The organism is Hyphococcus sp. (assembly GCF_965228385.1).
GTDB lineage: Bacteria > Pseudomonadota > Alphaproteobacteria > Caulobacterales > Parvularculaceae > Hyphococcus.
Map to the genome: position 1 here is coordinate 3,480,757 of NZ_OZ245810.1, position 56,376 is coordinate 3,537,132.

Below are 56,376 nucleotides of genomic sequence, written 5' to 3' on the forward strand. Positions count from 1 at the left end.
GCCCGGAGCATGTCGTTGATATCCAGGCGCTCGCCGGTGATTCCACGGATAATGTGCCGGGCGTGCCGGGCATCGGCGTAAAAACCGCCGCGCAGTTAATAGAAGAGTATGGCGATCTCGAAACGCTACTTGAGCGCGCCGAAGAAATAAAACAAAAAAAACGGCGTGAAAACCTGGTCGAATTTTCGGAGCAAGCGCGTATTTCCAAAAAGCTTGTGAAGCTGACTTGCGATATGCCGGTCGCCTCCAAGATCGATGATTTCGAAATGCGCCCCATCGACAAAGACAAGCTTCTCTCATTTCTGAAGGAGATGGAATTTAGCACGCTGACCCGCCGCGTCGAAGCGGATATCGGCGGCGGCAGTACGTCGCCAGCTCCGTCACAGACCAAAGATGCGGTTTACGAAACAATTTTCGATGAGAAGACACTCCAAAGTTGGGTCGCGAAAGCGGCGCAGCGCGGGCTTGTCGCCATTGATACGGAAACGGACAGTTTAAACGCCATGCGCGCCAATCTGGTCGGCGTTTCTCTGTCGATTGAAGCGGGTCGCGCATGTTATATACCCCTCGGACATGGCGGCGATGGATTGGCGCTTGATGACGAAGACGCGGCGAAACAGATCCCGCTTGAAAACGCCCTGAAGATTTTAAAACCGCTTCTGGAAGACCCCAGCGCGCTTAAAGTCGGGCAAAACCTGAAATATGACGCACTCGTCCTGTCGCGTTACGGCGTGAAAATAACACCCTTCGACGATACAATGCTGATGTCCTATGCACTCGACTGCGGCAAAGGCAATCACAATATGGATGAACTCGCTGAGCGCCACCTGGCTTATTCAACGATAAAATTTTCCGACATCGCAGGTGCTGGCAAGAAAGCGAAAACCTTCGACCAGATTGCAATCAAGGATGCTGCGAAATACGCGGCCGAAGACGCCGATATAACGCTTCGGCTCTACGAAGTTTTAAAGCCGCGCCTTGCTGCGGAAGGCAAGGCGACCGTCTATGAAACCCTGGAGCGCCCGCTCGCGCCGGTCATCGTCGATATGGAGCGTGAAGGCGTGAAAGTGGACAAAGCGCTCCTATCGCGGCTTTCGTCAGATTTCGCGCAGCGCATGGCCGCCGCAGAAGCGGAAGCGCACATGCTCGCAGGGGAAAAATTCAATCTCGGCTCGCCCAAGCAGATATCAGACATACTTTTCGGCAAGCTCGGTTTGCCGGGCGGCAGAAAAACCGCGAAAGGCGCATGGTCCACAAAGGCCGACGTGCTGGAGCAACTTGCCGCCGAGGGACACGATCTGCCGCAAGTCATACTGCAATGGCGCGGGCTCTCAAAACTGAAAAGCACATATACGGATGCGCTACCGGCGGAAATCAACGCTGAAACAGGCCGCGTTCATACGTCTTACCATATGGCGGCGACCACGACGGGGCGGCTTTCTTCGAATGATCCAAACTTGCAGAATATCCCCATACGATCAGAAGATGGCCGTAAAATCAGAACCGCATTTGTTCATGAGAAGGGCAATGTCCTTATTTCGGCCGATTACAGTCAAATCGAATTACGGCTTGTCGCTCATATCGCAGACCTGAAATCCATGAAACAGGCGTTCGCAGACGGAGTGGATATCCACGCTCTAACCGCGTCGGAAATGTTCGATGTGCCGGTCAAGGATATGGACCCCATGGTGCGCCGTCGGGCCAAGGCGATCAATTTCGGAATTATATACGGCATCTCCGCTTTCGGGTTGGCGAACCAGCTTGGAATTTCGCGCACCGAGGCAAAGGACTATATTGATGCTTACTTCAACAAATTTCCTGGCATCCGTCAGTATATGGACGACACCATCGCATCGGCGAAGGCTCAAGGTTTCGTTGAAACAATTTTCGGCCGGCGCACCTATGTTGGCGGTATTAACGACAAGAATCCAGCCATGCGCAGCTACTCAGAACGCCAGGCGATTAATGCGCCCATTCAGGGCGCCGCAGCTGATGTTATCCGCCGCGCCATGATCCGCATGCCAGATGCGCTGAAAAATGCGAAGCTCGGCGCCAAAATGCTCATGCAGGTTCACGACGAATTGATTTTTGAATCCCCGGAGACAGAGGCAGAAAAAACCTGCGAAATTGTATCCAAGGTTATGGTCGGGGCGCCAATCCCTGCGGTGACTCTGTCCGTACCGTTGATCGTCGATGCACGCCCAGGTAAAAATTGGGAAGAAGCGCACTAGCGCCACATCACATTTATAAAAAACCCGTCCCGCCGGTATATGCGGCGGGACGGGCCTCGTCCGACTGAACATAGGGGGAGAGAGAATGAGCAGCCGAAACGAATTCGGGCAGACGCAATTAGAGATTGCAACCGTCAATGTCTGTCACGCAACTGCGTGACAGACCCTCATGCGGACAGTTTGTCGCGGAACGTAAACATTATCGAGGCTTCGATCCTGTTCGTCACGCCAAGTTTGGAAAAACTCCGGCGCAAAAGCGTATCGATTGTGTGAGAGGAAAGCCTGAGCGTTTCGGCTATTTCCCTGTTCGATTTGCCGCGCGCTACGAGGCGCATCACTTCGGTTTCGCGCGCTGAAAGTGCAGAATGTCCATTGCCGCTCGAAAGTTCCTCAAACCGCAAATGCATGACGTGGCAAGCAATCTGTAGTTTCCGCAAAGTCGCTTTTGAAAATGAAAATTGCGCGCTGCGTTTCGATAGAGCAAAGACCGCCAATTCACCCGGGCGCGTCATGACCGGCACGGCGATGCCGTCGATAAACCCGTCATCACGCAGGGTTGTAAAAACACGCTTCTGTGCATTGCTGATTTTCCGGCTGTTCTCAGGCTCGAACCAGTGGAAAGGCTCCAGCTTTTCCAACATGGCGGCGATCTCCGGATCGAAATCGATGCTTTCATCGGGCGAAAAAAGCGCTTCGACGAGATCGGCGTCGCCGGTCAATCTTACGCCCTCTTTGACCGGAATGGACCGGAAAGAGCGGCGCACCAGTAAATACGTTATCGTTTCAAAACCCAGCGCGGAAAACAAATCTTTATACAGAGAAACAAGCTTATTCACGTCTTGGACATCGGCGGAGCGCTGAATAAATGAATCGACCGAAAACTTGTCGGTCATGCACTTACCCTTTCGCAGTCAGCAGGCGCAACGGCATTATCTTAGGCTGAAGCCGCCATCCCGGCAATCTAAAATCGTAATAGAGCACAGACCAAAATTTATCAGGTTTTCCAGCATTTTTCGCGTGTGTTCGCGAGAAGGTAAAAGGCAAGCCTTGGATCGCTTTTAAAGCGGCGAGACGGCGCAAAGACAGGCTGCGGCGTAATTTCCCAATTCAAAACCGGTTCGATGAGGTCGCGCGCGTAAGAGTTATGAACGAAGACGCATAGTCCGGCGTCGGCAAATGCGCGCATGGCCAGCGCAGTCTCCGTGATATTTGCACTCGTAATGACAATTACATTCGCGCCCCTTTGTTCCGCTGGAATAAAACTTAATGGTGACGCCGTAACGACGAGGGAATGACTCGCGATTGGAGCCGATATCGCATTCGCTCTCGCCAATTGTTCAAAGCGTGTTTTTTCATGACCGATCTCTTCAAACAGATTGACGGCGACGCCATAGGTTATAGCAAAAAGAGCAACGCTTGACGCAACTATACGGGGCTTTTCTCCGAATGGCCTTGTCAGAGTGAAGATCGCCGAAACGGCGACGGCGGCGGCGATTATCCATTGCGGGTAGAGCATGGCTGGCGCATAGTATCGATCATCAGACTGACCAATTATCTGAAAACCCAAACAGACAACTGCAGCAGCGGCGAGCGCCAGAAGAACAGTTTGTCTTTTTGGTCCTGCGCGCGTGGTTAGCTCTCGCAGTCCGTACGCGCCGAGAATAGCGAAAAACGGCAAGGCGGGCATGAAATACCGCATGCTGTAACTGCCTCCGCCGTGCCAGTGGTTCAGCGCGTAAAAGCAGATGGGCGCAGCGATGGCGAAAAGACAGAGCGAGGCGCTCGCCGTATTCTTTCCACGTATGACCATAAATATGGGTATGATAATCAGAGGCGCCCATGGAATGCTTTGGATGAGCGCTTTTTTGGGATAACCCCAGAAGAGAAGGTGGCCATATTCATTGCGTGCAACTCCATCTTGAGCGTAAGCGTCGTGGGCCTGAAGATTCACGGCAAGAACATAGACGCCCGTAACGCACCGCCAGAGCATTTCGCGAAACGGCGTGATCAACATTAAAAACCCGGCAAGTATAATGATTGCCGCCGCACCCCTCCACCGGTATTGACGCCATGCTCTTGCCGCCAGCCATGGCGCGTTGACCATCCACACCAAGACAATCGCACTTAACGCCAGGACTATAACTGGCGCATACCGCTCAAGGCTGTCATTACCCGCCGATGGTCCGTATGAAAACGGCGTAAATGTTCCAAATTTCAGCGCGTTAATATATGCGGCCATCCAAAGTCCCGGCAGCAACCCGGCAACGAGCGCAACAGGCGCCAGACGGTCTTTCGGCCGGGCGAATAATCGTAACCAGAAGAAAATGACAAGCGCTCCAAGGGCGACGTCTATACGAATGTTTACGCCGGCGCCGATGAGCAATCCGGCGGATGCGAGTAACATGAACTCATCTCGGCGCGCCTTCACTTGCGTAGCGGAGACGGCGCAATAAATGCCGCCAACCAGCAAAGCCAACGATAACGAATGCGGCCATATGCCGAAAGCGTAGGTTGGGGCGAATGTCGCAATCGAAAAAATCATCGCCGCCCATTGCCCGATTTGCCGGTCATATAATCGCCGGCCGATGCTATAGGTCAAGCATATGCAGGCCGCAAAGCCGAGTGCATTCATAAGCATCAGCCCTTGAATGCCGAATACGACGTAAAACGGATATGCAATCAACGCGTAACCGCCTGGATATTGCGGATATACTTTTCCCTCATTTACGATTGTAAGTGATTTCGTTAATGGCGGGGCGCCGTCAACGCCGCCATTACTGGCGATAAATAGCTCGCCGCGCGACGCCATGGCGTGCGCCATTTCATAGTAAATGCCGCCGTCCACCGTAAATGGTGCGGCAGGCGCGATGAATGCGCCCAAACTCAAACCAATAAAGATCAGGATGAAGACTACCGGCGGCCTCAACAGTTCCTCCCGGCTGTACATCAAGGGAAATAGTCAACTCGAACATAGCCGCCGCCGGTTAACAATCTATTGTTAACCAAGCCAGGCGATTGTTGATAGAGCCTGCAGTTAGAAAGCAGACGCTATAGGATCATAGAATCCTGAACTGATAGAAGAGCTGGCGTGACCAGCAGCGGACGCCCTTGCGAACGATGATGACGACGACGGTGATAGAGCAGGTGGCCGAGATACGCGCTGCGGCAACGCGTTGGCGCACTTTATTGACAGTTTGCGCAGCAATAATTTTTGTTGCCGGTCTGGGGATTTCCGCATGGTCGCTTGGTCTGAATTGGGAAGAATTAGCTTTCGGCCCGATTTTATTGCTGTTGGCTGTATTGTCGCCCATGAGCTTGTTGGCGGCTGGCGTCAGCATGCAGTTAACGGCGCGCGCCATTGACCAGCGTGTCGGCTTTCGTAAAGCCTGTACAATTTCGGCGATTGGACGGATTGCAGAAATTTTACCTCTGCCCGGCGGGGCGATGGTGCGCGGCGCGGCGTTAGTACGCGCAGGGGCCGGGTGGGGCGAAAGCGCTATGATTATATCCCTTACCGCCGTCCTTACTCTTTCGATGGCGGCGGCTTTGGCGGGAGTGCCGCTTATCATGTCCGGAGGCAATCTCGGTTATATCGTTTTCACGGCTGGTGCTGCTGGCGCTCTTATGTCAGCCGGGTGGATGATCAGGCGTTCCGGCATAGGAGTTACTGTCGCGATGCTAGTGTCGCGAATCGCGATAATAGCACTTGGCGTTGTGCATATCGATGTAGCTTTCAACGCCATTGGCGTCGATGTTAAAATAATTGACGCCGCTCTTTTTGTAGTCGCATCGTCTCTCGGCGGCTCTCTCTCTATTGTACCGGCGGGCATCGGTTTGAGTGAAGCCATCGCCGCTGCACTTGCGATGCTTGTCGATATTCCTTCGGGCGCAGCGTTTCTGGCGGTGGCGATTGTGCGCATGTGCTCCCTTGCAGTGAACGGGCTGGTGGCGACGCTCGCTGGTATTGGAGAGCGTCAGTTAACTGAAGAGCGTCGGCACGTAAAAGATTAATGAGTATTCGATAGCAATATGAAACTTAGCAAAAGAATTTTCATCCCCATTCGCGACAGACTGAATTCGCGTTTCAGGCGGTATGCTGAAGCCTTCCGGGTCTGCCTGGCGTTTCTGGCCTGTGGCGGCGCGCGCTTTCCGCGAGAATGTAATATCTGCGGTTATAGGGGTAAGTTCTATCCAGCTGGGTTTCCATCCGGGCTTACGCTCCGGCTGGACGCCGGCTGTCCGGAATGCGGATCATTGGATCGCCATCGTTTGATAAAAATCTGGGCGGATAAAAACACCGCTATAATTGAAGGCCGGTCCGTACTGCACTTTGCGCCGGAACGAACAATTCGTAAGTTCATGGAGCCTGTTTGCGCACAATATATTGCTGCGGATATTGATGCGCATCGTTCGATAGACCGACAGATCAATATTGAAAACATTGACGCGCCCGATGATGCGTTTGATATAATTGTATGCTCCCATGTGCTGGAGCACGTAGATGACAAAAAAGCATTGCCGGAACTTTGCCGTGTGCTGGGCAAAGACGGAATTCTGCTGGCGATGGCGCCTATCATAGACGCGTGGCCGCAAACTTATGAGAACGCAGATATTGTTTCTCCCCGTGACAGACTTCTCCATTTTGACCAGACCGATCATGTCAGGTTTTACGGCGCGGATATTATTCAGCGGTTTGAAGCCGCCGGTTTTGACGTGTCTCCAATGGTAGCAAGCGAGCCGGAAGTCAGCCGGTACGGGCTTCTGCGTGGCGACCGTCTTTTGGTATGTCAAAAGCGAAGCGCTTGATGGGCGGAGTTGAACGATGAACGCAGTATCGCGATCCTATGAGATGAAAAGACTCCGCCTAATCGCAGCCGAGGCCTGTGGCGACAGCGTGTTGGATATTGGTCACGCGCAGTTTCCCAATCCGTATCTAGAGGAAACCAAATGTACTGGCTTTGATTTGCAAGCTTCTCCGCAATGCGATTACGCGGAGCAAATCACAGGCGATATCCGCGACATTGCAGGCCTGCTGTATGGCCGCAAATTCGAGACTGTAATTGCAGCCGAGTTTATCGAACATGTTGAGGATCCTTACACAGTAATCCGGAATTTGCATGGCCTGATAGCGCCCGGCGGACGGTTGATTATTTCGACGCCAAACCCGGTGGCTTTTCCTACGCTAATATGTGAGTGGATAGGTACGCGCAGGTTTTTTTATACGCAAGATCACACTTACTATTTTCCGCCAAGGTGGATGATAAGGTTGCTGGAAAGATGTGATTTCCGGATTCAACAGGTTCGTCCTGTCGGGCTTTGGCCATTTGGCGTACTGCCGACATTTTCCGGTTGGAGTTATCAGGTAATTTATATTGCGATACCCAGTGATGCATGACATCGCAGCGATGTTCGCCGAGCAGCCTTCACCGAACAGTTATAGCAGCGACGATCACGCCGCCGCCAATTCTGAACTGCAATCATACTGCTGAACGTAATCCACAACGAACTGCGTGACGTCTACAACATCAGCAAGCATCACATCGCGGCGCGCCCCAGCTTCACGCTTTATCTCCTCCGGCCCTCTTTGCGCCAGGTTCTCAAGGTGCGCGAGTGCTGCTTTTTGACGGCCCTCGTTGAAATTGTTTACGAGACCATAGCGTTCTTCCTGTTCTTTATTAACCCCGCGTCCCGATTTTGAAAGAAAAACAGCGTGGGTTCCTAGACACGCAGCTTCTGAGGCCATGGTTGAACTTTCGCCTGCAACAACCGTAGCAAAGGAAAGCGCATGATGTATGTTTTCAACAGGAAGGTTTAAGCGATAGGATTCGAACTCCGCGGGGAGCGGCTTTTCGGATGATATGTACACGGCACCGATGCGGGAGAGTTTTTCGATCGCCTTTCGCCGTCCGGCGAGATCAAACCCGCTTTCGCCGGTATCATGTATGGATTCCCAAGCAACGAAACGCAAAATGGAATAAGGCTTATCGGCGTTAATTCCGTATTGCTGTAAGCATCCGATGTCCGGCGTGAAACGGTTCGGGTGCAAATAAGCGAGTTCGTGATAGCCGTTATAACGAATATGCTTTGCACCGTAATTGTATTCAAACCCTCTGGGTGAGATCCAGGCGTCAGTGAGTTTAGACACTATCTTGTTCAGGTTATGAGTCGTTTCGTTGTCATAAAACACGACTGTCGGAACGCCCGTTAGCTTTCCTGCAACAGCTATGGATGGCCCCATAAGCCCGAGCATAATGTCGGGCCGATAATGTTGAATAACTTTTTGCGTGGCGTGAATACGATGCGCAAGCTCACCAGCGAGTTGTAGCCTCCCTGGTTTTTGGGTGGAAATAACCTTGTGTTGCAGCCCATACGCGTCGAGCAATTCCGTTGCGACGTCTTTTTTCCGCGAGAGTATTCGCACTTCATGGCCGCGATGTCGCCATTCCGCTATGGCGTTGCGGAAAAAATGCACATGGGCGGGGTGCAATATATCGATCAGCATCCGCATTTTTCTCTCCCGCTGAGGTCATTGGATAATTGAGATGGTTAATGGGGTCATATTGCCGGATTGTTAACTCAGTCTTTGCGATGCGGCGGTAAAAATACCCTAATCTATCGTTTCGATCTCTCAGACGGCGCATGACCAAACTCATTATCCAGATTCCCTGTTTTAACGAATCGGAAACCATTGCCGAGACTATCGCCGCGCTGCCAAAAAGCATTGACGGCGTCGATGCGATTGAAATTCTGATTATCGACGATGGTTCAAACGATGATACTGCGGAGGCGGCGCGCGCCGCCGGCGCCGTTCATATCGTTCACAATGGCGTAAACCGCGGCCTGGCGCAGAGCTTTCAACGCGGGCTGGACGCCAGTCTGCGACGCGGCGCCGACATTATTGTGAACACCGATGGCGATAATCAGTATAATGGCGCGGACGTGGAGGCGCTCGTTCGGCCAATCTTGTCGGGTGCGGCCGACATCGTGATTGGCGACAGGCAAACACAATCGGTCGAACATTTTTCGCCCGCAAAGAAATTCCTGCAAAAAGCCGGGAGCCGCCTTGTCAGCCGGCTTTCCAACGCCCAAATCGCAGATGCGGTAAGCGGTTTTCGCGCCTTTTCAAGAGAGGCTGCGCTGGGCATGACCGTCCGGTCGAGCTTTTCCTATACGACGGAAACATTGATACAGGCGGGGCGTCGCCGGCTGCAGATCATTTCCGTACCGATTAGGACGAACAAGGTTGAGCGACCCTCGCGACTTTTCCGGTCGATTCCGCAATTTCTGGTGCGGACTAGCCGCACAATGTTGCGTGCATACGCCATGTATGAGCCGCTTAAAATTTTCGCTATTCTCGGTATCGCGTTGATGCTCGCCGGCGCGGCGCCCGTTGGCCGGTTCCTGTTTCATTATATGACCGGCGACGGGGGCGGCATGATCCAGTCCCTAATCATCGGCGGTGTTCTGATTATCATCGGGGCCATTTCCGCCATGTTTGCGCTGATCGCCGACCTGGTGGCTTACAACCGGCAACTTCTTGAGCTTACGCTTGAGCGTGTACGGAAGATCGAATACGCGATGGAGACGCAAGCCGTGCCTGAGAAAAGGCGGCTTCCCGTAGATAAAATTCGTGAAGAGCTGAAATCGCTGCCGCAGGTTTTTGGCGGCGGGTTGCGTTAAGTGAAGTGAGGCGTTTAATGAGTACGAATACAACAAGATTGTTAAGCGGATTGGCGGTTACAGGCGCTGCCGTTTTGAACTTTTCGCCGGCCATGGCTCAAAATGGTTTCAGCTTTACGCCACCGAACCTTGGCGCCGTGAAGGAATGCGTTCTTGAAGCCGACAATGATGTCGCCGCAGGGGCTCAATGCTACAACGCTTATGAAACAATATGTTTTGACAACTGGTTCAAGCAGTACAGTGCTTGTATACCGCATGAGACGGCCTTCTGGAGTGAAACATTAAACCGGGAGCTTCAAGGGTCCGCCGGAGCGGACGGTGCTGCGGAAATGCGCGCCGCTATAAACGAGAATATGAGCGAAGCATGCCCGGCGCCGGAACCACGATATCGCCAGATCTGCGAGGCGCATTTTCTTCGCGACAACGCGGTTCTGTTACACATGCGCCGCCTCTGGGCGGGCGGTGATTTGTCGAACTGAGACTCGCAATTCTCGGGCGGGAACCGCGCCGAATCCATGGTAGATTGTTGTCATGGCAGTCTATTCATATCTTCTTTTCGATACGGCGCTGGGCAGATGCGGGCTTTGCTGGGGCGAGGCGGGGCTGCGCGCCGTCAGCTTTGCTCATGCAAATGAGGCGGCGACCGTCGCTCATCTGAAAAAACGTGCTCGGGATGCAGTTGAAACCGAAATCCCGCCTTCACAGATCACTCGGCTGATCGAAGATACCAACGCGCTATTCGCGGGCGACAAACGCGACCTTTCCTATGCGGCGCTTGATACGGACGGTATCGAACCGTTCGGGCTTTCCGTAATCGAACTGACGAAACAAATCGGCCCGGGCGAGCTGAAAACCTATGGCGATCTTGCGCGTATGTTAGGCGACGTGGGTCACGCGCGGCGCGTGGGGCAGGCGCTCGGGCGTAATCCGTTTCCCATCGTCGTGCCGTGCCACCGCGTCGTCGGCGCAAATGGCGCTATGACCGGCTTTTCCGCGCCTGGAGGTGCGGTGCTGAAACGGCGGCTTTAAAAATCGAAGGCGCCCTCGAGCCGGAGCTGTTTGATTAAAAAATTAGCCCCATGGACCTTTGCGGACTGTTTCGCCGGATGATGAGGTCGCCGTCTGAAAGTCGCCGCCGCCGCGCATGCTCATCAATCGTTCGATCCGATTCTGCGTAGCTGGATGAGTTGAAAAAAGATTGTCGCGGCCGCGGCCTGAGAGCGGGTTGATAATCATCAACTGGCCCGTCTCCGGGTGCCGCTCCGCCGTTTCATTGGGAATTTGCGCTGCGCCCTGCGAGATTTTCCCAAGCGCCGAAGCGAGCCATTGCGGTTCTCCGCAAATCTCCGCGCCAATGCGGTCCGCCTCATATTCACGTGCGCGGCTGATCGCCATCTGCACGAGCGCCGCCGCCATGGGTGCGAAAATCATGATCGCTATCGCGCCGATTAAACCCCCGGCGTTATTACGGTTACCGCCAAAAAACATGGCGAAGTTCGCCAGCATCGTAATTGCGCCGGCGATAGTGGCCGTCACGGTCATGGTTAGCGTGTCACGGTTTTTTACATGCGCCAGTTCATGCGCCATGACGCCGGCGATTTCCTTTTCGTTCAGCATGCGTAAAAGGCCCGTCGTTGCCGCGACGGCGGCGTTCTGCGGGTTTCGGCCGGTTGCAAATGCGTTTGGTTGCGGATTGTCGATAATATAGACTTTCGGGATCGGCAGCCCCGCATTCTTCGCAAGGTCGCGGGTGAGCATCGCATAACGGCGCACCGCGCCGGAGGCGTGCGTTTCATCGACCTCCTCGGCGCGGTACATTTTCAGCACCATCTTATCCGAGTTCCAATAGGCGAAGATGTTCATGCCGGCGGCCACAAGGAACGCGATACCCATGCCGCCCGGTCCGCCAATGAGATAGCCAACGCCCATAAAAAGCGCCGTCAGTGCGGCTAGCAGCATGCCAGTGCGAATTATATTCATGGAAACAGCCCGGTCCTTTATCAGCAATTGTCCAGCCTCTATATGTGGCGTCTGAAGGAGAGCTTCAATATGACCGATAACCTAATGGATAGTCAGAAAAACGAATCTCAGACCGAGCCGACCCGTGAACTGCCGCCGGCTGCGAAACGCGCTCTCGCAGAAGCTGATGCGCGCCGGAAAGCGGCGAGTTCACCCGGCAGCCCCAAGGAAATCAATGGCCCCAGAGGCGACGAGCCGACCCGTTACGGCGATTGGGAGCGCAACGGCCGAGCTGTCGATTTCTAATCCGAAAGAAGCGCTTTGCCGCGCCAGCGCTTCCGATAAACGATTGCGCTCTTGTGCTGTGTTCATGGCGACGCATAGCATTTTCGTTAACCGGCGCCGATAAGCCGGATAAATAAAAATTGGATGAGAAAAGGAGGCCTCGTGCTGAAAGCGCGAGGAACGGGCCCGATGACTGCAATCGAAACGGAAGAACTGCGCAAACGTTTTCGCGGCGTCAATGCAGTTGATGGCGTTGACCTTTCCGTGCCCGAAGGGGCCATATACGGCTTTCTCGGGCCGAACGGCGCCGGCAAGACAACGACCATCCGCCTGCTGCTGGGTTTGTTGCGGCCCAATCGCGGCCGCATCGCGATTTTCGGCGAAAATCTAAAAACGAAACGGCGACGCGCGTTGAAATCCGTAGGCGTCGCATTTGAAACGCCTGCGCATTACGAACACCTTACCGGTCGTGAAAATCTCGATATTACGCGCAGGCTGTTAAAGCTTGAAAAGACGGAGATCGACCGCGTACTCGATACAGTTGAGTTAACCCACGTGGCAAACCGGCTCGTCAGGAAATATTCACTTGGCATGCGTCACCGGCTGGGCCTCGCGCGGGCGCTGCTCGGACAGCCGAAACTCCTGATTTTCGACGAACCAACAAACGGTCTCGATCCAGTTGGTATCCGCGAGATGCGGGAGTTTATCAAAACCCTGCCAGCGCGCACCGGGGCGACAGTTTTCGTCTCCTCGCACCATCTGGCCGAAATTGAGCAGATTGCCTCGCATGTAGCGGTTATTAATCTCGGTCAGATTGTATTTCAGGGAGAGATGACGGCTTTGCGCGGACTTCATGCGCCGCGCCTTGAAATCGCCGGCAACGATCTGGACGCTGTTTCGCTATTCCTGTCGCAAACGGAGCTGGCCCCGACGAAAAAAGACGGCAAACTTGTGATAACGCTTTCCGCAGCTGAAAGCGCAGAACGCGAAGCGGCGCAAATCAATCGAAATCTTGTAGACGCCGGGTTTGATATTCATCACCTCGTTATTGCGCCATGGCGACTGGAGGAATTGTTTCTTCAACTTGTCGGCGCGAAACCGTTGCTTGCATCGAACGCCGATAGAAGGGAACCGGAATGCTGAACTCAATCACTGTCGAATTCATCAAGCTGAAGCGCTCGAAAATTATGCTGGTGGCGCTCGCCGGTCCAGCGCTGGTTGCGTTATTGTTTTTCTCGTTGCAGGCGAGCGGCGCAAGCTTGCAGGCATGGCCATTTTATTTCTTCGCCGGGTTCACAGCATGGGCAACGTTCATGATGCCGTTGACGGCCACAATCATCACTACGCTTGTTGCGCAATTGGAACATGGACCGAAAATCTGGGCGCATTTGCTGGCGTTGCCAGTACCAAAGTGGCGCGTATTTGCAGCGAAAGCCGTCGTGACTCTGGCGCTAGTCGCCGCCATGAGCCTTTTGACAGCTTTGCTCCTGGCTTTCGGAGGCTGGTTCGCCGGTCAGATAAGCCCTGAAAACAAATTGATCGACCCGGCGCCGTTCGCCGGGCTTGCCGAAACCATGCTGACGGACGAGGACGAAATGTTCGGCGATATGGATGTTGCCCTGTTGGTCAAAAACTGGAAATGGGAGGTCGCTGAACGGCTCCTTTACATTTATGTATCAGCGTTTTTGTTGATTGCCGTACAGCTCTGGGCGGCTTTTAAATTCCGGAATTTTCTCATACCGACAGCACTCGGCATCGGCGGCGGCTTTATTGCTATTTTTGCGCAGAGCTCTCAGTTTGGAGTTTATTTCCCATGGCTAATGCCCTTCAACACGCTGGGTTTCATGCCTGAAAAAGTGAATATGGCGCTGTGTCTCGGGCTCGTGGGCGGCTTGGGCGCTATGCTGTTAATGCTGGTGGACATGAGCAAAATGCAGATAAAATAAAGCCTGAAACGACCCTAAAATTGCGATTTCATTTTTTGTGAGTGCGGCGAACGCACTACCATATATCTGCGAGGCAAGACTTACCTGTAGAATGTCGTTTCATCGCCTGTGAAGGCCCACGGCTCTTTTAAATCTATGCACGAAACGACATCGCCGCGCGCTTCGACTTTTAACAGGCCTGCTGCAGACTCATCGGGCCCGGACTGACGCTGCAGCAGTATAACGCCGTTGATCAGTGGACCAATGAAATTCACGCGCAGGCGCTGATAGCAGTGCATTTTGTAATCATTGACTTGCGCGAAAGGCGTATTGATGCGGCCTTCGCCTTTTTCAAAAGACAGAAAATCCTGAACAACGTTGTCTTCTGACGTGTTTCTGGCGGTTGCGACCATATCCGGGGTCAAAGACGGCAAGCGTCCATGCAAAGCAAAGATCAACCGCTCCGGATCGATTGCATCGGGCGATAGAGCGATTGCACTGACCTTGGTCGTCGAGGCGTTATGGGCGGCGTCGGTAAACCATGCGCCCTGCGCCGCGCCGGGCGTGTCCACTAGCGCCGTGCGGCAGGCATTTTCGCCTTTCGCGCGCTTTATCCCCCACGCGTCGCCAAGTTTCGCCGCCCAGACGTCGCGCAAGCCGGCGGGCAAATAGTCGAGGGCGCATTTCGCTTTTGTCGTGTCCAGCGAGATGGCGGCGATGAGTTCCTGACTGGCGCCGAAAACCTCCGCGCGGGCGAAGGTGTTGGAGCGATAGCGTTCCGGCCTCGCCAAGGGAGCCGGACTTGCTGCAAGATCGTGCAGGCCCACATCAAATCCATTGGCGGCGCCAATAATGTCGCCAGTTCTAACGCGCAATTGCGTTTTCAGCGCCATATGATCGGGAGAACCAATCTCGGAAAAAGCGCGCAATCCTCCTGCGCGATCCAGGAGCGAGGGATCAATCTCATCAATGCCGTCATAATAGAATGAGATATTCTCGCAGGAGCGCATATGAACGGTCCACGACAGGCCTTGCGCGCGGCCATATTCATCGCGCTCCACATGGCGCTCAATAGCGACAATATCAGCTTTCGCCGGCGCCAGTGCGTTGGTTTGGCGTCGTTTGAAGGTCTGGTCGCCCGAACGGGTGTTCACGCGGATATATGGGGCCGGCAAGGATTCTCCGGGCGCCGTCACGCCGCCCAGCGGCGAGACTGAAAGCACGTCATCCAGCGGCGCAAACGCTCCGCTGAGGGCCGGTTCGCCGATAGCGCATACGCGCGTCGCCATGGGGGCGCCGTCGGTTTTGGAGGCGAGGTCCGCAGCGCCTTCCGCGAAACGGGAGCCCGCCTTTGGCCAAATGATCGCTGAAACGAGCAGCGCCGCGGTGAAAAACACCGCCGCCAGCCTCGTTGCATAACCGGAATGACGCATGAACGATCCCCCGGGGAACTCCCACTTTGCTCCCCTAGTTTTCAAATTCCTATGGCAAATGGCTCAAGTCAAGCGGCGCTAGGCCCGCAGTCCGGGCTGAGGCTCGACAAAAGCGCCCATATCCGGCTTATTTTGTATTGCGGTAGGGTTAACTACCGGCAAGGCGGGAAATGGGACGAATGATATGGTGAAATGGCGAGGCAGACGGCAGAGCCGGAATGTTGAGGATCGGCGCGGCGCCGCAGCGGCGGGCGGGGCGGGAATACTCCTCATGCTTTTGCGGTTTATTGTCGGACGTTTCGGTATTCGCGGAATTCTCATTCTGGGGGTCGTGGGCGTCGGACTTTATATGGCGGGCGTAAACCCGCTGTCGCTCTTGCAGGGACAGCCTGCGAGTCAGCAGGCGTCTGAGCCAATCGATGATGAGACATCGCAATTTGTTCGCGTCGTTCTTGCAGAAACAGAAGATGTCTGGTCGCGTCTTTTCACAGAAGCAGGCGGCGATTATCCCGAACCAACGCTCGTCATGTTTTCCGGATCCGAGAACTCGGCGTGCGGTTTCGCCTCAGCCGCGTCCGGCCCGTTTTATTGCCCGGCTGATCAAAAGCTGTATCTGGACGCCAGCTTTTTTCAGGAACTGGCGCAGCGTTTCGGCGCGCCAGGCGACTTCGCGGCGGCGTATGTTATTGCGCACGAAGTCGGCCATCACGTTCAAACGGTAACCGGCATTACAAACGAAGTGCGGGCGGCGCAACAACGCGCGCGCGGGCAGGGTGAAGCCAACGAGCTACAAGTGCGGATGGAGTTGCAAGCGGACTGCTATGCAGGCGTGTGGGCGTATTACGCCGACCGGATGTCGGATCTGCTGGATGAAGGCGATATTGAGGAAGGTCTGGCCGCGGCGGAGGCGATCGGCGACGACACTCTGCAACGAAACGCCGGGCGGCGCGTAACGCCGGAAAGCTTTACGCATGGCACATCCGCGCAACGCCAGCGCTGGTTCACCAACGGTTTCCGTTCAGGCGATGTCGCCGCTTGCGATACGTTCGAGGCGCGGAATTTATAACCGTACAGTCTTGTTTGTCGTCAGAATTGCTAATTTCAGTCAGTGTATGATCGATCATACGCGTAATTGCGTATAAATGCGGCGGCGCAACGATAATACACGGGTGAGTGAGGGCGCTGCTTATGCTGAGTGTGATTTTAAAAGCAGGCTTTGTGATTTCATTGCTGAGCGTATGGGCATGCTCAGGGGAAAAATCATCCCGGCTTACCTCCGATGCTGCGAAACCTGGATTATCAAAGACAATAGAAACTACAGCAGCTGATGGGCTCACAATTTATGGAGAGACTTATTTCGGCGGCCTCGACGCATCGGCGCCATTGATCCTGCTCTTTCACCAGGGAGGCTCAAATGGGCGCGGCGAATATACACAGATTGCGTCATGGTTGAACAAAAACGGTTTTCGCGCCATCGCCTGGGATCTGCGATCGGGCGGTGAAACTTACGGGGAAAGCAACCGCACGGCCGCGGGGCTGCCGGCAGGCAGCGCTCCTGGCTATTGCGCCGTTGCGCCCGATCTACAGGCTGCGATTGATTATGTCACGGCGAACGGCCTTGGCGAAAGCGCAATTCTGTGGGGCAGCTCCTATTCAGCGGCGCTGGTGTTTGGCGCAGCGGCGGCCAACCCGGAAAGGACGGCGGGTGTTATCGCCTTTTCGCCGTCCTCTGGAGGACCGCTTGAAAATTGCCGCGCGCGGCAGTGGATTAATCATATTGATGCGCCCGTGTTTGTTTTGCGTCCAGCGTCAGAAATGGACCGTGACAGCTCTATTGAGCAGCGTAATATATTGACGGCGTCGCGCGCAAAATTTCTCGTTGTGGAAAACGGCGTCCATGGTTCGTCCATGCTGCTTGACGAGCGCACGCAACACGACATGAGCGCGGCGCGCGCAGCCGTTCTCTCGTGGCTTGAAGCAGCGACAGAAAAATAATAACCGGTTACCCCCGCCAGAAAGCGGGCGACAAAATTACAAGTATCGTGAAAAACTCTAGACGGCCCAGCAGCATGCCGGCGCTCATGGCGAGCTTTGCGGCGTCGGGCAACGACGAGAAATTGCCGGATGGCCCCACGATGGGCCCAAGACCGGGACCGACATTGGCGATCGCAGTGCCCGCAGATGAAATCGCGGTCAGCGTATCAAGGCCTAGCCCCGCCAAGATCACGGCGAGCGTGGCGAACGTCGCGAAGTAAACGAAGAAAAAGCTCAATACGGAAACAAAGACATCATTCGTAAGCGGGCGATGATTATAGCGCGCAACAAATACGCCATTGGGGTGCGCAAGTCGCTTTGCATAGACGAGCAGCGCCGAGAAAGCCACTTGCAACCTGAAAACCTTCATGCCGCAGGAAGTCGATCCGGCGCAGCCGCCTACGAACATAATGCAAAAGAAGAATGCGACTGCGAAAGCGCCCCAGGAATCATAATCAGTGGTGGCGTAACCTGTTCCGGTCAGAATGGAAACGACATTGAAGACCGCCATCCGAAATGCGGTGAATAAACCGAGATGAGCGTAAACATCGGCTATTTCGATCATTACAATGATTGTCAGTATAGCAACTATCGCTATGAAAAACTGTATCTGGCTATCTGAAAAAAGTCTTGTCCATGCGCCCCGTAAAATAGCAGCGAGAAAAATACCGAAGGGCAAAGACCCTATAATCATAAAGGCTGTCAGAACGAGATCCAGCGGCGCATGACCAATTGTCAAAAACGCGCCGATCGAAGCGTCCCGCGTTGAAAATCCGCCAGTGGCGATTGACGTCATCGCGTGATTGAGCGCGTCCCAGGCCGGCATGCCGAACGCCCACAGGCATAAAAAACACAAAGCTGTAAAGAAAACATAGATGCCTGAAAGTCCCAGAGAATAATTGGCCGCGTTCGCTATGAACTTCTCGGACGTGTCCCAGGCTTCGTTTTTGAAAAGCTGCATACCGCCGACTTTTAACGCTGGTAATACGGCGAACGCCATGATGATGATGCCTACGCCGCCAAACCACTGCAGCATTGAGCGCCACAAAAGCGCACCGGGCGGCGCATCGTCCAGATTGGTGACAATTGTCGACCCGGTGGTCGTCAGACCGGACATCGCTTCAAAAAAAGCATCGACATAATCTATATTAAGACCGCCGAGCGCCAGCGGAATAGCGCCGAATATAACCAGCGCCAGCCAGCTTGCGCCAGTGATGAGAAACCCCTCGCGCACCCCGATTGAATCGATGCGCCCCCAGCTCGCCGCCGCGGCGCCGCCGCCGATAAAAATAGCCGCTGCAGCGCCCACGGCGAAAGAAGACCAGTCCGCGCGGTGAACAGAGTCCGACGCCGCAAGATCGGTCAGCATCGGAATAAGCATAGCTATTCCCAGCGCGGCCACGAGCGCGCCCGTGACCAGAAAAACAGGACGAAGATTCAGCATAGATTTGCGCTCGTCCGCCGCAGAGGCGCTCTAGGTGTCGCAATGCGCGTGATTAGTGGATTTGGCGCAATTCATGCGGGCTGTCGAGGGAGAATGCGGGAATATCCACATCGAAGAGCTCGCCTTCGCTTGTTTCCATTCCATAAGCGCCGACCATCAGCCCGGACGGTGTGGTGAGCGGCGCGCCCGACGTATATTCGAAGCCCTCGCCAGGGCGGATAACCGGTTGCTCGCCGACAACGCCGTCTCCCGCGACAATATCTGTTTGACCGCGCGAATCAGTGATGCGCCAGTATCGGGTTCGAAGTTGCACGGGCGCATCCGATTCGTTGTTGATGCGCACAGTATACGCCCAGACATAGCGCGGTTCTTCGGGATCAGACTGATCTGCGAGGTAATGCGGGCTCACATTCACGCGAATGCCGCGCGTGATGCGTTCATACGTCTGTAATTTATCTTTGCCCCCGGACATGGCGCCGCCTTGCAACTCCATAAGTCTCTGCCTCTCTTTTTTAGAACTTAATCTGCATCGCCCGCAAGCACCAGCCATTCGGTGAAATTCAACGGACCGGGGAAAAGCAGGTGGCGTGTGCACGCTATGTCCCCTTGCCAATAACGCGAGGGGCGGGCAAACGACACTCATGGCGAGCGAAAATTACAACGATGGCGTGTTGCCCGCTGAAACTATCGCGGCGCTGATCGACACAGGCGGTATTGAAGGCGCTGACCTGCGCCGTTTGCAGCCGGCCAGTCTCGACTTGACCTTGGGTTCGCAGGCTTGGCGTGTGCGCGCTTCGTTTCTTCCCTCGCGGGCGCGCACCGTGACAGCGCGGCTAGAAGACGGCCTGGCGATGCAGGCCATGGATTTATCGAACGGCGCCGTTTTTGAGCGCGGATGCGTTTATCTCGTTGAATTGAACGAACGTCTCAACCTGCCGGAAACTGTGAAAGGGGCCGCCAACCCGAAAAGTTCAACCGGGCGAATCGACGTTTTTGTCCGGCTGGTGACCGATTACGGCGCCGCTTTTGATGAAATTCCGGCAGGGTATTCCGGACCGTTATACGCAGAAATCAGTCCACGAACGTTTTCTATCCTGGCGCGTAGCGGTTCAAGTCTCAATCAGTTGCGTTTGAAAGCGGGCGCTTGCCGCCTTGATGATGCAGCGCTTGAAATACTGAATGCAACGTCGGCGCTTGTTGAAGGGCCAGCGAATATCAGCGGCGGCCTCGGGCTTTCCGTAGCGCTACACGGATCGCACAGCAGCCTTATCGGTTGGCGCGCCAGGCGTCACTCAGCTCTTATTGATGTTGACAAAGTCGGCCTACTCGATCCTTGCGAATATTTTGAACCGATAGCGCCTCCAGCGACCGGATTTATTATCCTCGATCCGGATGAATTTTATATCTTGGCGTCAAAGGAATCGCTGGCCGTGCCGCCGGAATACGCTGCTGAAATGACGCCGATCAGTCCGGGCCTGGGCGAGTTCCGTGTGCATTACGCCGGATTTTTCGATCCAGGATTCGGGTGGTCGGCGGACGGCGTCAATGGTTCTCGCGGCGTGCTGGAAGTCAGAAGTCACGATGCGCCGTTTGTACTGGAAGATGGGCAGCTTGTCGCCCGCCTCGTTTTTGAAAAAATGTCCGCGCGGCCGAAAAAACTATATGGCGATGACCTGCATTCTAATTATCAGGGGCAGGGACTGAAACTGTCCAAGCACTTCAAATAAGCGTGCGGTTTTGGCGCGATAACGGGCGCAAAAAGAAGATGAAAGGCGGAAAACGAAAAAGGGCGCCGCTTGCGCAACGCCCTTTCTTTTCGCTTTCACGAAAAATCCGGAGCACACCCCAATCCAGTGAGAATTCGAATGTATCCCGGTGCGATTGTTAAATAAATCCGTTACCGAAGCTATCTTCACTCGCTAGACCTTTTGGGCGCGCTATTCGGGTCGTGGCTGCCGGCATTTGCGTTTCGCCATGTCCGTAATGTCGCGTCCTAGAGATCCGCCACATCGTTTCCTGCATTGGCTTGCGCCGCCGCCGAATTACGATACTGCGCGCCGAACTGCAGCTGGACCGCTGTACACGGCGATGCCGGTATCCTGTTTACAAACCGCCTTTCGGCTGTTTGCACAGAACCGGGCCGCTCAGGCCCGTCCATAACGCAGGAAACTTACCTTTGTTTTCTTTGGACAAATGCTTCTGAGCGTCGCATTCAGCCAGCGTATATTCTCGTTCCGCCCGTCCAACCCGCCGCTAGGCAAACACAACAAGTTGTCTTTAGGGCTGCGGAATATGATCAGGATACTTACTTTTTTGTGATCGTCGAATCATTATTTTCCACAATCTTTAGAGAAATGAGCTGGGGAAAATGATCAGCAGTCTTTTCAACTAATTGTCAGGTTTTCCGGAAGATAACAGAGAAGTTATTGGCGGGCATTTCCACAACCATTTCCAGCGTCAGCCCGTTTGCCTGCGCCAGGGGCATAAGTTCGAGATCCAGATCGCGCACGCCCCATCGCGGATCCCGCGATTTAAGGTTTTCATCAAATGACTGGTTCGACGCCGCATGATGAACGCTGCGTCTTTTGAAAGGCCCATACAGAAACAGTTTCCCGCCGCCCGTAAGCAACCGGCCGGCGCCTTTAAACAGCCCTTGCGCCGCTTCAAAGGGCGCGATGTGGATCATGTTTATGGATACAACCCCATGGAAAGGTGCATTGTCTTCGACGCCCCAGTTTTCTTTCGTGACATCTATAGTGTGCGGCCCGGCGAGATTGGGCAGCCCGGCGTCGGCGATCCAGGCGCTGATTGATGCGCACGCCGCTGCGTCTGGGTCCCCCGTCAGCCAGTGCGCTTCTGGCAGGGCGGATACGATATGAACTGCGTGCTCGCCTGTGCCTGCGCCCACCTCCAGATATCTTCCCTCGGCAGGCATGTGCTTGAGAAAAACATCGCGGATCGGATCACCGTTGCGCGCCGCCGATGGGGAAAAGAGCTTTTCTCCCTTTGTTTCCCGAGCCTCAAGTGCGGTTTGTTTAGGCGTTTCCTTCATATACCCGACTTAACTCGAACAGCTAGCGCCGCCAAGGACGCAAAATTGGGCGCAGAAGGGATGGTTTAGTTTTACCGCTGCTGACGCTTCCTTCAGACTCGCGCCCATTTCGAACTCGCGGTCATAGGGCAAGAGCGTACATGAAAGGACGACCGGCGCGGGCGCGCCCTTGCGCTTTACTAGCATGCGGGAGGAGGCGCACATGACTTCGCTTGGCTCTTTTCCAAGAATGCCCCAGCACGCGGCGGTAATTTCCGGAACATCACGCGCCGCATCCATTTCAGGAAAAATAATCAGCTGGGCCGGGTCGCCCGCGTCAAGCGCGATACTGTGTGTCTTGAACAGTTTTGCAAATCCTGCGCGCACGTCCGTTTCAGCTTCTGTTGAAAAAGTGCGCCCGGCGATCGCGACGTCAAAACCATTATCGATGAGCCAGCGCAATCCCGCCAGTCCCGCCTCGAAGGCGCCGCTCCCTCTTTCTTCATCGTGGCCCTTGCGCGTATAATGATCGATAGAAACGCGAAGCGTTAGCCGATTTCCATACGTGTCTTTCAGCGCCAGCAGCTTTTTTTGAATGTGAGGGCGCATCATGGGCCGCATGGCGTTTGTCAGTATGAGAACATCAAAGCCGCGCCGCAATGATGCACCGATGATTTCCGTTGCGTCCGGATTCAGAAATGGCTCGCCCCCTGTGAGCCCTATCGTTTCCGCGCCCAACTCAAGCGCTTCATCAAGAAAAGGCGCAACATCAACCGCCGTCACATATGCTAGCCTGTCATTGGCTGGCGACGATTCAATATAACAGTGCGCGCATTCTACATTGCAGAGCGTTCCTGTATTAATCCACAAAGTTTCAAGGCGCGTCAGAGCCACACATGCGCGTTCCGACCCGTCGGCGGTCGTGTCCGGGTCCTGGAATTTTTTGCTTGCGCGCACTGGCGAGCCCGCATTTTCGCCGATCATATTTATCCCAAAATTGTAAGCCTTATGACTTGCACGACAGCGCCCGCCGGAGGCAACCGGCGGGCGCATCAATAAGGATCAAATTGACGTTAAGACGTCGTTCTTATTGGTTTTCTATCGGATCCAGCGGAGCCCCGTAGACTGCGTCGTCGTCATATCTGGGCTCTTCCGGCAATGGATCGCCAGTGACCGGGTCTATTCTGGTGGGGCGGACCGGCGCCATCATCGCAGGTCGGGCGCCGGGCTGGTCGCGATGCGCGAGCGCCCAGACCGCATTTTGCAGAACCGCAGATTGCGGTCTCGAGACGCGCTCCCGATAAATCACATCAGCCGGGGTTATATTGGCCTGATAATACTCCCGGTTCCAGGAACCACGGGATTTAAGAACGGCGCCCTCAAGGCTAACACCCCCGTAAAGGCCGCGTGAGCGGGAAAAAGCGAGAACGTCTACGGTTTGCGCCTTGGCGCCGGCGCCGACCGGGCCGGCTGCAATCGATAAATCTGCGCCAAGCTTAACGGTTGTGGATAAAAGGTGCTCCATTCCGCGTTGCGTCATCACCAGAAGAATTGTTTCTGAACCTTCAAATCCCGCCTGAAAACCGATGGACAGTGAGCCGACTGTAAAAAATGTGGGTTCTGACCAGCTTCCGTCCGGGTTTTTGGCCACCATGACTGCATTGCCCCCGGAGGCGCCTATGATAAAGCCGCCGCGTAGTGACTTCGGAATTATCACCATCGCCTTTGCGTCGTCGGCCGCGTCCCATAGGGGTTCGAACGCGCTGTCTTTGGCAAAATAACTGACGGTGTCCGCCGCCTTAACGATCAGCTCCTCAGCTTTTTCCCGTTTGGATTCAGCTGACGCCGGTGCGATCACTGTAGCCATAGCCGCCCCAAGGGCGGCCCATATAATTAAAAGCCGCTTCATTTCCCGGCCTCCTTTCAAATTCTCACCCCGATGCGAGGCTTCTCTCGACGGGCCGCTCATAAGTAAGCGTGTTTGAGCTGGCCAAAAGATGGCGTAAGTCCTTTTATAACATGAATTCTTGTAGAGATTTGCCTGCGGCGTCGAGGCCTTTTCGGCCCCGAACCGTCCAAAAAACCCATCTTGACGACTTTCCGTATTGAGCGACATTCTGCGCTGAGCGAGATTTCCCGGAATGACGGGGGCTTTCCGGACCCTGCGAGGGGGTCCATCCTGCCGGTTGCGGGTGTAGCTCAATGGTAGAGCAGGAGCTTCCCAAGCTTAAGACGAGGGTTCGATTCCCTTCACCCGCTCCATTTAATTTCAATGACTTATGCTGTTCTCGGGCTGAGCGTTTCTGGAAAGAAAAAATCTGGTAATCACATAGTAACAACCAGCGCTCTTGATAAAGAGTGTTTATGTGATTTTTCAATACCAGCATTCACCGACCGCTGTGAATCGAATAATTCACGTCGGAAACAATTCGGGCAGACTTCAATTGGTAAAAATTCAAGAAATAATCCGAAAAGCTGTTAGTCGCCGCAGTAGTTCCCAGCCGAACAGTGCGTCTGATTTTGCAATTGCGCAATTAGGAAAAGAAAAACGGCAACAACTTCGCCGGGATTGGAATGTCAAAGGAATGCAGCCTGCTCAGCGCGCAGGCGCGGAAAGAGCGATTCGAGCAAGGGTTCGTGAATATCTGAAACCCTTGCGCAAAGAGGATCGCCGCTTAACGGCAGACGAACAAATCATAATTCTGAGGGGCATTCGAAAGTCTAAAATCTTGGATAGAATATATCCAAAAAGGCTCAAGCCCGGTAAGTGGTTGAAGCTCACAGAGCGCGACACATCAAAGGCAATTTCTGAAATTGAAATTGAGAATTTTTCTTTCCTTTTCGATCCGAAGGGAACGATTGCTGGGCTACAAAAAATCGCTGAGGCTGAAGCGACTGCACCGGGAGCCAAAATTCATTTTGTTGATCCTTACTGCTTCGATGTAGCGCCGTTTATGTTGCTGGCTGAATGCTGGAATGAGATGCTCCCGATTTTCGAAGGCGGTAAGATGAGCTTGCCGATGCAAAAAGTAATTGCAGCGGTAGGTGTTCAGCATGCAATGGGCATTGGGCTTCGCGGTGTAAACGAGTTTTCAGATGTCTGGGCATTTCCGTTGGCACGGCGCAGGGGGGCGGGGTCAACTGCGTCTAGTTCGCCTTTTCTGGATGTGCAAAGTCGAGAAGCTGCGTCGGACGAATTTTGTGACGCATTGAATGGATGGCTTCGAGAAGCGGAAAATAGCGTTTGCCTTACACAGAGGGGCATCGGCAAAATAAAAAACCTACTAGGTGAATTGCTTGAAAATGCCGAGCGTCATTCTGATGGCGAGCGTCGTGATGGTAGCTGGTCAGTTTCGGGGTTCATGGCGCGGCGATACGATGAGGAGGCGGATGAATGGGTCTACAGAGCCCATTTTGGGATAATTAGTATTGGGGACACATTTTCAAAAAGTCTGGATCGTGCATTGCCTGATTTGCGTGACAGCCTCAATGCGTATGTGACCAAAATGAAAAGAAAAGGAGCCAGACAGTCCGCTAAGACACTACGCACTTTAGCGGCTCTACAGGATGGTGTAACCTGTGTTGCCGAAGCTGATGCTGACTGCCGGGGTGGTTTCGGCTTACAAGAAATGCTTGAACTTGTTTCAATTTTAGGTGAAACGTCGAGGCAAGATCGTCGTCCGCGAGTTACCATCATATCTGGCGCATCTTGTATCAGGCTTCGAGACCCTTATTTGAGGGGACGACAGATGTCGCCTGATGACGCTACTCGCGTGCTGTGGTGTAATCGATCTAATTCGAACGATGAATTGCCGGAAGACGCGTTCGTGTTCGATTTGGAGCCGGGGCTCCCTGGCACTGTGATTAGCGTTGGATTTGTTTTGGACCCTGACTATCTAAAGGCGGCAACCAGCGATGGAGATGAGGGCAATGAAAGAAATTGAGCTCATTAAGCTGACAAAAGGAGAGGTTAGAAATCTAACTGGTCAGGAAAGAGGTGTCGCTGCTCGTAAATTCTTTAATTTGGATGAGATTGATGAAGCGGGGGAGCCAGTTCGTGTGGTTGTTCCCGATGACTTGGACGCAATTACAACGTCTTTTTTCCAAGGCATGTTTTCAAGCAGCGTGCGATCCGCAAATTCGGCGGAAGCATTTTTAGATCGATATCGATTTGAAGCTAGGTCCTCAATCATGGAGCAGGTCGTAAGGGGAATAAATCGCATACTCACGCCGCGAGGTTCAGCGCTGACTTAAATTGAGCGGGGTACAATGCCAGATTGGCCAATAGAAGTATGGGCGTTGGTAGTGGCCGGAGGGTCGCTTCTGTGGAATTTTATCAATTCAATTTTTACAGCATGCGTCAATCATCAAAATAAGCGGCGCACTGTGGTGTTGGATGAGTTTCGCGCAACTGTCCGTAACCCAATTTATTCCGCAGTGGATGGGCTCGACTCAATTATTACGGACGTAAGAAATGCGCCGATTGTCTCTCAGGATGCTGCGGAGTTGCGAAGCCGGATTGCCCCACTAAATCCGTTGATAATTTCTCAGTTTGGACAAATTTCGGATGCCTTGGCTGATGCGAATACAAGTCGTTTTGCCGATGGCCAAGATTGGCTTGAAGATTTTGAAGACGCTGAAGATGAAATTTTAAACTTATTTAATAGGGCTCTAAATCCAATGCTTTCTGAAGGTGTTATGCGTACCGCTGTAGCGTTGATCCCGGATCATATCCGATCACTTAGAACAAAAATACGATCGCGACTGGAGCGGCAAATCCAACGCCTAACTTAAACTGAAACTTTAAGTCTCAGTTTCGGCGCATCGGGCGAACCCTCGACGTCAAGGGGTGGTGATTTCGCCCGATCCGGTAGCGCACCACGCGCTACGCTTTCGACGCGATGAAGGTAGCGTCAAAGGCCCTAAACTACAGCGCTTCCAGCTTCTTTCATCGCGCGCGAGGCAAAGCGCCATTGACGCACAACACTTCCATTCATCTTTTTGACAATCGAAGCGCGATCCAGGGGATCGAGATCGTAGTAGTTCTCGCGAGGGGCGTCGGAAGGCCAGTGTGGCGCAGAATTCTCGCGTCGTTCCCGTTCTTCATTTCGTTGCTTTAGATCAGACTGATATCGTTCACCGTCTTCGCCACGTAGCTCGCATGCGAGGCCATTGGGAAAAACTCGAGCGAACTCGTTCGTGCCGGGTCGAACAAGATGCGGCCGTCCTTCAATCGAAATGGAAATAGCGCCAGACGGGCGAAGGCCGTAATATTTCAGTCGTTTCACACGCATGCTCCTTTTTCTCATATCGGTAAGGTAAAAATCCAAACATTCGATCTCGACAATCTCAATTTGCGCGTCTCTGAGCGAAACCCATTTCCCTTCGCAGCGAAAACTTCAATTCGCGAATGTGAGAATCCGGCAATTTAACCGGCGGCACTCTCAAAGCGACAACCTTAACTTTTTTCACGTTTAGTTTTTTCAGGCTTAGACGCATGTTTGATGCCTTTCAGAAATAGGCAGACTCCGCCTTCCGCGTGATACCTCCCTCCCGGTTACGCCGTGCGCCGGAAGATTATCGGCAGGAGTTTTCAGTTCACCGCTTACCGAGACTGCGGATGCTTTTTCGGGCCGCCAACCCCGCCTCCCGGCCCTTGTCGCGGTTCCTACGCGCTCGCATTCACGAACGAAGAATGTGGGATAATCGGTCTCGCTATCTTTCAACGCACTCCAACGCATTCGAGGGCTCGGAATCCGACATGAGTCGGCAAGTTCGCCCGGTGACAGTCCGGTCTTGGCACGGGAGACCGGTAAACCGTGGGCGGGACTTTGTGGTTTATATTGCATACGGACTTTCCCGCTGCTAAGCAGTTCCTGCGTCAAGTCCCGCCAAGAACCTAGACGCGGAAACGAAAAAGCGCCCCGTTGCCGCGGGGCGTTTTCAGTTCTTCTTAGTCGTCGAGGTAGATTCCCCTGTGCGCGATGCGATGTTCTTCGCTCGTACTGCGCCTTTGTCGGGCTTGCATTTCACGATCGAGCGCAAGTCGATCGTATCGCACTGATCGGCCGAATTTTGTGAAAGTAAATCCGGTGCCGGAGACTCGATCTGATTTCAATTTTGATGGGGAAAGATTGACGTATGCAGCCGCCTCATGTGTGTCGAGCCAGCGTTTGCCTTGTTCCATTGGGTCCTCCGTTGTTCTACCAAGGCGCTAATGGCATACTGAGGTTTTGGTAGGTAATGGGGCTAGGCGGGTGTTACCTGAGATTTTTTTGTTTCTTAACTCGATAAAAGTCAGACTTTACCGAGCGAGGTTTCATTCCAAACCGTTCGGCTGCTTTAAGTATCGCGTTTGCCTCTGAGTTTCCTTCGTCAATCAGCTTATCGATGAAACGCCTGCGAAGCTTAGCGGGATGAAAAGCCAGCTTCTTCCTATTGTCTATCTCATCATCCGTAAGCAAGCCGAGACGCTTTCGGTTTGATTGCCTACTGACAATCGCTACCTCAAGAATCTCCGCTAGAGTATCACGGTCTGCCTCAGATAGTTCGGCATTCTCCCGAAGAAAGTTTGCCCAGTCTTTGAGAGTGAAGCGAGCCATTGTCTGCCTTACTTAAGCGCTCATCGCGTCCTCGATGCGCTTTGCGATAGTTTCAGAAGCAGCGCGTAACGGATCAGCGTCAATATGCGCATAGCGTTCGGTTGTCCGTGTTGTCGAGTGGCCAAGCAAGCCAGCAATCAAGCGCATGTGAGCGCCACTGGTAACGCCTACGGATGCATGAGTGTGGCGCAAGTCATGAAGGTGAACGTCCTCAAGTTTGGCGGATTTTCTGATTTTTCGCCATGCGCGCTGCATTGTCGGCAAATGGCTATTGGCGTTCTGGCCATTAAATACATAGGGGCTCTTGCTGCGTTCAAGTTCGCTGAGGACCGCTTTTGCTGGCGCATTTAAGGGAACGGTTCGCTTGCCCACTTTGGAATCCGGGAGTGCGATTTCAGATTTATTGAAATCAATCCAATCCCACTCAAGCGGCAGAATTTCTCCGACTCGCATACCCGTGAAAATCGCGAGCCGAATTGCTGCGGCCTCAGCAATTTGAACAGGATAGTTTTGCTGACGTGCTCGTTCCTCATATTCAGAAAGCGCCGCGCTCAAGCGCTGGAGCTCTTCGCCAGTTAGAAAACGCTCGATTGCATGCTCTTCGTAACGATCAATTCCTGAGACGGGATTTCTTTCGGGGCGTGGTGCTCCAGTCTTTTCTAGCCAGTTGAAAAATCCACTCAACAATTGAAGCACATTATTAGCCTGTCTCGGCGTTTCCCCCATCTCCCGATGAAGCGCTGATATGTCAGCCCGGCTGATATCGGTGACAAGCCGGTTTTTGAAACGGGGCAAAAAGAATAGCCGCGCCATGCGGTCATTCATCTTCGCTGTCAGGGGTTTCCAGCCTTTGCGTGCTGCACTGCCTTTCCTGCGCATCTGGCCGATTCGCTTTTGTTCGGCGGAATATTCTTCGAAAGCCGCGCCAAATGTCGGCGTTTCTTTCCTGCGATCGCGCATTTCCATAGGGTCGACCCCACGGTTGATTTCATCTCGTAGCTCTTTCGCCCTTCTGCGCGCCGTAGCGGGCGTCCAGCCGTCTTTCCCGTGCTCGCCGATGGTGTAGCGCCTCATGCGCCCACTGCGTCCCCCAAGGCGATATTGGAGCAAATAGACAAGTTTCCCGACAGGCGTGATCTTCAGGCCGAAACCTCGAATTTCATCGTCCCATACATATTCGTCGCGCGTGCCGGGTTTTTGGTCGTTGATTTTTGCTTTTGTGATCTTGGTGACGGGCATGGTTTCTTACTCCAGTAACAACCGAGTAAGCACCCCTTTAAGCACTTCGACAACCCTGAAGGAACGTCAGAGGTCAAAAACTCCGTAGAAACGTCACCCTATGAACCTCGAAGAACTTTCGAGAACTTCGAGATACGACGCATGATGAGGTTCCCAAGCTTAAGACGAGGGTTCGATTCCCTTCACCCGCTCCAGTTCGCCGCGGACCCGGTAAATTGACTTGGCAAACGCTTTCGGCCCGAACCGTATCGATTTGCTATTCAGGGCCGCAATAGGCTGAAGTTATCGAATCTGAATAAATTTGGTCAATACAGGATTGTTTTCTTATTCTAGAAATCAACGGTATCCTCCAGCGGCCTGTATGCCGGAATAGGGAACTCATTCACTACGGATAAAGTCTGTAATCTGATTTACTGAAATGCGATATGCGTTTCTTCTATAGCAGTAATGTAAAATTTGTCAGCCATAATATTATTACTCCGCTTACCGATAATATAAGCAATTTGTTTAAGCGGCGCGCCCATAATGCCTCTGTCAGACTCGGAGAACTTTTATGCGGCGCGACTTTTGTAATCACCAGCGGCGAAAGGCAAAGCGCGAAGCTTTCGCGCTGCGTTTAGAAAAAGACGTGTCCGGGTCGGCGGCCGTTGAATTCGCAATTATCGCGCCTGTCTTTTTGTTGATGGCGCTTGGGATGCTCGGTTTCGGAATTTATCTCGGCGCCCTGCATAGCGTGCGTCAACTGACATCAGATATTGCGCGCGCTTCGATTTCAGGTGTGTCGGAAGAGGAGCGCCGAATGATTGCAACGAATTTCGTGGCAAATAACATCGATAACTATGCATTTGTAAACGCGGAAAACCTTACTGTGGCGCTGTCGGACAACAAAGAGGCCGCCAATCAGTCTCTTGTCGAGGTGACTTACGACGCAAGTGATCTGCCAGTTTGGGGTTTGGCGGGGTTTGTTCCCATGCCGGGAAAAACAATTGTCGTCGCCGCGGCGATTACGAATGGCGGTTATGCACAATGACAATAAATAGCCGCAGCTTGATAATGTTTGTCACCGATAAGACAGGTTCGATCGCGCTGTTGTTCGCGATGTTCTTGCCAATTGCGATATTGTGCCTTGGGCTTGGCGTTGACTTGATGTTGTTGTTCACCGAACGCCGTAAGGCGCAGGGCGCTGCGGATATAGCGGCAATAGTAGCGGCCCAATCATCACAGAATCCGGAATCTGCAGCCCGGGAGATATTGTCCATCAACGGGTATGACGTGATCAGTTCTATTGAAATGGGACGGCTGGATGAAGATGAAAAGGCTAAGGCGATAACGACCAAAACAGAGTTCGAAGTTATCGCCGGTCGATACGCGCCTGACCCCGACATCAACTATAAAAAACGGTTCTCGCCCGGCCACACGCCATATAACGCAGCGCGCGTAAATGTTAAAAAGAAGGCAAAGTTTTATTTTCTCGACAAAATTATCGATGCGCCGAGAATTTCGATAAATGCGACAGCCAGCCGCCGAGCACTGGCTGCTTTTTCTGTAGGCTCCAGATTGGCCGCTGTTGACGATGGTTTATTGAATGAGTTGCTTGGCGCGCTCACGGGAACACAAATCTCTTTATCGGTTCTCGACTATGAATCGCTGATAAAAGCTGAAATCGAGGTCTTCGGGTTTATCAATGCCCTGGCCTCGCAAATGGATATCGAGGCAGGCGCTTATGACGATGTGTTGAAAAGCGACCCAACTTTTTCAGATATCGCAGCGGCTTTGCTTGAAATAAATGGAGAAGGCCATGTCTATTCCGCATTATTGGCGTTGTCATCTCACTTCGACAGCGCGGCAGGCAGCGTTGACCTGGAGAAAGTTTTTGACCTCGGTCCGGCTGGGGCGATTTCGCTGGGCGATCCGGTGGGGCCTGGTTTTCCCGCCTATGCGCGGCTGTTCGATGTAGTGCTTGCGAATGCCGTTGTCGCTGACGGCAACCGTCTGATCGAGGTTGATCTTGCGGCCTCGGCGCCGGGGCTCGCGTCACTGACGGCGGCTATTGAAATCGCCGAACCGATGCAATCCTCGCCGTGGTTCTCGCTTGGAGAAGCCGGCCAGACCATTTCCAACGTGCAGGCGAGAATATTCGTGGAAGCATCTGTCGGTGGAACCGGGCTGCTTTCTGGAACGACTGTCAGGCTGCCCTTTTATATGGAGCTGGCCAGAGCGCATGGCGCCTTAAGTACCGTCGAATGCCCCGGCGGACGAATTGAGAATATTACAGTGCGTTTAAAAGCCTCCTCGTCCATTGTCGATGCATGGATCGCAGATGTCGATGTATCGCCGGGTTACATTGGCGATAGTATTAAAGAAGCACACCTGGTTTCTGCGCCGGGGCTGTCGGTGATAGGTCAGGCGCATGCCGGAACTGAAACGCCCACGCCGGAGATATTGCAGTATTCATGGATTGATATTGCAAACGGGACTGTAAAAACTACGCGAACGAACGGAGCGGCAGACCTGCTGATCGAAAACCTTATAGAGGCGCTTGAGCTTGAAGTCAGCGCATTGGGTTTGGGTTTAGGCTCAGGCGCGTTTCAAAAAACCGCGCTGAATGAAGCATTGTCCGTACTGGCTGGGCCGATCGATGGCGTCGTGGATCAGCTTCTTGGAGCCCTTGGAATCAGTCTGGGCGAAGGCGATTTTCGCGTGAATGGCGCGAAATGCGACCACGCCGTTCTGGTTCAATGAATGCATTTCACAATATACAAATCGTATGCAGGGCGCCGCGCCTGATTTATAATGAAAGATACAGACCAAATAATATTTGTTTCTTATTAAGTAAAATGGACTACAGTGTTACGGTAGTTCTTTGCGTTTATACGCTAAACGAAGGCTGCACATCCCTTTCAGAATGATTGGGTCGGCGCGAAGATTTCGCTGCGCCGGCGGGTAATATTTCAATCTCATGCGTTTTATTGCTGGGTTCGATGAAAATCGACGCCTTTTTCAGAACGCAACTCGAAACAGGGATAGACGATGACGGAAAAACAACCGGGCGCCGGATTGGGCATCAAGTCAGTAAAAAACGCATTCAAAATTCTCGACACTGTTGCACGGCGTCCAGGTCCTGTATCTTTAAAGGAGATCAGTCTTGAGGCGGGGGTCTCTCCCAGTAAGGCGCACCGGTACCTTCAAAGTCTTTGCGCCTGCGGACTTTTAAGCCAGGCGAAAAAATCGGGAAATTACGATCTTGGCATGACGGCGATGCGCCTTGGCCTTACCGCCGTAAACCGGGTCGATATCATTAATCGCGCGGGGGAAGCGATCCCTATGCTGGCGCAAGCTTTAGATGTAGATGTTTGTCTAACCGTATGGAGCGATCTCGGACCAACCGTCGTCAGATTCGAACGATGTAAACACCCCTCTGCAGCAATGCTTGGGCCGGGTGTCGCTTTTCCGGTTTTATCGTCCGCCACTGGTCAGGTTTTTCTGGCCTTCGCAGAGACTGGTCTGGTTGAAGCGTTGAGAAAACGGGAAATTTCTCGCGCCGGTCCCGGCAACGAAATCAACGCGCTTGGTCTAGACCAGAAGCTCGCCGAAATCCGGGCGGCCGGATACGCGAAAAGCTCAGGCGTATTGTTACCCGGTCGCTATTGCTGTTCAGCGCCCATTATCTCGATTGATGATCATATCGTTGCCGCTGTGTCTATTATCTCTGCGCATGCTGGATTAATCGACCCGGGCGAAAAATATATTGAAAAGCTTATGGCTTTTTGCCGGAAATACTCGCTGCCTAAAAAAGGTTATCTTGAAGAAACGCTGATGGAACAGAAAATCGCAGTATAATATCGATAGCTTGTTAAAAAGCGTCTTTTAGCGCGCGCGTTTTCGCAAAAACCGAAACCGCATCCGCGCCGCTCAAATCAATTGCGTTTTGCAATGAGGGGTCTTCTGCGCGTAAAAACGGATTGGTCTCAAGCTCACGCGCAAGCGTGGTCGGCACGGTGGGCGTGTTTTGCGACCGCAGTTTTTTCACTTCTTCCATACGCTTTTTCAGGGCGGTGTTTTGCGGATCGACCGACAAGGCGAAAGCCGCGTTCGCCTGCGTATATTCATGCGCGCAATAAAGCTCGGTCTCAGGCGGCAGATCGGCAATCTTGTTTAAAGAGAGCCACATTTGTTCAGGGGTTCCTTCGAACAGGCGCCCGCATCCCATGGCGAAAATGGTATCGCCGACAAATGCGGCTCCGTCATCGGCAAAATGAAAGATGATATGGCCGAGCGTATGGCCCGGCGTGTCGTAAACTTTCGCGGCGGAATCGCCGAGCCTGACAATATCGCCGTCGCCGACTTTACGGTCGATGCCGGGTATGCGCGCCGCTTCCTCCCGGGGGCCAATGATTTCGCAATTCCATTTTTCCTTCAAAGCGAGATTTCCGCCAGCATGGTCCGGGTGGTGATGGGTGTTCAGTATATGCGTCAGCCGCCAGCCCGCCGCTTCCAGTTGCCGGTTTATCTCTTCAGCGTCGGGCGTATCGATCGTCGCCACAGCGCCGCATGCCTTATCGCGCACAAGAAAACCGTAATTATCTGACAGGCATGGGAATTGCCGAATTTCGATCGTCATATCTCACCTTTCGTGACTGGCTGGTCTGTTGTAATTGACCTGCGAACACGGCCGCGAGCATAACAAATAGGAACGCCAACACCAAAATTACAGTTAATCCGTAAAAACGCATGCGCACAGACATTCTGGAATATTTTGAATTCTACCAATCGCCGCTTGGCGTTGCAGCGTATGAGGCGGTTTCAGGCCGGCTGACGGAAGCCTGGGGCGACGTCACAGGGTTGACGATAGCCGGTTTCGGTTATGCAAATCCTTATCTCGAACTCTTCAAGGGGTCGGCGGGCCGCATCTCGCTCGCGCCCGGCGGACAGGGCGTTATTTCATGGCCGCGCAACGGCGCAAACGCAGCATGCCTTGCTGGAGAACAATCATGGCCGCTTCCGGACGCCAGCCTCGATCGTCTTTTAATTGTGCACGGGCTCGAAGAAGCTCCGGCGCCGCATCGGTTGATGCGCGAAGCCTGGCGTGTCCTTAAAGATGACGGGCGGGTGATCATTGTCGCTGCGCACCGCCGCGGCTTGTGGTCGGTCATCGACTCAACGCCATTTGCCGCAGGCAGACCTTATCTTAAAGGCCGTCTTGAACGGTTGCTGACGGACGCCATGTTTCGGCCGCGAAAATGGGATACGGCGCTGTTGTTTCCGCCCTTCCATTCAAAGTTGCTGCTAAGAGCCGCTGGCGCCTGGGAACGGGCCGGGGCGCGGCTCTGGCCTGGTCTTGGCGGCGTGTTGATGCTTGAGGCGGAAAAAGACATGCTGGCGCCTGTTGGCCTCGTGCGATCAGCCGGCGTCAAGGTCCGGCGCCCGTCCATGGCGGCGCCTCAGCCAACGCGCCGCAATCATGCGCGCAACATCGCACCCCGGGATTGAAGGTTGCGCGGATGCCGCCGCGCCCTTTATATCGCGCGCATGAATTGCGAAGAGACATTCTCATGACGCTTCCTGCGCCACGTCCCGGCATCATGGATATCAAGCCTTACGTCGCCGGCTCATCGACTGCGCCCGGCGCAAAAAAAATCTATAAACTATCTTCGAATGAATCGGCGCTTGGCATGAGCGAGAAAGCGCGTGCGGCCTATGAAGAAGCCGCAGCGTCCCTTCATCTTTATCCGGATGGCGGCGCCTCTGCATTGCGCGAAAAAATCGGCGAAATACACGGGCTTGATCCCTCGCAAATTGTTTGCGGCGCGGGCTCGGATGAATTATTGCAGCTTTTGACAAAAGCCTACGCCGGCGAGGGCGATAACATCATTCAGTCCGACCATGGCTTTCTTGTTTACAAGCTGGCCGCCTTGTCTTGCGGCGCCGACGCCAGATTTGCACCGGAAAAAAATTTGAAAGCTGATGTTGACGCGATGCTAGACCTTGTGGACGAACGCACGCGCATTGTCTTTCTCGCCAATCCGAACAATCCAACCGGGACGTACCTGCCAGAGAGCGAACTGCGCCGCCTGCGGGAAGAACTACGCGACGATGTATTGCTTGTCATTGATGCAGCCTATGCGGAATACATGGAAGAAAAAGACTATTCCGCAGGCGAACAGTTGGTCGATATGTTTGAAAATGTCGTCATGACGCGTACTTTTTCAAAAATATACGGACTGGCGGCTTTGCGGCTTGGTTGGGCGTATTGTCCCGCAGCCATCACCGATGTTTTGAACCGCATTCGCGGTCCTTTCAATGTCACGGCGCCAGCCCAGGCGGCAGGGCTCGCTGCTGCTGAGGATCAGGCGTTTGTTGAGAAAAATCGCGCCCACAACAGAGAAGAGCGTGATTATTTGCAACAGCAGCTTGGCGGGATGGGGCTTGAATACGTGCCGACCTACGGCAATTTTATTCTCGTGAAATTTCTCTCCGAAACGGGGCGCGACGCGGAGTGCGTTCGCGCGTATTTAAAAGAGGGCGGCGTCATCGTGCGAGAAATGCACGCCTACAAGCTTGATGAGTATCTCCGGGTTACTATTGGGCCGCGCGATGCAAACCGTAAATTCATAGAACTCTTGAATCAGAAATTTTCCCGTGACTGATCGAAAAAGCCAACAGAAGTTTGAATGCGCTTGCATAATCGGCGTCGGGCTCATTGGTTCGTCAATGGCGCTCGCCATGCGTCATCGCAGTCTCGCTAGAAAAATTATCGGCGTTGATCGCGATGAGAATGTCTTGGCGCGGGCGGAAAAACTCGGCGTTATCGATCAAAGCGAAACCTCGCTCGAAAAAGGCGCCGCCGGCGCAGACCTGATTATACTTTCAACCCCGGTCGGCGCGATGGCTGACGTTTGTGAAATGCTCAGCGACGCCGCGCCGGACGGGGCGCTCATCATTGATGTGGGATCGGTCAAGGGTGTAGTTGCCAAAGCAGGCGCCGCTTTGCCGGAACGTCTTCATTTCGTACCTTCCCACCCGGTGGCGGGCACGGAACAATCGGGTCCAGAGGCGGGCTTTGCAACGCTGTTTGAAAACCGCTGGTGCATTTTAACGCCGTTAGCGCGTAAAGACGAAGCGTACAAATCCGCCATCAATAAAGCAGAAGAATTATGGACTGGTGTCGGCGCGCTGGTCGAGGTGATGGACGCCGAACATCACGACCTGGCGCTCGCCGTGACGAGCCATTTGCCGCACCTCATTGCATTCACGCTGGTCGGCGCCGCCGACGATGTTGAGAGCGTCGCCCATGGCGAGGTGATCAAATATTCCGCCGGCGGTTTTCGTGACTTCACGCGCATCGCCGCGTCGGACCCCATTATGTGGCGTGATGTTTTCCTGAGCAACAAGGAAGCGGTGCTCGAAGTGCTGGGGCGATTTTCAGAAGAACTCGCCGTGATGCAGCGGGCGATCCGCTGGGGCGACGGCAAGGCGCTGGAAGATGCATTCGCGCGCGGGCGCGCGCTACGCCGCGCGATTGTCGACGCCGGCCAGGAAACGGAGAAACCCAATTTCGGCCGGGACAAGAAGCCCGAAAATTAGGGCGAATACTATCCAAATCTCTTCCGTGATGTCGCAAACTTTTGCCCGTGGACCATGTATTTTTATCGACAGCCCTTCTAGCTGCGCGAGATGCGGCGGCGCCGGGAACTGACTCTCATTTCATTTTGTTCTTTTTGCATCATCCGCCCCGCTCGAAAGGACTTACTAGATGGCCAGCGACAAAAGCGCACCGCCCACCACCACGGATGCCGGGATTCCGGTCCCGAGCGACGAACATTCCCTTACCGTCGGCCCTGACGGACCTATAGTGTTACATGATCATTATCTGCTTGAGCAGATGGCGAATTTCAATCGAGAGCGCATCCCTGAGCGTCAGCCGCACGCAAAAGGATCAGGCGCCTTCGGTTATTTCGAAGTCACCGAGGATGTCAGCAAGTACACTAAAGCCAAAGCCTTTCAGCCTGGCGCAAAAACCGATGTGGTAACCCGCTTTTCAACGGTCGCCGGCGAGCGCGGAAGCCCGGATACATGGCGCGACCCGCGCGGCTTTTCTGTCAAGATGTATACGGAAGACGGCAACTTCGACATGGTCGGAAATAACACGCCTGTGTTTTTCATTCGCGATCCATTAAAGTTTCAGCATTTCATCCGCTCGCAAAAGCGGCGCGCCGATAACGGATTGCGCGATCACGATATGCAATGGGATTTCTGGACTCTGAGTCCGGAAAGCGCGCATCAGGTAACAATTCTCATGGGCGATCGCGGCATACCGCGCACCTGGCGGCATATGAACGGCTATTCCAGCCACACCTACATGCTGATCAATGCGGCGGGCGAAAAATTCTGGGTGAAGTTCCACTGGAAGACCGATCAGGGCATTGAATTTTTCACGCAAGCCGAGGCTGATAAAATGGCGGGAGAAGACGGCGACTATCACCGCCGCGATCTATTTAATGCGATCCATGACGGCGACCATCCAAGCTGGACCTTGCGCTGGCAGATCATGCCTTATGAAGAGGCGAAGAGCTATCGCTTTAATCCGTTCGACCTCACCAAGGTCTGGCCGCATGCCGATTATCCGCCGATGGATGTTGGCAAACTAGTGCTCGACCGTAATCCGACTGACTTCCACACCGAGATCGAGCAGGCGGCGTTCGAGCCCAACAATATGGTTCAGGGCATCGGTCTGTCGCCGGATAAGATGCTGCTCGCACGCGGCTTTTCCTACGCGGACGCGCATCGCGCGCGGCTCGGCGTCAATTACAAGCAGATCCCTGTAAACAAGCCGCAATGCCCCGTTCACAGCTATAGTAAAGATGGGGCTGCGCGCACCGAAAATGTCTGCGATCCTGTCTATGCGCCAAACTCGTATGGCGGACCGGTGGCGCGCGATCCTGGCGGCGAGGCGGGATTGTGGCACGCCGACGGCGACATGGTGCGAAAGGCTTATACGCTGCGTGAAGATGATGATGATTTTTCACAGCCCCGCGCGCTCGTTCGCGAGGTGATGGATGAGGCCGCGCGCAGTCGCCTTGTCAACAATATTGCGGGCCATCTTAGCGACGGCGTCAGCGAGCCGATCCTTAAGCGCGCTTTCGACTATTGGCGCGCGATCGACAAGGAGACCGGCGACAAGGTTGAAAAAGCCGTGCGCGATAAAATCGGCGGCGAGTCCAAATCGCCTGGTCTCGCCTCGGCGCGATCAATCAGCATGAAACCGGCGGGGCAGTAAGAAGTTGATGGGGTTAGAGGGTCCAGTTCACGGGCGCCGCGAAGGATGTGTGGTATAGATCATGAAGGCGGGTTATTCGCGCTTACACGACCTCCGCCTTAAGCCTCTTCCTCATCCAGTGTGACTTCGTGCCCCCACAAGGTTTCAATGTGGGTGAGGACCGCGTCCTTGGTTTTGTTGCTCAGTGTCCTGCCATTATGGATCGTATGGCGCAACTTTAGCTCGCGGTCGCCTTCCAGATTGGCGCCCACCACCTGAATGTTGGGCTCGTGCATGCCGAGATCATACATGGAGGCGAGTTGCGCTTTCACGCGCCGAAAGCCACGGTCGTCATGGATAGCGGAGATTTCCACGTGGCTCTCGTCTGAATTGTCGGCCAGCGCAAACAGGCGGAAATCACGCATCACCTTTGGCGAGAGATACTGCAGGATAAAGCTTTCATCGCGGAAATTCGCCCAGGCGTCTTTCAATATTTCGCGCCATGCGTTCGTTCCGGCAATTTCCGGGAACCATTCGCGATCTTCCGGCGCCGGATCCTCGCAGATACGCTTGATATCTTCCATCATCGCGAAACCCAGCGCATACGGATTAATGCCTGAATAGCGCGGATCGTCGAATTCAGGCTGGAAGACGACCGAGGAATGCGAGTGCAAAAACTCCATGATTGCGCCTTCGGAAATCTGTCCGCGATTGTAAAGCGCATTCATGATATAATGGTGGACAAAGGTGGCGCAGCCCTCGTTCATCACTTTCGTCTGTTTTTGCGGGTAGAAATATTGCGCGTTATTGCGCACGATGCGTACCAGTTCGCGCTGCCATGGCCGCAATACCGGCGATGCCTTCTCGATGAAATAAAGAAGGTTTTCTTCCGGCAGCTTGATGTTGCGAACTTCCGCCTGGCGCTCTTCCTTTTCCTCGTCCGCCTCATCCGTGTTCGGCAGGGTGCGCCAGATATCGTTGAAGTTGACTTCCTCGTGACGAATGCGCGCGGCGATTTTGGCGAGCCGGTCTTCTTCCGACAGGCGCGGCGGGCGGTTATAACGGAAAACGCCCTGATCCATGAGCGCGTGCGCGGCGTCTAAAACGGATTCGACTTCTTCAAAACCGTATTCGTCTTCGCATTTTGCGATATATTTTTTGGCGAAGTCGAGATAGGAGAGAATGCCGTCTGCGTCCGTCCACTGACGGAACAAATAATTGTTCTTGAAAAAGTGGTTATGCCCGAACGAGGCGTGCGCCATGACCAGCGCCTGCATGGTCATGGTGTTTTCTTCCATGAGGTAGGCGATGCACGGGTTCGAGTTGATGACGATCTCATAGGCGAGGCCGGACCAGCCCTTCTGATAGCTCATCTGATCGCGGGCGAAATGCTTGCCGAACGACCAGTGCTTGTACATCAGCGGCATGCCGTGGCTGGAATAGGCGTCGAGCATCTGTTCCGACGAGATGATCTCGATCTGGTTCGGATAGACATCGAGGCCGAGATCATTCAGCCCAATGTCCTCAATCGCGTCATAGGCGCGCTTTAACGTATCGAAGTCCCAGTCGGCTTCGGAATAGAGGAGGGGAGATTTTTCGAGGGTTTCAGACATGGTCAGCGCTGCTTTGAGAAAGTTGCCATAAAGTGAACAGAACTATTGGGAACCCTAGCGCTGGCAACAATACAAAAGAAAAAACCCAAGCACCAACGCCGATTTCTGAATCCAGTTTGAAAAGACGCAAAACGTCGTCCGTAAGAGAAACTCCTGCAATCGAAAGAATTGGGATAATCTGTATGCCTGTTAGGATGACTCCTAAAGTTATTAATATTGGAAAGACAAACTTGAAAATAGGCCGCAGGTTAGAGCCGCCAACGCGTCTATTAGCGTTGAATGCGGCTATGCCCATCCACCGGTAGATGATTACAGCAATCGCAAGCCAAGTCGCATAAACAAAGTTACCAATCACGCCGCCTCCTTCGCATTCTTAGCGAAAAGCTCGCGGAAGACGGGGAAGATGTCCTGCGGCCTTGCAATGCGCGTTTGCGCAAAGTTCGGCCAGGCCGGAGCGAACGTGCGGTAGGCGCGCCAGAGTTCCGCGCCGCTATCGGCGTCTGAAAAGACTTCCAGTTCGCGTTCGTCAAGAATTTCAATATACGCGTAATACTGTGAAATCGGCATCACCGCCTCGTTCAGCATTTCAACGCAGCGCTTGGCGTCGCCCGACTGCGTGAACCCGTCGCTGGCCTGCGCCACATAGATGTTCCATTCATGGGCCGGGAAGCGGTCTTTTTGCACTTCCAGCATTTTTTCAAGCGCGGTCGAGACCACCGTGCCGCCGGACTGGCGCGAATAGAAAAAGGTTTCCTCGTCCACTTCTTCCGCGTGGTGCGTGTGGCGGATGAAAACCACCTCCACGCGCTCATAGCGGCGCTTCAAGAACAGATAGAGCAGCATGTAAAATCGTTTCGCTAGGTCTTTTTCGCGCTCGCCCATGGAGCCTGAAACATCCATCAGGCAGAACATGACAGCGGCGGTCGTCTCCACCGGCGTCGGCTCATAGGCGTTGAAACGCAAATCGAGCGGATCGATAAACGGTGTAAAGCGGCGTCGCTGCTCCATCGCTTCGAGCTTAGCGATTATGTCTTTAATTTCGGCGATCTGGTCTTCATTCGGCTGCGAGATGCGCTCAAGTTCAAAAAGACGTTCTTTCAACTCATTCATTACGCGCGTTGACGGGCGCTTCAGCGCGAGGCGCCGCCCGTGCGCGTTGCGCATGGTGCGGATCAAATTCATGTTGGTGGGCGAGCCGGCAACCGTTATCCCTGCGCGTTTGTAGGCGTATGCCTTTATCTCCTTCAACGACCGTTTGACGAGGTTCGGCAGCTCCAGATCCTCAAAGAAGATATCGAGAAACTCTTCCTGCGTCAGCGTGAACTGAAATGAATCCTCGCCGTCGCCGGAGTCGCTCGCTTCCTTGCCCTTGCCGCGCCCGGCGCCCTTGGGCGGCTTCTTGATCTTGTCGCCGGCGGTAAATTCCTTGTTGCCGGGGTGGACAATCTCGCGCTCGCCCTTTTCCCGGTCGTGCGTAAACCGCGGCTCGGCGGTGGACTTCGACGGGATCGAGATTTTCTCGCCCTTGTCGAGCTCCTTCATGGACCGCTCGCGCAAGGACTTGTTCACCGCTTCCTTAATCTGCGTTTTCGCGCGTTTCAGGAAGCGCTGACGGTTGCCCAAGGATTTGCCCTTGGGGTTCTTGCGCCGGTCGATGAAGTGGAATGAGTTCATATGAGTTTGTAGTTTGTAGGTGGCAGGTTGTAGGGGGTTTGTTCGAACAACCTACACACTACAACCTACAACCCCTTACCCCGCCTTGTTAACGCGCATATACCATTCGACCAGCCTGCGGACCTGACGCGACGTGTAGCCCCGTTCGGTCATGCGGCTGACGAAGTTTTCGTGCTTCTGCTCGGTGTCGCTGTCCTTCTTTGAGTCGAAGGATATCACCGGAAGCAGGTCCTCGACCTGTGAGAACATGCGTTTTTCAATGACATTGCGCAGTTTCTCGTAGGAAGTCCATTTCGGGTTCATGCCTTCATTGTTCGCGCGCGCGCGAAGGGCAAATTTAACGACCTCGTTGCGGAAGTCCTTCGGGTTTGCGATGCCCGCCGGCTTTTCGATTTTTGAAAGCTCCTGATCGAGAGTCGCCCGGTCCAGGAGCTGGCCGGTGTCGGCGTCCTTGAAGTCCTGGTCCTCGATCCAGGCGTCGGCGTACGCGATGTAACGGTCAAATAGATTCTGACCGTATTCAGCATAGCTTTCCAGATAGGCTTTCTGAATTTCCTTGCCGATAAATTCCGCATAGCGGCTCGAGAGTTCCGACTTGATGAAATCGAGATACTGTTTCTCGGTTTCGTCCGGATACTGCTCACGCTTGATCGCCTGTTCCAGCACATACATGAGATGCACAGGATCGGCGGCCACCTCATCGGTGTCGAAGTTAAACGTTTCCGACAGGACTTTGTAGGCGAAGCGGGTGGAGATGCCGTCCATGCCCTCGTCGATGCCTGCGGCGTCTTTGTATTCCTGCAGCGTTTTTGCTTTCGGGTCCGTGTCCTTCAGTTTCTCGCCGTCATAGACGCGCAGCTTCGAGTAAAGATTAGAGTTTTCATGCTCGCGCAAGCGCGTCAGCACGGAGAATCGGGCAAGCAGGTCAAGCGTTTCCGGCGCGCAATTGGCGTTTGCAAGCTCGGAATGGGCGAGCAGTTTGTCGTAGATTTTCTGCTCTTCCGTAACGCGCAGGCAGTAGGGCACCTTGATCACATTGATCCGATCAAGAAACGCCTCGTTATTTTTGTTGTTACGGAACTGCTGCCATTCGCTTTCGTTCGAGTGCGCAAGGATTACCCCCTGAAACGGAATGGGTCCGAGTGCTTCTGTACCCACATAATTGCCTTCCTGCGTTGCGGTCAGGAGGGGGTGCAGCACCTTGATCGGCGCTTTGAACATTTCGACAAATTCCAGAAGACCCTGGTTCGACCGGCAAAGACCGCCCGAGTAGGAATAGGCGTCGCTGTCGTCCTGGCTGAAATGTTCAAGCTTGCGGATATCGACTTTGCCGACCAGCGCTGAAATGTCTTGATTGTTCTCGTCGCCAGGCTCGGTTTTTGAAACAGCGATCTGGCGCAATTTTGAGGGGAACATGCGCACGACTTCGAATTTCGAAATGTCGCCGCCGAATTCGTCGAGGCGCTTGACGGCCCACGGACTCATAAGCCCCTCAAGGCGCCGGCGCTCAATACCGTATTTTTCCTCCAGCAGGCTCTTCAATTCCTCGGATTGAAACAGGCCGAGCGGGCTTTCAAACACGGGTGAAATTTCGTCGCCCGCTTTCAGAACGTAGATGGGGTATTGCTCCATCAAATCCTTGAGACGTTCTGCTAAAGAAGATTTGCCGCCGCCCACAGGGCCAAGCAGGTAAATGATCTGCCGCTTTTCTTCGAGACCTTGCGCTGCGTGGCGGAAGAACGAGACGATCCGCTCAATCGTGTCTTCCATCCCGTAAAAGCCCTTGAAAGCTTTATAGCGGCGGATGGTCCGATTGAAAAAGATGCGCGCAAGACGCGGATCTTTCGACGTATCGACCATTTCCGGTTCGCCAATCGCCTTGACCATGCGTTCAGCCGGCGATGCATAAAGCATAGAATCATCGCGCGCTGCGAGCAGATAATCGCGCAGGCTCATCGCTTCCTGTTTAACTTTAGAATAATTTTCCGAAAACACGTCGAAGACGTCGAGATTTTGGTCAGTCATTGTCGCACGCTCACTTTTATACGCGCCCGCCCTGGGCGTTCCCCGATTGTTGAAACAAAAAGAGCGCTCGGCTGATCGCCGGCGCTCCCCACTTTGCCCCCGCCAGACACACCGCTTATGGCGGTTAATCTGCTGAATGCCTGATCATAAAACAGTGTTTTTCGCATTACCTTATTGATATGGAGCGCAGAAAAAACGCTGCAAGGTTTTTTAAACCCTGTTTTTATCGCTTCTTCGTGAGTGCCGCTCGACATGCCGAAATCCGTTACCAGGTGCTTTGCAGAGTTACTCCTGCGCTATTCTTCACCGAAAACCCCACTCTTTTTGCTGCTGAAAAGCGCGCAAAATAAGGTTAACCGAAAGGCCCCTAACATTTCGTTTCGTATTTTTAGTTATGGTTGAATAATATAACATCGATTCTGGCGGGACGCGACAGTAAAATTTGTCCGGGCACCGCCTAATTGTCGCCTTAATTGAAATCGGCGAACCGCGCTTGACGTTCTTAATGGAATGTTCTGCCAAAACTTGCGCAGATCAACGCATTGGGTTTGAAACCATTAGCGGTTTCCGCCAGTGGCTGCCAAATTTTTATCGTGCGTCAAGAAATGTTTATAAATAAACAAGAAACCTCGCGGTGGGGCCGTTTATTCCTCGCGCGCGTCTGATGAAAGCAGGTCGTCTTCTGCGCTTAGAATGCGTTCTTCCTCGACTTTTTCAAGGATATGCCTGTCCGGCGCTGTGTCGATGCTAACGCTGTCAAGGTTTTCCGCGCGACGTTTTCGTTTGGGTTTTTCCGCTACCGGTTGCCGGGTAGGCGCTCTTAGAGTGTCAACATTTTCAGACGTTAATTGCAATGGCGGTATCGTCTTGTCGAAGCGAAGCCGGTAAATCGGTTCCGGTAAGGCGAACCCATATTCTTCCAGTGCATCTTTCGCCGCCGCTAGGGCTACGCTGCGCGCTTTGGGAAAATCAGTTTTGCGCTGATCGATCCAACCGGTGAAACAAATAACGATGTTTGAATCGCCAACGTCTTCGATGCAGCCATTTGGCGGCGGATCGTTCAGGATGAAATCAAGCGTTTTCATCGCGTCAACGCCCACATCAATGGCGCTGATCGGGTCGTCATCGGCGTCAACTCCGAGCGCAAATGCAAACCGCCTTTCAGGATTGCGCGTATAATTCAATATAATTGCTTTAAAAACCGCCGCATTCGGAATGCGCAGATGATTTCCATCAAGCGTCATCAATATTGTCGCGCGCGATGTCAGGCGAATGACATGCCCTTCCTTTTCGTCGATTACAACGTGGTCGTTTGGCCGGAAAGGCTGACGCAGGGAAAGCATGATAGAGGCGATATAATTTTCAATCGTATCCCGGACCGCGAAACCGATCGCGAGGCCGATGACGCCCGCTGCGCCGAGAAATGCGCCTAAAAGCGCTGTTGCATCAAGAAGGCTCAAAGCGGCGACGGCGCCGAGGATCAGGAAGGCAACGCGAAATGAGGATGCGGCAAGTTCAGCGATAAAAGGGTTAGGCGTGACGCGCCGCCAGAACGCCAACCATGTGGATAAAACCCAGCCGAGAACGGTAATCGCCACGAACACGAGCACAGCAAGGAACAGCAAAGGCAACGAACGATAGACATCCCGAAGCGTCTTTTCTATCTGGCCGATAGTGGGCGTTACGCGGGTTGAAACCGATACATCGCGAGAAATTTCGTTTTCTACTGTGACAACACCGTTAATCCGTCCCGCGATCGTTTCCGCCCTCAGCGCGGCTTCAGCCGATGCTGTCTCGCCTGAAAGCGTAACGACGCCCGCTGAGACCGTGGCGGTTACACCCTCAAGCGACTCAATCTCGGCGAAAATATCGCGAATACGCGCGGCGATTTCCGCGTCGCTAGCGCCCGGCGGAGCCGTTTCGATAACAGGATCGGGATCTGGCGCTGATTGCGGTTGCGCCTGCGACGGGGCGGCGGCAAACAGGAGCATCGCGGCTAACAATGCAAATGTTATCTGAAAAATGGCCATTGCCCGGCAAACACCGCCAAACTTGGATTGGTTTCCGGCGAGCCTAACGGGCGAGTGCGTCATCGATGAGTTTCGCTGTGGCGCCGGCCCCGTAGATTTTCACGAACGGGCCCATGCGCGGACCCTGTTCCTGACCGAACACGACTTCATAAAGCCCTTTGAACCAGTCGCGAATATTTTCGAATTCCTGAGACTTTCCGGCGTCGAATACGGCAGTCTGATATTCATCCTCGGTTCCGCTTTCGCCAATGTCTTTTAGGCGGGCGGAGAGCATTTGCAGCGCCGCGCGCTCTTTGTCGCTTGGCGCGCGATATTTTTTGTTCGGTTTTAGAAAAGCTTCGAAATAACGGCCAGCGTATATTATCAGCGCCGCCGCTGCCGCGCGCTCTTCGTCGGATGCATTCGGACGGTATTTTTTGATAAAACCGCGCAGAACGTCTTCATCGGCGCCGCCAGTGGCGTTGACGAGATTGAGGAGCATAGCGAAATTGACCGGCGGCGACACGGTCGGCGGTTTGCCTTCGTGAATGTGCCACACCGGATTATCCAGCGCCTTTGCGCCGGCGTGACCTTCGTATTTTTCAAGATGTGACCAATATTCGTCAGCGACTTTCGGTATGACGTCGAAATAAAGCTTTTTCGCAGCCTTCGGATTCTGAAACATGTAAAGCGCAAGACTTTGCGGCGAAGCGTAGGTCAGCCATTCGTCAATGGCGATGCCATTGCCTTTTGTTTTGGAAATTTTCTTACCCTCTTCATCGAGGAATAACTGATAATTGAAACCAGCGGGCGGTTCGCCCCCCAACGCTTTAACGATGCGATTCGAAAGGCGGACGGATTCAGTCAAATCCTCGCCCGACATTTCATAATCGACGCCCAGCGCGAACCAGCGGCCCGCCCAGTCGGCTTTCCATTGCAGCTTCGTCGCCCCGCCGCCGACGAAAGTTTTCACTTTTTCGCCGTTTTCGTCTTCAAAAACGACCTCGCCTTTTGCAGCGTCAATCTCCAGCATGGGTACGTATAGTACGCGGCCAGTAGAAGGCGAAACCGGAAGAATTGGCGAATAGCTGGCGCGCCGTTCTTCGCCGAGCGTGGGCAGGATGATATCCATGACGGCGTCGTAACGTTCCAGCACGCGAGTCAATGTATCGTCGAACTGTCCGGATCTATAACACTCCGTAGACGACATAAATTCATAGTCGAAACCAAAATCGTCAAGGAATGAGCGCAGCTTGGCGTTGTTATGATGGGCAAAGCTTTCATGACATTCCCACGGGTCTGGCGCGTCGGTCAGCGGCTTTTGCAGATAGCCGTGAAGCAATTCCTGGTTAGGCACCTGTGGCGGTACTTTGCGCATACCGTCCATATCGTCGGAAAACGCGATCAGACGCGTTTCGCGGCCTGTCAGCAGTTCAAACGCCCGGCGCACCATGGTCGTTCGGGCGACTTCGCCGAACGTGCCGATATGCGGCGGGCCGGATGGGCCATAACCGGTTTCAAAAACCACCGGCCCGTCCTTGCCGACGCGCTCAAGCCGTTTCATCAACCCCTTCGCTTCCTGAAATGGCCAGGTCTTGGCGGAAGCGGCGTCTTCAGCGGTGAAATTCTTGATCTGTAAGGCGGTCATTTGGCGGTTTCCGAACGTCATTCGAACGGCAGAGGTTTAACGTCAGCGGGATTAAGGTCAATTGATAATGAGGGTCGTTGCCGGTTTTGCCAATGAGGTTGCCGTTTGCGCCGCCCGGGGCTAGCTTCGCGCCCCGAACATGGAACAGGGAGCATAAGTTCATGGCCGAAGGCGTTGTTTCGCTCACGCCGCAGGAAGCGGTTATCTATCTGATGGTGCTGACTTCCGCGTCAGACGGCGCCATCAAAGATGAGGAATTGCGCACAATCGGCCGGGTTGTGCGGTCCTTCCCGCTATTTTCAGAAGATGATGAGCAAAACCTTGTCAAAGTGGCCGAAGCCTGCGGCGCTCTCATGTCCTCCGACGGCGGGCTCCACAAGGTACTGGAGGCGGCTGCGAAAGCATTACCCTCGCACTTGTGCGAAACGGCCTACGCCGCCGCTGTCGATGTAGTGACGGCGGATGAGAATCTCGATGTGACGGAAATTCGCGTGCTTGAGCTTATCCGGGACGTCTTGAAAATCGAGGATGAAGGCGCGCAGGCGATCGAACATGCGGCGCGCGCGCGACACATGACGGTAAACGGTACCGCTTAACGTCATTACTGTCCGTTTTCTGGGTCCTGTTTGCGTGCAAACGTATTCTGAACGAGCGACCAAGCTGATTTTGGCGTGGCAAAGACGTTACCTGCAGCGTCAGATGCGAAGCTCGCAACGCGGCCGGTTGCTCTGCTCGCGGCGGAGACTACGCCGCTGCTCATACGAACGAGTTCTCCGGTCAGCGTCGAGGATTCCTTGCTGACCCGCTCGAATACTTCCTTGACCGCCTGTGTGGCCGAACTGCGCGACCAGACGTCAAAACTGCGGCAGCGCCGTTTTGCAAGGTAGCCGAGCTTTAAAGTGACAAGCGCATTTACCGACCCATCCATGAGAGGGCCCGCCACCAAACCGCCAAGGCGCGTAACAGTCCGGCCGAGCGCGTCGCCCGCCATGTCAGTCACGTCATCCAGTGCGCGGCTTAATAATACCGCTACCATGACGTCTCGCAGCACCTGCAGACTAAGCCGCATGCTCGGACGTCCATAATACAATCTTGATATGCGGCTGATCATGTTGACGTTTCGCCAAAGGACGATGAAGGCGTCAATAGATCCGTTCATGCTGACGGCTGTCGCGGATCCCACGGCAAGCGCTTCTTTGTGAATATAATCGTCCACTCGCTTGTCGAGATCGGTCAGCAGCGCTGCAATTCGCTTGCTTTCGAAATCAGCGAGTTTCGCCGGCAGATTGTTCGCGTGAACGTCATTGGCAAGAATACGTAAATCCTCACGCGCTTTGATCGCCTCGTTTCTGTGACCGGCCAGTGCGGGATTGGCGGCAATATTATTCAAATACGCCATATCAAAATCAATACGGCGGGCCAGGGCGGCTGAATCGATTTCCGGATTTTTCAAATCGACATCCGGCGGTTGCGCGATCGATGGCGAATAGAAAAACTTTACCAGTGGGAATGCGACCGTTGCGAAAAAAAGAGCCGTCACGGTAAGGATAAACACCCATCCAAGCACAGGATGAATGTCGCTGAATATCTGATGAAAAAGGTATATCTGCCCGACAGCAAGGAGCGCTAAAAAGCTCATAAAGCCGATCACGGCCCATTTTATGCGACGCCAGAGCACTCGCCATTGATAGCCGATTTCCCAGCGATCAGACTCCTGGGCTTTGGAGGTGACTAGTGGGGCGTCAGAAACCATTATGCTAATTTAGGATGGCCGGGCGTGAATTGCGATAGCAAACAACACGTTTATCGCAATAAAACCCAACATACGCTGGAAACGATCACCGCGACAATGATGTTCAGTATAAAGCCTTCCCGCGCCATCTGGCCGATGGATACGCGGCCCGTACCGTATATGATGGCGTTCGGGGCTGTGGCGACCGGCAGCATGAAGGCGCATGAACAGGAGATAACCGCAGGGATCATTAACAGCTCCGGTTTGACGCCGGTTCCGGCGGCGACAGCGGCGAGCAGCGGCATAAGCAGATTGGCTGTGGCCGTGTTTGACGTCATTTCCGTAAGAAACGTTACCGACAGGCACAGCCCCAGCATCATCACAAAAACTGGCGCATTGGCGAGGCTGGAAAGCTGGTCGCCAATCAAAATATCAAGCCCGCTGGCGCGAAAACCGCTGGCGATGCAAATTCCGCCGGCAAAGAGCAAAAGCATCCCCCACGGAATATCTCCGGCGGACTTCCAATCAAGCAGGGCGCCGCCTTTGCCATCCGGCACAAGAAACATTAATATGACAGCAAATACAGCCACAGTGGAATCGCCCGCGGCCTCCATGCCGAGCGCGCCAGACCATCCGCCGAACGGTTCTGCGCGCGTAATCCACAATAGGATCGCAACGGCGAAGACCATCATCGTGCGCATCTCGTCTTTTCGCCAGGGGCCGGGATCTCGGAGCGCTGGCGCCGTAACGCCGCCAATGGAGCGCGTCAGCCACAATCCCATTATGGGCACGCCGATCGCGACAATGGGCAACCCGATCGCCATCCATCGGGCGAAGGAAAACTCTTCTCCTGTCGCTTGAAGGAAATTATCAGCGAATATCAGGTTAGGGGGCGTGCCAATCAACGTCGCCGTGCCGCCAAGTGAAGCAGCAAAGGCAATGCCGAGCAGCAGCGGCGTCGCCAGTTTCGGATTATCCGTGCGGGCGAGAATCGCCATCGCCATGGTCGCCAGCATCAGGGTCGTCGCCGTGTTGGAAATCCACATGGAAAGGATCGCGGCCGCCAGCATAAAACCGATGACCAATCGCCGTCCTGACGCACCCACGAGATTGATCATGTATAGGGCGAGGCGTTCATGGGCGCCGGATTTTTCCAGCGCTTTGGACAGCATGAACGATCCCATGAGCAGGATAATCACATAACTGCCTAGCGCCGCAGCAGCTTGACGCTGGTCGAGAACCCCGGCCAGCGGGAATAAAGCGAATGGGACCAGTGACGTTGCAGGGATAGGCAAGGCTTCGCTCACCCACCAGAACGCCGTCAGCGCGGTAATGGCGATCGTGGCGGTAATCTCACGCGGCAGGCCGCCAGTATGTGCGGCGGCGCCGGCGGCGGCGGCGAACAATAGCCCCAGAATGATTCTGACCGGTTTCATTGAAGCGCATTTGTCCGCGATTGGCGCCGCCTGTCCACCGTTCCTGTCAACTTCCGGCAACCGAACTGATTTTTTTCATGACGCGACCGGGGCTGGACCGCAGCCGTGGAGAGCGCTAGGGCCATCGTCAATATGATGACCGAGCCGGAATCTGATTTCGTTTATCGTCTTGCAACAGAGCAGGAATGGCGCGCCGCCCAGGAAACAGGACGCGTGCCGAAGCGCGATATTGATGAGCGAGATGGGTATTATCATCTCTCTACGAGGTCACAGTTACTGGAGACGGCGAATTTACACTTTGCCGGCGCGGCGGATTTGCTGGCGCTCAAAATGCCGCTTGCAGCGATAGCTGGGGATGTAAAATTTGAGCTTGCGCCCAAGCGGGGTGAAAAATTCCCGCATTTGTATGGCGATCTGAATGTCGGGCATGTTGCAGCTGCAATACGACTGAACAATGAAAAGGGCGGCTTTCAATTCGGTGATATATTATGAAGACGCCAATGGTCCTCGCCAATCTTGGCTCGAAAATCATGGGATTAGCCGACGGTGAGACTGCGCATCGCCTCACCGTTCGTATGCTGAAAGCCGGCTTCGGTCCTAAAAGAACCATCAGCACGCCTTGCTTGCAAATGCGTGTTGCCGGCATTGATTTTCCAAATCCTCTGGGGCTTGCCGCCGGGTTCGATAAAAACGCCGAAGCCTACGGCGCGTCGCTCGATCTGGGGTTCGGTTTTGTTGAAATCGGCGCTGTGACGCCGCGCCCGCAACCCGGTAATGACCGGCCGCGCGTTTTTCGATTGCGCGCCGACGCAGCCATAATCAACAGATATGGATTTAACAATGACGGCCTTGACATTGTCGCAGCCCGCTTGAAAGCGTCAAAGTGCGATGGCGTCATCGGCGCCAATCTCGGTGCGAACAAAGACAGCGAAGATCGCACGCAGGATTATGTTACCGGCGTCAAGGGACTTGCCGGGCTGGTCGATTTCTTCACGGTCAATATTTCGTCGCCAAACACGCCCGGTCTTCGCGCTTTGCAGGGCAGGGATGTGTTGGAAAACCTGATTCGCCGCGTCCACGCAGCGCGCGATGAATATGCGGCGGATACACCTGTATTTTTGAAAATCGCGCCAGATATTACCGACGAGGATAAGGCTGATATTGCTGAAACGGCCATGAAAACAGCATTACAAGGGTTAATTGTCTCAAACACGACGATAGAACGGCCAGGGACCCTGCAAAGTGAATGCGCGCATGAAGCCGGCGGGCTTTCCGGTGCGCCTTTATTTGCGCAATCGACTGCTCTGCTGCGCGAATTTTATGCGGAGATCGGCGGCGAGATACCGCTGATTGGCGTCGGCGGCATATCCTCTGCGCGCGACGCTTATGAAAAAATTCTGGCGGGCGCATCGCTGGTGCAGCTTTATACGGCGCTTGTCTATCAAGGGCCGTCCCTTCCGTACCGTATTCTGGCTGGATTGCAGGACTTCTTAAAATCGGACGGCCTGGATAAAATATCGGATGCCGTTGGCGCAGGCGCGCATTAAACTTTGAACGAATTTTGAATGCGCGGCAGCCACGCGCCAAGCGCCATCGCGCGCAATAAAAAGTAGACGGAAAACGCCGCCCATAGGCCGTGGTTACCGAAGAGGCTCGCAAGCCAAAGTGAACCCGGTAAAAAAACAATTGTGGAAATAATGATCGCGTCGCGCAATTCTCTGGAACGTGTGGCGCCGACAAAAATACCGTCAAGCTGAAATCCTGCGACGACGATAATGGGGCTGATCACAACCCACGGCATGAACGTATTTGCAGCCTCGCGGATCATTCCATCAGGGGTTAATAGTGTAATGATCGCGCCGCCTGCGAAACCATAAAGTGCGGAAAAAGCCGCCGCAGCAATGAGGGCGACAATGAAGGTTCGGCGTACGGCGCTTGTATAGCGGCTTTCCGCGCGTGTTTTATCTCGGGCGCCGAGCGCGCGGCCGACGAGTGATTCAGCGGCGATAGCGGTACCGTCGAGCGCGAGGCCGGTAAAAAGAAAAAGCTGTAATAGCACCTGATTAGCCGCCAGCGTGACATCGCCAAAAGCGCCGCCGCGTTGTACAAACCAGGAGAATGAAAATGCGAGCAATAGCGTTCGTACAAAAATATCGAAATTGACGGTAATGGTCCGCCTCAAGCGGGAGAATCTAAAAAAGTCGCGCGGGCGCCAGTGATTTTTAATACCGCCGTGGCTTTTCATAATGAGCAAGATGAAAGCGGACACAACGAAAAATCCTGAAACTTCCGCAATCAGCGTTCCTGTTGCTACGCCTTCAGGGCCCCAACCCTGTTTAACAACAAACCAGTAATCCAGTGCGATGTTGAGTAATGTTATAAAAAGACTGGCCGCCATCATGTAATCCGTGCGTCCGCGTGCGGTCAGCCAGCCAAAGGCGGCGTAAGACGCCAGCGAAAAAGGCGCGCCCCAGATGCGAATGTTGAAATAGTCCCTACCGGACGCCAGCGTTTCGGCGCTCGCCTGCGAACCGGTCGATAAAAGCTCAAAAGCCAGCGCGCCGATGGGCCATTGTAAGATAATCAACGCCAGCCCGACGCCGCCGCCGATTGCTGCGCCGCGCACAAGCGCTGCGCGCGCCTCGATTTCATCTTCCGCGCCTATAGCCTGCGCAGCAAGCCCGGCGACGCTCATACGGATAAACCCGAATGTCCAGTAAGCGAGTGAAAAGATGACAGCGCCAAGACCAACGGCGGCGATATCCAGCGGCCTTGAAGATTGCCCCAGCGCCCAGACATCAATCGCGCCGAGCAGCGGCGTCACCGACGCTGCTACAGACGCGGGCCAGGCGAGGCGGAAAATCTCGCGGTAGGAGACAGCATGCGTGTTTACGGAAGAATGGGTCATAGGCAATTCATTCGTCGCCTATGCGGATTGGCGCAGTCTGTCGAGAGGGTGCACGCCCGTCTTATAACGCCCCGGCGCTTGTCATGGGCATGCAAATGGGATGACAATCCGTTTCATGGAGAGAAAAGACTGGACAAACTGGCAATCACCGCCGGGCGGAACCGGCAATGAGTTCGACAACGCCGAAATCGGCGCCCTTGCCCATCTTTATCGCGGCGAAGTGTATCGCTCGACGATCTGGCGCACGAGGCTTGATAATACGACGAACTGGTCTGTTGTTACGCTCGGCATCGCATTGTCGGTGACCTATGCCTCGCGCACAGCCTCGCCGTTGCCGCTGCTGCTTGTCGGCATTCTGATCTCGATGTTTCTTATTCTTGAAGCCCGCCGCTACCGTTACTTCAATGTCTGGCGAGCGCGTTGCCGTTGGATTGAAACTAATTTTTACGCCCCGATGCTGTTTCGCTCCACCCGGCCTGAGCCCGGCGAGTGGCAGGATATTCTGGGTAAGGATTATATGACGCCGGAATATCACATTGGTTTCTGGCGTGCGATGGGGCGGCGATTGCGTCGCAACTACATGTGGATTTTTAGTTTCCAGGCCCTTGCCTATGTAGGTAAAGTCGTGATCGACCCCGAGCCCGTGGCGACGCTTTCAGAGTTTTTGACCCGCATGGCGGTTGGGCCGATTCCCGGAATTTTCATCTTCTGTTTTGGGGTTGTATTTCATGGCGGTTGGATCGCTCTCTCCGTCTGGACTTACCTCCTAGATAAGCGCAAGCATGCAAGAAAGGCCGGCGTCGGCGGCATGGGCTAATCGTCCGATATTAGTTCCAGTAACATTCCGCCGTTCGCCGGCGTGATCCTCCGATAAAAACAGGAAGGGCGGTTAGTGTGGCAGGCGGGGCCGCTCTGGTCGACTATCAATTGAAGCGTGTCTTGGTCACAATCGGTTCGCAACTCCTGCACCTTTTGCGTGTGGCCTGATGTTTCGCCCTTACGCCACAAAGCCTGTCGGGAACGGGACCAATACCAGGCGTCTCCGCTGGCGATTGTCTTCTCAAGCGCTTCTGCGTTCATATAGGCGAGCATTAATACCGCGCCTGTGGCCTGATCCGTCGTCACGACCGGAATCAGTCCGTCGGCGTTAAAGCGCGGCGCGAAATCGCGCGTTTCTTCAATGGCGTCATCGGACGATGAGGTGTTCCGGTCGGTCATGGCGCAAGTGTATCATTCTGAATTTTTAAAAGCAGCAGGAAATTGGCGAACTGTGTTATTGCTTCAACGGGCATGGACGGTTAGCAACGGCCCGGAGAAAATAGAGCCCTTACGATGCCGTTGACGATTTACGATACGCTGGCGCGTGAAAAGCGCGCTTTTGAGCCCGCCGATAAAAAACGCGTCACCATGTATGTCTGCGGGCCCACAGTTTATTCCTATGCACATATCGGCAATGCGCGGGCGGCTGTGGTCTTTGATCTTCTCTACCGGATGCTGCGTCATGAATATGGTGAAAATCATGTGGTATATGCGCGAAATATCACCGATATAGACGATAAAATCATCAAGGCTGCGCAGGAAACCGGTCAGTCGATCAATGAAATTACAGAAAAATTCGCAAAAATCTACCGGGACGATATGGGCGCGCTCGGCGTGTTATCGCCAACACTTGAACCTGAAGCGACGGGGCACGTCGCCGAAATGGTCGCCCTGATCGAGAAACTAATTGCGAAAAGCGCCGCCTATGTAGCTGACGGCCATGTGTTGTTCTCGGTCGATGCATTCGACAATTATGGCGCACTTTCCGGCGTGGACCGGGACGAGATGATTGCCGGCGCGCGGGTCGAGGTTGCGCCTTACAAAAAAAGCGCCGCTGATTTCGTGTTGTGGAAGCCATCGAGCGATGACGAACCCGGCTGGGACAGCCCCTGGGGGCGTGGCCGGCCAGGCTGGCACACAGAGTGCTCAGTGATGATTGACGCAAAGCTTGGCCGAATGATCGATATTCACGGCGGCGGACAGGATCTGCGCTTTCCACACCATGAAAATGAAATCGCACAGTCAGCCTGCGCACATGACGGCGCTCCGCTTGCACGCTATTGGATGCATAACGGGTTCCTCCGTATGGGCAGCGACAAGATGTCGAAATCTCTCGGCAATGTCGTGCTGGCCCATGATCTTTTGAAAGATTGGCATGGGGAAGTTATTCGGT

The 56,376-nt window shown here is 54.1% G+C and carries 55 protein-coding genes and 1 tRNA gene (2 of these 56 cut by a window edge); 29 read left to right on the plus strand and 27 right to left on the minus strand.

Annotated features, from left to right (window positions below; all coding sequences use genetic code 11):
• A protein-coding gene (polA, locus tag ACQK2Q_RS16355) for a DNA polymerase I (RefSeq protein ID WP_425410814.1) crosses the window boundary here: on the plus strand, positions 1-2,231 show its 3' portion. 535 nt of this gene lie to the left of the window's left edge; only the last 2,231 of its 2,766 coding nucleotides appear in the window; its start codon lies off the left edge, out of view; it ends in the stop codon at positions 2,229-2,231.
• Between the two features lie 167 nt (positions 2,232-2,398).
• Here the strand turns inward: polA and ACQK2Q_RS16360 are convergent, their stop codons facing one another.
• The 3 genes from ACQK2Q_RS16360 to ACQK2Q_RS16370 form a co-directional block, all read right to left on the minus strand.
• Complete coding sequence (locus ACQK2Q_RS16360) at positions 2,399-3,124, minus strand: LuxR C-terminal-related transcriptional regulator (RefSeq protein WP_425410815.1); 726 nt, start codon at positions 3,122-3,124, stop codon at positions 2,399-2,401.
• Between the two features lie 101 nt (positions 3,125-3,225).
• Entirely contained in the window at positions 3,226-5,157 is a 1,932-nt protein-coding gene (locus ACQK2Q_RS16365; RefSeq protein ID WP_425410816.1) for an ArnT family glycosyltransferase, read from the minus strand.
• A 130-nt stretch (positions 5,158-5,287) separates the two neighbouring features.
• A complete protein-coding gene (locus ACQK2Q_RS16370) occupies positions 5,288-5,569 on the minus strand; it encodes a hypothetical protein (protein ID WP_425410817.1) in 282 nt (93 codons plus the stop codon).
• Here ACQK2Q_RS16370 and ACQK2Q_RS16375 point away from each other — a divergent pair.
• From ACQK2Q_RS16375 to ACQK2Q_RS16385, 3 genes are all read left to right on the plus strand, one after another.
• Positions 5,568-6,242, plus strand: a complete 675-nt coding sequence (locus tag ACQK2Q_RS16375) for a lysylphosphatidylglycerol synthase domain-containing protein (RefSeq protein ID WP_425410818.1) — start codon at positions 5,568-5,570, stop codon at positions 6,240-6,242. The two genes, ACQK2Q_RS16370 and ACQK2Q_RS16375, sit on opposite strands and share 2 nt — an antisense overlap.
• 243 nt (positions 6,243-6,485) lie before the next feature.
• The gene (locus ACQK2Q_RS16380; protein ID WP_425410819.1) at positions 6,486-7,037 is read left to right on the plus strand and encodes a class I SAM-dependent methyltransferase; all 552 of its coding nucleotides are present in this window, start codon (positions 6,486-6,488) and stop codon (positions 7,035-7,037) included.
• A 16-nt stretch (positions 7,038-7,053) separates the two neighbouring features.
• The gene (locus tag ACQK2Q_RS16385) at positions 7,054-7,626 is read left to right on the plus strand and encodes a class I SAM-dependent methyltransferase (protein WP_425410820.1); all 573 of its coding nucleotides are present in this window, start codon (positions 7,054-7,056) and stop codon (positions 7,624-7,626) included.
• 54 nt (positions 7,627-7,680) lie between these two features.
• On the opposite strand, the gene ACQK2Q_RS16390 is transcribed toward ACQK2Q_RS16385, so the two are convergent.
• Positions 7,681-8,739 (minus strand): DUF354 domain-containing protein, encoded by a 1,059-nt coding sequence (locus tag ACQK2Q_RS16390; protein WP_425410821.1) that lies wholly within the window; start codon positions 8,737-8,739, stop codon positions 7,681-7,683.
• 131 nt (positions 8,740-8,870) lie between these two features.
• On the opposite strand from ACQK2Q_RS16390, the gene ACQK2Q_RS16395 reads away from it, so the two are divergent.
• The 3 genes from ACQK2Q_RS16395 to ACQK2Q_RS16405 are packed head-to-tail and all read left to right on the plus strand — an operon-like array spanning position 8,871 to position 10,940.
• Positions 8,871-9,911 (plus strand): glycosyltransferase family 2 protein, encoded by a 1,041-nt coding sequence (locus tag ACQK2Q_RS16395; protein ID WP_425410822.1) that lies wholly within the window; start codon positions 8,871-8,873, stop codon positions 9,909-9,911.
• A gap of 17 nt (positions 9,912-9,928) precedes the next feature.
• Positions 9,929-10,390 (plus strand): hypothetical protein, encoded by a 462-nt coding sequence (locus ACQK2Q_RS16400; protein ID WP_425410823.1) that lies wholly within the window; start codon positions 9,929-9,931, stop codon positions 10,388-10,390.
• A 52-nt stretch (positions 10,391-10,442) separates the two neighbouring features.
• The gene (locus tag ACQK2Q_RS16405; protein ID WP_425410824.1) at positions 10,443-10,940 is read left to right on the plus strand and encodes a methylated-DNA--[protein]-cysteine S-methyltransferase; all 498 of its coding nucleotides are present in this window, start codon (positions 10,443-10,445) and stop codon (positions 10,938-10,940) included.
• A gap of 42 nt (positions 10,941-10,982) precedes the next feature.
• Here the strand turns inward: ACQK2Q_RS16405 and htpX are convergent, their stop codons facing one another.
• Positions 10,983-11,891, minus strand: coding sequence for a zinc metalloprotease HtpX (htpX, locus tag ACQK2Q_RS16410; RefSeq protein ID WP_425410825.1), 909 nt, complete (start codon positions 11,889-11,891; stop codon positions 10,983-10,985).
• 84 nt (positions 11,892-11,975) lie between these two features.
• Between htpX and ACQK2Q_RS16415 the strand changes: the two genes are divergently transcribed.
• The 3 genes from ACQK2Q_RS16415 (at position 11,976) to ACQK2Q_RS16425 (ending at position 14,101) form a co-directional block, all read left to right on the plus strand.
• Complete coding sequence (locus ACQK2Q_RS16415; protein WP_425411182.1) at positions 11,976-12,176, plus strand: DUF1674 domain-containing protein; 201 nt, start codon at positions 11,976-11,978, stop codon at positions 12,174-12,176.
• Positions 12,177-12,317: 141 nt separating this feature from the next.
• Positions 12,318-13,298 carry an ABC transporter ATP-binding protein gene (locus ACQK2Q_RS16420; RefSeq protein ID WP_425410826.1) on the plus strand — a complete coding sequence of 327 codons (981 nt, stop codon included), beginning with the start codon at positions 12,318-12,320 and terminating at the stop codon, positions 13,296-13,298.
• A complete protein-coding gene (locus ACQK2Q_RS16425) occupies positions 13,292-14,101 on the plus strand; it encodes an ABC transporter permease (RefSeq protein WP_425410827.1) in 810 nt (269 codons plus the stop codon). The genes ACQK2Q_RS16420 and ACQK2Q_RS16425 overlap by 7 nt, the downstream gene beginning before the upstream one ends.
• An 80-nt stretch (positions 14,102-14,181) precedes the next feature.
• Here ACQK2Q_RS16425 and ACQK2Q_RS16430 read toward each other — a convergent pair whose 3' ends face one another.
• The gene (locus ACQK2Q_RS16430; protein ID WP_425410828.1) at positions 14,182-15,513 is read right to left on the minus strand and encodes a hypothetical protein; all 1,332 of its coding nucleotides are present in this window, start codon (positions 15,511-15,513) and stop codon (positions 14,182-14,184) included.
• A 187-nt stretch (positions 15,514-15,700) separates the two neighbouring features.
• On the opposite strand from ACQK2Q_RS16430, the gene ypfJ reads away from it, so the two are divergent.
• Positions 15,701-16,579, plus strand: a complete 879-nt coding sequence (gene ypfJ, locus ACQK2Q_RS16435) for a KPN_02809 family neutral zinc metallopeptidase (RefSeq protein ID WP_425411183.1) — start codon at positions 15,701-15,703, stop codon at positions 16,577-16,579.
• Positions 16,580-16,701: 122 nt separating this feature from the next.
• The gene (locus tag ACQK2Q_RS16440) at positions 16,702-17,508 is read left to right on the plus strand and encodes an alpha/beta hydrolase (RefSeq protein ID WP_425410829.1); all 807 of its coding nucleotides are present in this window, start codon (positions 16,702-16,704) and stop codon (positions 17,506-17,508) included.
• Positions 17,509-17,515: 7 nt separating this feature from the next.
• Here ACQK2Q_RS16440 and ACQK2Q_RS16445 read toward each other — a convergent pair whose 3' ends face one another.
• Together ACQK2Q_RS16445 and apaG are read right to left on the minus strand one after the other, a co-directional pair.
• Positions 17,516-18,991, minus strand: a complete 1,476-nt coding sequence (locus ACQK2Q_RS16445) for a TrkH family potassium uptake protein (protein WP_425410830.1) — start codon at positions 18,989-18,991, stop codon at positions 17,516-17,518.
• A gap of 52 nt (positions 18,992-19,043) precedes the next feature.
• Positions 19,044-19,463, minus strand: a complete 420-nt coding sequence (gene apaG / locus ACQK2Q_RS16450) for a Co2+/Mg2+ efflux protein ApaG (RefSeq protein ID WP_425410831.1) — start codon at positions 19,461-19,463, stop codon at positions 19,044-19,046.
• 169 nt (positions 19,464-19,632) lie between these two features.
• Between apaG and ACQK2Q_RS16455 the strand changes: the two genes are divergently transcribed.
• Positions 19,633-20,718: a 2'-deoxycytidine 5'-triphosphate deaminase gene (locus tag ACQK2Q_RS16455; RefSeq protein WP_425410832.1), complete on the plus strand. Its 1,086-nt coding sequence runs from the start codon at positions 19,633-19,635 to the stop codon at positions 20,716-20,718.
• Between the two features lie 668 nt (positions 20,719-21,386).
• Here the strand turns inward: ACQK2Q_RS16455 and ACQK2Q_RS16460 are convergent.
• The 3 genes from ACQK2Q_RS16460 to ACQK2Q_RS16470 form a co-directional block, all read right to left on the minus strand.
• Positions 21,387-22,043 (minus strand): DUF938 domain-containing protein, encoded by a 657-nt coding sequence (locus ACQK2Q_RS16460; RefSeq protein WP_425410833.1) that lies wholly within the window; start codon positions 22,041-22,043, stop codon positions 21,387-21,389.
• Positions 22,044-22,052: 9 nt separating this feature from the next.
• Positions 22,053-23,006: a radical SAM protein gene (locus ACQK2Q_RS16465; protein WP_425410834.1), complete on the minus strand. Its 954-nt coding sequence runs from the start codon at positions 23,004-23,006 to the stop codon at positions 22,053-22,055.
• Positions 23,007-23,109: 103 nt separating this feature from the next.
• Positions 23,110-23,931, minus strand: coding sequence for a lipid-binding SYLF domain-containing protein (locus ACQK2Q_RS16470; RefSeq protein ID WP_425410835.1), 822 nt, complete (start codon positions 23,929-23,931; stop codon positions 23,110-23,112).
• A gap of 279 nt (positions 23,932-24,210) precedes the next feature.
• Here ACQK2Q_RS16470 and ACQK2Q_RS16475 point away from each other — a divergent pair.
• From ACQK2Q_RS16475 to ACQK2Q_RS16490, 4 genes are all read left to right on the plus strand, one after another.
• A tRNA-Gly gene (locus ACQK2Q_RS16475) sits at positions 24,211-24,284 on the plus strand.
• Positions 24,285-24,388: 104 nt separating this feature from the next.
• Positions 24,389-25,966: a hypothetical protein gene (locus tag ACQK2Q_RS16480; protein WP_425410836.1), complete on the plus strand. Its 1,578-nt coding sequence runs from the start codon at positions 24,389-24,391 to the stop codon at positions 25,964-25,966.
• Entirely contained in the window at positions 25,953-26,276 is a 324-nt protein-coding gene (locus ACQK2Q_RS16485; RefSeq protein ID WP_425410837.1) for a hypothetical protein, read from the plus strand. Before ACQK2Q_RS16480 ends, ACQK2Q_RS16485 begins: the two co-directional genes overlap by 14 nt.
• A gap of 15 nt (positions 26,277-26,291) precedes the next feature.
• Positions 26,292-26,816, plus strand: a complete 525-nt coding sequence (locus ACQK2Q_RS16490) for a hypothetical protein (protein ID WP_425410838.1) — start codon at positions 26,292-26,294, stop codon at positions 26,814-26,816.
• 128 nt (positions 26,817-26,944) lie between these two features.
• Here the strand turns inward: ACQK2Q_RS16490 and ACQK2Q_RS16495 are convergent, their stop codons facing one another.
• The 4 genes from ACQK2Q_RS16495 to ACQK2Q_RS16510 form a co-directional block, all read right to left on the minus strand.
• A complete protein-coding gene (locus ACQK2Q_RS16495; RefSeq protein ID WP_425410839.1) occupies positions 26,945-27,310 on the minus strand; it encodes a hypothetical protein in 366 nt (121 codons plus the stop codon).
• A 665-nt stretch (positions 27,311-27,975) separates the two neighbouring features.
• A complete protein-coding gene (locus tag ACQK2Q_RS16500; RefSeq protein ID WP_425410840.1) occupies positions 27,976-28,209 on the minus strand; it encodes a DNA-binding protein in 234 nt (77 codons plus the stop codon).
• 73 nt (positions 28,210-28,282) lie between these two features.
• Positions 28,283-28,624, minus strand: a complete 342-nt coding sequence (locus ACQK2Q_RS16505) for a hypothetical protein (protein WP_425410841.1) — start codon at positions 28,622-28,624, stop codon at positions 28,283-28,285.
• A 12-nt stretch (positions 28,625-28,636) separates the two neighbouring features.
• Positions 28,637-29,863 (minus strand): tyrosine-type recombinase/integrase, encoded by a 1,227-nt coding sequence (locus ACQK2Q_RS16510; protein WP_425410842.1) that lies wholly within the window; start codon positions 29,861-29,863, stop codon positions 28,637-28,639.
• A 553-nt stretch (positions 29,864-30,416) separates the two neighbouring features.
• Here ACQK2Q_RS16510 and ACQK2Q_RS16515 point away from each other — a divergent pair.
• The 3 genes from ACQK2Q_RS16515 (at position 30,417) to ACQK2Q_RS16525 (ending at position 33,703) form a co-directional block, all read left to right on the plus strand.
• Positions 30,417-30,893, plus strand: coding sequence for a TadE/TadG family type IV pilus assembly protein (locus tag ACQK2Q_RS16515; protein WP_425410843.1), 477 nt, complete (start codon positions 30,417-30,419; stop codon positions 30,891-30,893).
• 23 nt (positions 30,894-30,916) lie between these two features.
• The gene (locus tag ACQK2Q_RS16520) at positions 30,917-32,605 is read left to right on the plus strand and encodes a pilus assembly protein TadG-related protein (RefSeq protein WP_425410844.1); all 1,689 of its coding nucleotides are present in this window, start codon (positions 30,917-30,919) and stop codon (positions 32,603-32,605) included.
• 288 nt (positions 32,606-32,893) lie between these two features.
• Positions 32,894-33,703: an IclR family transcriptional regulator gene (locus tag ACQK2Q_RS16525; RefSeq protein ID WP_425410845.1), complete on the plus strand. Its 810-nt coding sequence runs from the start codon at positions 32,894-32,896 to the stop codon at positions 33,701-33,703.
• 13 nt (positions 33,704-33,716) lie between these two features.
• On the opposite strand, the gene gloB is transcribed toward ACQK2Q_RS16525, so the two are convergent.
• On the minus strand, positions 33,717-34,484 hold the full coding sequence (gene gloB / locus ACQK2Q_RS16530) for a hydroxyacylglutathione hydrolase (protein ID WP_425410846.1): 768 nt from the start codon (positions 34,482-34,484) through the stop codon (positions 33,717-33,719).
• 110 nt (positions 34,485-34,594) lie between these two features.
• Here gloB and ACQK2Q_RS16535 point away from each other — a divergent pair, with 110 nt between their 5' ends.
• From ACQK2Q_RS16535 to ACQK2Q_RS16550, 4 genes are all read left to right on the plus strand, one after another.
• Positions 34,595-35,353: a class I SAM-dependent methyltransferase gene (locus ACQK2Q_RS16535; RefSeq protein WP_425410847.1), complete on the plus strand. Its 759-nt coding sequence runs from the start codon at positions 34,595-34,597 to the stop codon at positions 35,351-35,353.
• Positions 35,354-35,415: 62 nt separating this feature from the next.
• Positions 35,416-36,510, plus strand: a complete 1,095-nt coding sequence (gene hisC, locus ACQK2Q_RS16540) for a histidinol-phosphate transaminase (protein WP_425410848.1) — start codon at positions 35,416-35,418, stop codon at positions 36,508-36,510.
• Entirely contained in the window at positions 36,503-37,447 is a 945-nt protein-coding gene (locus ACQK2Q_RS16545) for a prephenate/arogenate dehydrogenase family protein (protein WP_425410849.1), read from the plus strand. Before hisC ends, ACQK2Q_RS16545 begins: the two co-directional genes overlap by 8 nt.
• Positions 37,448-37,616: 169 nt before the next feature.
• A complete protein-coding gene (locus tag ACQK2Q_RS16550; RefSeq protein ID WP_425410850.1) occupies positions 37,617-39,140 on the plus strand; it encodes a catalase in 1,524 nt (507 codons plus the stop codon).
• 98 nt (positions 39,141-39,238) lie between these two features.
• Here the strand turns inward: ACQK2Q_RS16550 and ACQK2Q_RS16555 are convergent, their stop codons facing one another.
• From ACQK2Q_RS16555 to ACQK2Q_RS16585, 7 genes are all read right to left on the minus strand, one after another.
• Positions 39,239-40,732 (minus strand): SpoVR family protein, encoded by a 1,494-nt coding sequence (locus ACQK2Q_RS16555; RefSeq protein WP_425410851.1) that lies wholly within the window; start codon positions 40,730-40,732, stop codon positions 39,239-39,241.
• Positions 40,725-41,087, minus strand: a complete 363-nt coding sequence (locus tag ACQK2Q_RS16560; protein WP_425410852.1) for a hypothetical protein — start codon at positions 41,085-41,087, stop codon at positions 40,725-40,727. The genes ACQK2Q_RS16555 and ACQK2Q_RS16560 overlap by 8 nt, the downstream gene beginning before the upstream one ends.
• Complete coding sequence (locus ACQK2Q_RS16565; protein ID WP_425410853.1) at positions 41,084-42,406, minus strand: YeaH/YhbH family protein; 1,323 nt, start codon at positions 42,404-42,406, stop codon at positions 41,084-41,086. The genes ACQK2Q_RS16560 and ACQK2Q_RS16565 overlap by 4 nt, the downstream gene beginning before the upstream one ends.
• 75 nt (positions 42,407-42,481) lie before the next feature.
• A complete protein-coding gene (locus tag ACQK2Q_RS16570) occupies positions 42,482-44,431 on the minus strand; it encodes a PrkA family serine protein kinase (RefSeq protein ID WP_425410854.1) in 1,950 nt (649 codons plus the stop codon).
• The gene (locus ACQK2Q_RS16575; protein WP_425410855.1) at positions 44,428-44,685 is read right to left on the minus strand and encodes a hypothetical protein; all 258 of its coding nucleotides are present in this window, start codon (positions 44,683-44,685) and stop codon (positions 44,428-44,430) included. Before ACQK2Q_RS16575 ends, ACQK2Q_RS16570 begins: the two co-directional genes overlap by 4 nt.
• A 390-nt stretch (positions 44,686-45,075) precedes the next feature.
• The gene (locus ACQK2Q_RS16580; protein WP_425410856.1) at positions 45,076-46,461 is read right to left on the minus strand and encodes a mechanosensitive ion channel domain-containing protein; all 1,386 of its coding nucleotides are present in this window, start codon (positions 46,459-46,461) and stop codon (positions 45,076-45,078) included.
• Positions 46,462-46,504: 43 nt separating this feature from the next.
• Entirely contained in the window at positions 46,505-48,088 is a 1,584-nt protein-coding gene (locus ACQK2Q_RS16585; RefSeq protein WP_425410857.1) for a lysine--tRNA ligase, read from the minus strand.
• Between the two features lie 161 nt (positions 48,089-48,249).
• Here ACQK2Q_RS16585 and ACQK2Q_RS16590 point away from each other — a divergent pair, with 161 nt between their 5' ends.
• Positions 48,250-48,684, plus strand: a complete 435-nt coding sequence (locus ACQK2Q_RS16590; protein ID WP_425410858.1) for a tellurite resistance TerB family protein — start codon at positions 48,250-48,252, stop codon at positions 48,682-48,684.
• Between the two features lie 5 nt (positions 48,685-48,689).
• Here ACQK2Q_RS16590 and ACQK2Q_RS16595 read toward each other — a convergent pair whose 3' ends face one another.
• Both ACQK2Q_RS16595 and ACQK2Q_RS16600 read right to left on the minus strand, forming a co-directional pair.
• A complete protein-coding gene (locus ACQK2Q_RS16595; protein ID WP_425410859.1) occupies positions 48,690-49,841 on the minus strand; it encodes a DUF697 domain-containing protein in 1,152 nt (383 codons plus the stop codon).
• A 50-nt stretch (positions 49,842-49,891) separates the two neighbouring features.
• Positions 49,892-51,256 (minus strand): SLC13 family permease, encoded by a 1,365-nt coding sequence (locus tag ACQK2Q_RS16600; RefSeq protein ID WP_425410860.1) that lies wholly within the window; start codon positions 51,254-51,256, stop codon positions 49,892-49,894.
• 105 nt (positions 51,257-51,361) lie between these two features.
• Between ACQK2Q_RS16600 and ACQK2Q_RS16605 the strand changes: the two genes are divergently transcribed.
• Both ACQK2Q_RS16605 and ACQK2Q_RS16610 read left to right on the plus strand, forming a co-directional pair.
• Positions 51,362-51,748, plus strand: coding sequence for a DUF952 domain-containing protein (locus ACQK2Q_RS16605; RefSeq protein ID WP_425410861.1), 387 nt, complete (start codon positions 51,362-51,364; stop codon positions 51,746-51,748).
• Positions 51,745-52,803 carry a quinone-dependent dihydroorotate dehydrogenase gene (locus ACQK2Q_RS16610; RefSeq protein ID WP_425410862.1) on the plus strand — a complete coding sequence of 353 codons (1,059 nt, stop codon included), beginning with the start codon at positions 51,745-51,747 and terminating at the stop codon, positions 52,801-52,803. Before ACQK2Q_RS16605 ends, ACQK2Q_RS16610 begins: the two co-directional genes overlap by 4 nt.
• Here ACQK2Q_RS16610 and ACQK2Q_RS16615 read toward each other — a convergent pair.
• A complete protein-coding gene (locus ACQK2Q_RS16615; RefSeq protein WP_425410863.1) occupies positions 52,800-54,164 on the minus strand; it encodes an MATE family efflux transporter in 1,365 nt (454 codons plus the stop codon). The two genes, ACQK2Q_RS16610 and ACQK2Q_RS16615, sit on opposite strands and share 4 nt — an antisense overlap.
• Before the next feature lie 100 nt (positions 54,165-54,264).
• Here ACQK2Q_RS16615 and ACQK2Q_RS16620 point away from each other — a divergent pair, with 100 nt between their 5' ends.
• Positions 54,265-54,981: a DUF2270 domain-containing protein gene (locus ACQK2Q_RS16620; protein ID WP_425410864.1), complete on the plus strand. Its 717-nt coding sequence runs from the start codon at positions 54,265-54,267 to the stop codon at positions 54,979-54,981.
• On the opposite strand, the gene hisI is transcribed toward ACQK2Q_RS16620, so the two are convergent.
• Complete coding sequence (gene hisI / locus ACQK2Q_RS16625) at positions 54,978-55,382, minus strand: phosphoribosyl-AMP cyclohydrolase (RefSeq protein WP_425410865.1); 405 nt, start codon at positions 55,380-55,382, stop codon at positions 54,978-54,980. The genes ACQK2Q_RS16620 and hisI overlap by 4 nt on opposite strands.
• 114 nt (positions 55,383-55,496) lie before the next feature.
• Between hisI and cysS the strand changes: the two genes are divergently transcribed.
• Positions 55,497-56,376, plus strand: the 5' portion of a protein-coding gene (gene cysS / locus ACQK2Q_RS16630) for a cysteine--tRNA ligase (protein ID WP_425410866.1). 494 nt of this gene lie beyond the right edge of the window; only the first 880 of its 1,374 coding nucleotides appear in the window; the start codon lies at positions 55,497-55,499; its stop codon lies beyond the right edge, outside the window.

Bases quoted from the DNA above. Each gene is read 5' to 3' on its own strand.
- ACQK2Q_RS16520 (WP_425410844.1), top strand. From the start codon at position 30,917: ATGTTTGTCACCGATAAGACAGGTTCGATCGCGCTGTTGTTCGCGATG.
- ACQK2Q_RS16460 (WP_425410833.1), bottom strand. From the start codon at position 22,043: ATGAAGGAAACGCCTAAACAAACCGCACTTGAGGCTCGGGAAACAAAG.
- apaG (WP_425410831.1), bottom strand. From the start codon at position 19,463: ATGTCCGGGGGCAAAGATAAATTACAGACGTATGAACGCATCACGCGC.
- ACQK2Q_RS16485 (WP_425410837.1), top strand. From the start codon at position 25,953: ATGAAAGAAATTGAGCTCATTAAGCTGACAAAAGGAGAGGTTAGAAAT.
- ACQK2Q_RS16430 (WP_425410828.1), bottom strand. From the start codon at position 15,513: ATGCGTCATTCCGGTTATGCAACGAGGCTGGCGGCGGTGTTTTTCACC.
- ACQK2Q_RS16615 (WP_425410863.1), bottom strand. From the start codon at position 54,164: ATGACCCATTCTTCCGTAAACACGCATGCTGTCTCCTACCGCGAGATT.
- ACQK2Q_RS16585 (WP_425410857.1), bottom strand. From the start codon at position 48,088: ATGACCGCCTTACAGATCAAGAATTTCACCGCTGAAGACGCCGCTTCC.
- ACQK2Q_RS16385 (WP_425410820.1), top strand. From the start codon at position 7,054: ATGAACGCAGTATCGCGATCCTATGAGATGAAAAGACTCCGCCTAATC.
- ACQK2Q_RS16555 (WP_425410851.1), bottom strand. From the start codon at position 40,732: ATGTCTGAAACCCTCGAAAAATCTCCCCTCCTCTATTCCGAAGCCGAC.
- gloB (WP_425410846.1), bottom strand. From the start codon at position 34,484: ATGACGATCGAAATTCGGCAATTCCCATGCCTGTCAGATAATTACGGT.
- ACQK2Q_RS16515 (WP_425410843.1), top strand. From the start codon at position 30,417: ATGCGGCGCGACTTTTGTAATCACCAGCGGCGAAAGGCAAAGCGCGAA.
- ACQK2Q_RS16455 (WP_425410832.1), top strand. From the start codon at position 19,633: ATGGCGAGCGAAAATTACAACGATGGCGTGTTGCCCGCTGAAACTATC.
- ACQK2Q_RS16390 (WP_425410821.1), bottom strand. From the start codon at position 8,739: ATGCGGATGCTGATCGATATATTGCACCCCGCCCATGTGCATTTTTTC.
- ACQK2Q_RS16425 (WP_425410827.1), top strand. From the start codon at position 13,292: ATGCTGAACTCAATCACTGTCGAATTCATCAAGCTGAAGCGCTCGAAA.
- ACQK2Q_RS16600 (WP_425410860.1), bottom strand. From the start codon at position 51,256: ATGAAACCGGTCAGAATCATTCTGGGGCTATTGTTCGCCGCCGCCGCC.
- hisI (WP_425410865.1), bottom strand. From the start codon at position 55,382: ATGACCGACCGGAACACCTCATCGTCCGATGACGCCATTGAAGAAACG.
- ACQK2Q_RS16610 (WP_425410862.1), top strand. From the start codon at position 51,745: ATGAAGACGCCAATGGTCCTCGCCAATCTTGGCTCGAAAATCATGGGA.
- ACQK2Q_RS16595 (WP_425410859.1), bottom strand. From the start codon at position 49,841: ATGGTTTCTGACGCCCCACTAGTCACCTCCAAAGCCCAGGAGTCTGAT.
- ACQK2Q_RS16360 (WP_425410815.1), bottom strand. From the start codon at position 3,124: ATGACCGACAAGTTTTCGGTCGATTCATTTATTCAGCGCTCCGCCGAT.
- ACQK2Q_RS16620 (WP_425410864.1), top strand. From the start codon at position 54,265: ATGACAATCCGTTTCATGGAGAGAAAAGACTGGACAAACTGGCAATCA.
- ACQK2Q_RS16510 (WP_425410842.1), bottom strand. From the start codon at position 29,863: ATGCCCGTCACCAAGATCACAAAAGCAAAAATCAACGACCAAAAACCC.
- ACQK2Q_RS16580 (WP_425410856.1), bottom strand. From the start codon at position 46,461: ATGGCCATTTTTCAGATAACATTTGCATTGTTAGCCGCGATGCTCCTG.
- ACQK2Q_RS16395 (WP_425410822.1), top strand. From the start codon at position 8,871: ATGACCAAACTCATTATCCAGATTCCCTGTTTTAACGAATCGGAAACC.
- ACQK2Q_RS16535 (WP_425410847.1), top strand. From the start codon at position 34,595: ATGCGCACAGACATTCTGGAATATTTTGAATTCTACCAATCGCCGCTT.
- ACQK2Q_RS16570 (WP_425410854.1), bottom strand. From the start codon at position 44,431: ATGACTGACCAAAATCTCGACGTCTTCGACGTGTTTTCGGAAAATTAT.
- ACQK2Q_RS16490 (WP_425410838.1), top strand. From the start codon at position 26,292: ATGCCAGATTGGCCAATAGAAGTATGGGCGTTGGTAGTGGCCGGAGGG.
- ACQK2Q_RS16550 (WP_425410850.1), top strand. From the start codon at position 37,617: ATGGCCAGCGACAAAAGCGCACCGCCCACCACCACGGATGCCGGGATT.
- ACQK2Q_RS16405 (WP_425410824.1), top strand. From the start codon at position 10,443: ATGGCAGTCTATTCATATCTTCTTTTCGATACGGCGCTGGGCAGATGC.
- ACQK2Q_RS16470 (WP_425410835.1), bottom strand. From the start codon at position 23,931: ATGAAGCGGCTTTTAATTATATGGGCCGCCCTTGGGGCGGCTATGGCT.
- ACQK2Q_RS16575 (WP_425410855.1), bottom strand. From the start codon at position 44,685: ATGTCGAGCGGCACTCACGAAGAAGCGATAAAAACAGGGTTTAAAAAA.
- hisC (WP_425410848.1), top strand. From the start codon at position 35,416: ATGACGCTTCCTGCGCCACGTCCCGGCATCATGGATATCAAGCCTTAC.
- ACQK2Q_RS16400 (WP_425410823.1), top strand. From the start codon at position 9,929: ATGAGTACGAATACAACAAGATTGTTAAGCGGATTGGCGGTTACAGGC.
- ACQK2Q_RS16565 (WP_425410853.1), bottom strand. From the start codon at position 42,406: ATGAACTCATTCCACTTCATCGACCGGCGCAAGAACCCCAAGGGCAAA.
- ACQK2Q_RS16590 (WP_425410858.1), top strand. From the start codon at position 48,250: ATGGCCGAAGGCGTTGTTTCGCTCACGCCGCAGGAAGCGGTTATCTAT.
- ACQK2Q_RS16445 (WP_425410830.1), bottom strand. From the start codon at position 18,991: ATGCTGAATCTTCGTCCTGTTTTTCTGGTCACGGGCGCGCTCGTGGCC.
- ACQK2Q_RS16375 (WP_425410818.1), top strand. From the start codon at position 5,568: ATGCAGTTAACGGCGCGCGCCATTGACCAGCGTGTCGGCTTTCGTAAA.
- ACQK2Q_RS16500 (WP_425410840.1), bottom strand. From the start codon at position 28,209: ATGGAACAAGGCAAACGCTGGCTCGACACACATGAGGCGGCTGCATAC.
- ACQK2Q_RS16465 (WP_425410834.1), bottom strand. From the start codon at position 23,006: ATGATCGGCGAAAATGCGGGCTCGCCAGTGCGCGCAAGCAAAAAATTC.
- ACQK2Q_RS16415 (WP_425411182.1), top strand. From the start codon at position 11,976: ATGGATAGTCAGAAAAACGAATCTCAGACCGAGCCGACCCGTGAACTG.
- ACQK2Q_RS16525 (WP_425410845.1), top strand. From the start codon at position 32,894: ATGACGGAAAAACAACCGGGCGCCGGATTGGGCATCAAGTCAGTAAAA.
- ACQK2Q_RS16505 (WP_425410841.1), bottom strand. From the start codon at position 28,624: ATGGCTCGCTTCACTCTCAAAGACTGGGCAAACTTTCTTCGGGAGAAT.
- ACQK2Q_RS16370 (WP_425410817.1), bottom strand. From the start codon at position 5,569: ATGCTGACGCCAGCCGCCAACAAGCTCATGGGCGACAATACAGCCAAC.
- htpX (WP_425410825.1), bottom strand. From the start codon at position 11,891: ATGAATATAATTCGCACTGGCATGCTGCTAGCCGCACTGACGGCGCTT.
- ACQK2Q_RS16440 (WP_425410829.1), top strand. From the start codon at position 16,702: ATGCTGAGTGTGATTTTAAAAGCAGGCTTTGTGATTTCATTGCTGAGC.